This window comes from Nocardioides sp. SYSU D00038, from assembly GCF_016924665.1.
Classification (GTDB): Bacteria; Actinomycetota; Actinomycetes; order Propionibacteriales; family Nocardioidaceae; genus Nocardioides.
Window position 1 is genome coordinate 1 of record NZ_JAFFJT010000032.1, and the last position, 56,210, is coordinate 56,210.

The 56,210-nt window shown below is 73.2% G+C and carries 56 protein-coding genes and 1 riboswitch (1 of these 57 running past the window's edge); of the genes, 24 read left to right on the plus strand and 32 right to left on the minus strand.

Annotated elements, in window-relative coordinates:
* Nucleotides 1–143 precede the first annotated feature (143 nt).
* The 3 genes from JT721_RS18625 to JT721_RS18635 are packed head-to-tail and all read left to right on the plus strand — an operon-like array spanning nt 144 to nt 2,441.
* Entirely contained in the window at nt 144–326 is a 183-nt protein-coding gene (locus JT721_RS18625; RefSeq protein WP_205474804.1) for a hypothetical protein, read from the plus strand.
* 35 nt (nt 327–361) lie between these two features.
* A complete protein-coding gene (locus JT721_RS18630) occupies nt 362–1,273 on the plus strand; it encodes an alpha/beta fold hydrolase (protein ID WP_240341078.1) in 912 nt (303 codons plus the stop codon).
* A 1-nt stretch (nt 1,274) separates the two neighbouring features.
* On the plus strand, nt 1,275–2,441 hold the full coding sequence (locus tag JT721_RS18635) for a PQQ-dependent sugar dehydrogenase (RefSeq protein ID WP_307828138.1): 1,167 nt from the start codon (nt 1,275–1,277) through the stop codon (nt 2,439–2,441).
* 68 nt (nt 2,442–2,509) lie between these two features.
* Here the strand turns inward: JT721_RS18635 and JT721_RS18640 are convergent, their stop codons facing one another.
* The 3 genes from JT721_RS18640 to JT721_RS18650 all read right to left on the minus strand — a co-directional run bounded on the left by JT721_RS18640 (nt 2,510) and on the right by JT721_RS18650 (nt 4,762).
* Nucleotides 2,510–3,295, minus strand: a complete 786-nt coding sequence (locus tag JT721_RS18640; RefSeq protein ID WP_205474808.1) for an SDR family oxidoreductase — start codon at nt 3,293–3,295, stop codon at nt 2,510–2,512.
* Nucleotides 3,296–3,377: 82 nt separating this feature from the next.
* Entirely contained in the window at nt 3,378–4,391 is a 1,014-nt protein-coding gene (locus tag JT721_RS18645) for an alpha/beta hydrolase (RefSeq protein WP_205474811.1), read from the minus strand.
* A 23-nt stretch (nt 4,392–4,414) separates the two neighbouring features.
* The gene (locus JT721_RS18650; RefSeq protein ID WP_205474814.1) at nt 4,415–4,762 is read right to left on the minus strand and encodes a nuclear transport factor 2 family protein; all 348 of its coding nucleotides are present in this window, start codon (nt 4,760–4,762) and stop codon (nt 4,415–4,417) included.
* 79 nt (nt 4,763–4,841) lie between these two features.
* Between JT721_RS18650 and JT721_RS18655 the strand changes: the two genes are divergently transcribed.
* The 5 genes from JT721_RS18655 (at nt 4,842) to JT721_RS18675 (ending at nt 8,073) form a co-directional block, all read left to right on the plus strand.
* Nucleotides 4,842–5,702, plus strand: coding sequence for a MerR family transcriptional regulator (locus JT721_RS18655; RefSeq protein WP_205474815.1), 861 nt, complete (start codon nt 4,842–4,844; stop codon nt 5,700–5,702).
* A gap of 85 nt (nt 5,703–5,787) precedes the next feature.
* Complete coding sequence (locus JT721_RS18660) at nt 5,788–5,925, plus strand: hypothetical protein (RefSeq protein WP_205474817.1); 138 nt, start codon at nt 5,788–5,790, stop codon at nt 5,923–5,925.
* An 82-nt stretch (nt 5,926–6,007) separates the two neighbouring features.
* A complete protein-coding gene (locus tag JT721_RS18665; RefSeq protein WP_205474820.1) occupies nt 6,008–6,952 on the plus strand; it encodes an ABC transporter ATP-binding protein in 945 nt (314 codons plus the stop codon).
* Nucleotides 6,949–7,830 (plus strand): ABC transporter permease, encoded by an 882-nt coding sequence (locus tag JT721_RS18670; RefSeq protein ID WP_205474822.1) that lies wholly within the window; start codon nt 6,949–6,951, stop codon nt 7,828–7,830. Before JT721_RS18665 ends, JT721_RS18670 begins: the two co-directional genes overlap by 4 nt.
* Nucleotides 7,831–8,073, plus strand: coding sequence for a helix-turn-helix transcriptional regulator (locus JT721_RS18675; protein ID WP_205474823.1), 243 nt, complete (start codon nt 7,831–7,833; stop codon nt 8,071–8,073).
* Nucleotides 8,074–8,094: 21 nt separating this feature from the next.
* Here JT721_RS18675 and JT721_RS18680 read toward each other — a convergent pair whose 3' ends face one another.
* Complete coding sequence (locus JT721_RS18680) at nt 8,095–8,808, minus strand: hypothetical protein (RefSeq protein WP_205474825.1); 714 nt, start codon at nt 8,806–8,808, stop codon at nt 8,095–8,097.
* Nucleotides 8,809–9,897: 1,089 nt separating this feature from the next.
* Between JT721_RS18680 and JT721_RS18685 the strand changes: the two genes are divergently transcribed.
* Nucleotides 9,898–10,113, plus strand: coding sequence for a cold shock domain-containing protein (locus tag JT721_RS18685; protein WP_307828139.1), 216 nt, complete (start codon nt 9,898–9,900; stop codon nt 10,111–10,113).
* Nucleotides 10,114–10,535: 422 nt separating this feature from the next.
* Here JT721_RS18685 and JT721_RS18690 read toward each other — a convergent pair whose 3' ends face one another.
* Together JT721_RS18690 and JT721_RS18695 are read right to left on the minus strand one after the other, a co-directional pair.
* Entirely contained in the window at nt 10,536–10,787 is a 252-nt protein-coding gene (locus tag JT721_RS18690; RefSeq protein WP_205474829.1) for a hypothetical protein, read from the minus strand.
* Between the two features lie 179 nt (nt 10,788–10,966).
* On the minus strand, nt 10,967–11,344 hold the full coding sequence (locus JT721_RS18695; RefSeq protein ID WP_205474832.1) for a hypothetical protein: 378 nt from the start codon (nt 11,342–11,344) through the stop codon (nt 10,967–10,969).
* 187 nt (nt 11,345–11,531) lie between these two features.
* On the opposite strand from JT721_RS18695, the gene JT721_RS18700 reads away from it, so the two are divergent.
* The 3 genes from JT721_RS18700 (at nt 11,532) to JT721_RS18710 (ending at nt 13,342) form a co-directional block, all read left to right on the plus strand.
* Nucleotides 11,532–12,428 carry an alpha/beta fold hydrolase gene (locus tag JT721_RS18700; protein WP_205474833.1) on the plus strand — a complete coding sequence of 299 codons (897 nt, stop codon included), beginning with the start codon at nt 11,532–11,534 and terminating at the stop codon, nt 12,426–12,428.
* Between the two features lie 190 nt (nt 12,429–12,618).
* A complete protein-coding gene (locus JT721_RS18705; protein WP_205474835.1) occupies nt 12,619–12,987 on the plus strand; it encodes a hypothetical protein in 369 nt (122 codons plus the stop codon).
* Nucleotides 12,988–13,036: 49 nt separating this feature from the next.
* Nucleotides 13,037–13,342: a hypothetical protein gene (locus tag JT721_RS18710; protein WP_205474837.1), complete on the plus strand. Its 306-nt coding sequence runs from the start codon at nt 13,037–13,039 to the stop codon at nt 13,340–13,342.
* A gap of 86 nt (nt 13,343–13,428) precedes the next feature.
* On the opposite strand, the gene JT721_RS18715 is transcribed toward JT721_RS18710, so the two are convergent.
* A complete protein-coding gene (locus JT721_RS18715; protein WP_205474839.1) occupies nt 13,429–13,953 on the minus strand; it encodes an AAA family ATPase in 525 nt (174 codons plus the stop codon).
* 108 nt (nt 13,954–14,061) lie between these two features.
* On the opposite strand from JT721_RS18715, the gene JT721_RS21935 reads away from it, so the two are divergent.
* Nucleotides 14,062–14,766, plus strand: coding sequence for a DUF4304 domain-containing protein (locus JT721_RS21935; protein ID WP_205474841.1), 705 nt, complete (start codon nt 14,062–14,064; stop codon nt 14,764–14,766).
* Here JT721_RS21935 and JT721_RS18725 read toward each other — a convergent pair.
* Nucleotides 14,763–15,131 carry a hypothetical protein gene (locus JT721_RS18725; protein WP_205474842.1) on the minus strand — a complete coding sequence of 123 codons (369 nt, stop codon included), beginning with the start codon at nt 15,129–15,131 and terminating at the stop codon, nt 14,763–14,765. The genes JT721_RS21935 and JT721_RS18725 overlap by 4 nt on opposite strands.
* Before the next feature lie 189 nt (nt 15,132–15,320).
* On the opposite strand from JT721_RS18725, the gene JT721_RS18730 reads away from it, so the two are divergent.
* The gene (locus JT721_RS18730) at nt 15,321–15,779 is read left to right on the plus strand and encodes a hypothetical protein (RefSeq protein WP_205474844.1); all 459 of its coding nucleotides are present in this window, start codon (nt 15,321–15,323) and stop codon (nt 15,777–15,779) included.
* A gap of 135 nt (nt 15,780–15,914) precedes the next feature.
* Here the strand turns inward: JT721_RS18730 and JT721_RS18735 are convergent, their stop codons facing one another.
* The 8 genes from JT721_RS18735 to gatC form a co-directional block, all read right to left on the minus strand.
* Nucleotides 15,915–16,712: an ECF transporter S component gene (locus tag JT721_RS18735; RefSeq protein WP_307828140.1), complete on the minus strand. Its 798-nt coding sequence runs from the start codon at nt 16,710–16,712 to the stop codon at nt 15,915–15,917.
* Nucleotides 16,709–18,307 carry an ABC transporter ATP-binding protein gene (locus JT721_RS18740; RefSeq protein WP_205474851.1) on the minus strand — a complete coding sequence of 533 codons (1,599 nt, stop codon included), beginning with the start codon at nt 18,305–18,307 and terminating at the stop codon, nt 16,709–16,711. Before JT721_RS18740 ends, JT721_RS18735 begins: the two co-directional genes overlap by 4 nt.
* Nucleotides 18,304–19,386, minus strand: a complete 1,083-nt coding sequence (locus tag JT721_RS18745) for an energy-coupling factor transporter transmembrane component T (RefSeq protein ID WP_205474853.1) — start codon at nt 19,384–19,386, stop codon at nt 18,304–18,306. Before JT721_RS18745 ends, JT721_RS18740 begins: the two co-directional genes overlap by 4 nt.
* Complete coding sequence (locus tag JT721_RS18750) at nt 19,383–20,297, minus strand: hypothetical protein (RefSeq protein WP_205474855.1); 915 nt, start codon at nt 20,295–20,297, stop codon at nt 19,383–19,385. The genes JT721_RS18745 and JT721_RS18750 overlap by 4 nt, the downstream gene beginning before the upstream one ends.
* A 2-nt stretch (nt 20,298–20,299) precedes the next feature.
* A complete protein-coding gene (locus JT721_RS18755; protein ID WP_205474857.1) occupies nt 20,300–22,069 on the minus strand; it encodes a hypothetical protein in 1,770 nt (589 codons plus the stop codon).
* An 80-nt stretch (nt 22,070–22,149) separates the two neighbouring features.
* A riboswitch (cobalamin riboswitch) is annotated at nt 22,150–22,220 on the minus strand.
* Between the two features lie 784 nt (nt 22,221–23,004).
* Complete coding sequence (gene gatB, locus JT721_RS18760) at nt 23,005–24,510, minus strand: Asp-tRNA(Asn)/Glu-tRNA(Gln) amidotransferase subunit GatB (RefSeq protein ID WP_205474859.1); 1,506 nt, start codon at nt 24,508–24,510, stop codon at nt 23,005–23,007.
* Nucleotides 24,507–26,027 carry an Asp-tRNA(Asn)/Glu-tRNA(Gln) amidotransferase subunit GatA gene (gatA, locus tag JT721_RS18765; protein ID WP_205474861.1) on the minus strand — a complete coding sequence of 507 codons (1,521 nt, stop codon included), beginning with the start codon at nt 26,025–26,027 and terminating at the stop codon, nt 24,507–24,509. Before gatA ends, gatB begins: the two co-directional genes overlap by 4 nt.
* Nucleotides 26,024–26,323 (minus strand): Asp-tRNA(Asn)/Glu-tRNA(Gln) amidotransferase subunit GatC, encoded by a 300-nt coding sequence (gene gatC / locus JT721_RS18770; protein WP_205474863.1) that lies wholly within the window; start codon nt 26,321–26,323, stop codon nt 26,024–26,026. Before gatC ends, gatA begins: the two co-directional genes overlap by 4 nt.
* Before the next feature lie 126 nt (nt 26,324–26,449).
* On the opposite strand from gatC, the gene wrbA reads away from it, so the two are divergent.
* Nucleotides 26,450–27,043: an NAD(P)H:quinone oxidoreductase gene (gene wrbA, locus JT721_RS18775; RefSeq protein WP_205474865.1), complete on the plus strand. Its 594-nt coding sequence runs from the start codon at nt 26,450–26,452 to the stop codon at nt 27,041–27,043.
* Between the two features lie 20 nt (nt 27,044–27,063).
* Here wrbA and JT721_RS18780 read toward each other — a convergent pair whose 3' ends face one another.
* Entirely contained in the window at nt 27,064–27,663 is a 600-nt protein-coding gene (locus JT721_RS18780) for a hypothetical protein (protein ID WP_205474867.1), read from the minus strand.
* 45 nt (nt 27,664–27,708) lie between these two features.
* Between JT721_RS18780 and JT721_RS18785 the strand changes: the two genes are divergently transcribed.
* Nucleotides 27,709–28,329, plus strand: a complete 621-nt coding sequence (locus JT721_RS18785; protein WP_205474869.1) for a sulfite oxidase-like oxidoreductase — start codon at nt 27,709–27,711, stop codon at nt 28,327–28,329.
* Complete coding sequence (locus tag JT721_RS18790) at nt 28,326–29,027, plus strand: FAD-binding oxidoreductase (RefSeq protein WP_307828141.1); 702 nt, start codon at nt 28,326–28,328, stop codon at nt 29,025–29,027. The genes JT721_RS18785 and JT721_RS18790 overlap by 4 nt, the downstream gene beginning before the upstream one ends.
* A 123-nt stretch (nt 29,028–29,150) precedes the next feature.
* Here the strand turns inward: JT721_RS18790 and JT721_RS18795 are convergent, their stop codons facing one another.
* Both JT721_RS18795 and ligA read right to left on the minus strand, forming a co-directional pair.
* Nucleotides 29,151–29,387 (minus strand): DUF1272 domain-containing protein, encoded by a 237-nt coding sequence (locus JT721_RS18795; RefSeq protein ID WP_205474871.1) that lies wholly within the window; start codon nt 29,385–29,387, stop codon nt 29,151–29,153.
* A gap of 92 nt (nt 29,388–29,479) precedes the next feature.
* On the minus strand, nt 29,480–31,585 hold the full coding sequence (gene ligA / locus JT721_RS18800; RefSeq protein ID WP_240341080.1) for an NAD-dependent DNA ligase LigA: 2,106 nt from the start codon (nt 31,583–31,585) through the stop codon (nt 29,480–29,482).
* A gap of 442 nt (nt 31,586–32,027) precedes the next feature.
* Between ligA and JT721_RS18805 the strand changes: the two genes are divergently transcribed.
* Nucleotides 32,028–32,636, plus strand: a complete 609-nt coding sequence (locus JT721_RS18805) for a TetR/AcrR family transcriptional regulator (RefSeq protein WP_205474876.1) — start codon at nt 32,028–32,030, stop codon at nt 32,634–32,636.
* A 32-nt stretch (nt 32,637–32,668) separates the two neighbouring features.
* The gene (locus JT721_RS18810; RefSeq protein WP_205474877.1) at nt 32,669–34,249 is read left to right on the plus strand and encodes an MFS transporter; all 1,581 of its coding nucleotides are present in this window, start codon (nt 32,669–32,671) and stop codon (nt 34,247–34,249) included.
* A 5-nt stretch (nt 34,250–34,254) separates the two neighbouring features.
* On the opposite strand, the gene JT721_RS18815 is transcribed toward JT721_RS18810, so the two are convergent.
* The 12 genes from JT721_RS18815 to JT721_RS18870 form a co-directional block, all read right to left on the minus strand.
* Entirely contained in the window at nt 34,255–35,259 is a 1,005-nt protein-coding gene (locus tag JT721_RS18815; protein ID WP_205474879.1) for a methionine synthase, read from the minus strand.
* Entirely contained in the window at nt 35,256–36,359 is a 1,104-nt protein-coding gene (mnmA, locus tag JT721_RS18820) for a tRNA 2-thiouridine(34) synthase MnmA (RefSeq protein ID WP_205474881.1), read from the minus strand. The genes JT721_RS18815 and mnmA overlap by 4 nt, the downstream gene beginning before the upstream one ends.
* Nucleotides 36,360–36,366: 7 nt before the next feature.
* On the minus strand, nt 36,367–37,539 hold the full coding sequence (locus tag JT721_RS18825; protein ID WP_205474883.1) for a cysteine desulfurase family protein: 1,173 nt from the start codon (nt 37,537–37,539) through the stop codon (nt 36,367–36,369).
* Nucleotides 37,540–37,632: 93 nt separating this feature from the next.
* The gene (locus JT721_RS18830) at nt 37,633–38,685 is read right to left on the minus strand and encodes an endonuclease/exonuclease/phosphatase family protein (protein ID WP_205474885.1); all 1,053 of its coding nucleotides are present in this window, start codon (nt 38,683–38,685) and stop codon (nt 37,633–37,635) included.
* 10 nt (nt 38,686–38,695) lie between these two features.
* Nucleotides 38,696–39,826 (minus strand): glutamate 5-kinase, encoded by a 1,131-nt coding sequence (gene proB / locus JT721_RS18835; protein WP_205474888.1) that lies wholly within the window; start codon nt 39,824–39,826, stop codon nt 38,696–38,698.
* The gene (obgE, locus tag JT721_RS18840) at nt 39,823–41,364 is read right to left on the minus strand and encodes a GTPase ObgE (protein WP_205474889.1); all 1,542 of its coding nucleotides are present in this window, start codon (nt 41,362–41,364) and stop codon (nt 39,823–39,825) included. The genes proB and obgE overlap by 4 nt, the downstream gene beginning before the upstream one ends.
* A 121-nt stretch (nt 41,365–41,485) precedes the next feature.
* Nucleotides 41,486–41,740 carry a 50S ribosomal protein L27 gene (gene rpmA / locus JT721_RS18845; RefSeq protein ID WP_205474891.1) on the minus strand — a complete coding sequence of 85 codons (255 nt, stop codon included), beginning with the start codon at nt 41,738–41,740 and terminating at the stop codon, nt 41,486–41,488.
* A 41-nt stretch (nt 41,741–41,781) separates the two neighbouring features.
* Nucleotides 41,782–42,084, minus strand: coding sequence for a 50S ribosomal protein L21 (rplU, locus tag JT721_RS18850; RefSeq protein ID WP_205474893.1), 303 nt, complete (start codon nt 42,082–42,084; stop codon nt 41,782–41,784).
* A 208-nt stretch (nt 42,085–42,292) separates the two neighbouring features.
* Complete coding sequence (locus JT721_RS18855; RefSeq protein ID WP_205474894.1) at nt 42,293–45,628, minus strand: Rne/Rng family ribonuclease; 3,336 nt, start codon at nt 45,626–45,628, stop codon at nt 42,293–42,295.
* 329 nt (nt 45,629–45,957) lie between these two features.
* Nucleotides 45,958–46,686 carry a TIGR03936 family radical SAM-associated protein gene (locus JT721_RS18860; RefSeq protein ID WP_205474896.1) on the minus strand — a complete coding sequence of 243 codons (729 nt, stop codon included), beginning with the start codon at nt 46,684–46,686 and terminating at the stop codon, nt 45,958–45,960.
* Nucleotides 46,687–46,716: 30 nt separating this feature from the next.
* Nucleotides 46,717–47,304, minus strand: a complete 588-nt coding sequence (locus JT721_RS18865) for a DUF4190 domain-containing protein (protein ID WP_205474897.1) — start codon at nt 47,302–47,304, stop codon at nt 46,717–46,719.
* Nucleotides 47,301–48,479 carry a winged helix DNA-binding domain-containing protein gene (locus tag JT721_RS18870; protein WP_205474899.1) on the minus strand — a complete coding sequence of 393 codons (1,179 nt, stop codon included), beginning with the start codon at nt 48,477–48,479 and terminating at the stop codon, nt 47,301–47,303. Before JT721_RS18870 ends, JT721_RS18865 begins: the two co-directional genes overlap by 4 nt.
* 71 nt (nt 48,480–48,550) lie before the next feature.
* Here JT721_RS18870 and JT721_RS18875 point away from each other — a divergent pair, with 71 nt between their 5' ends.
* From JT721_RS18875 to JT721_RS18890, 4 genes are all read left to right on the plus strand, one after another.
* The gene (locus tag JT721_RS18875) at nt 48,551–49,507 is read left to right on the plus strand and encodes an endonuclease/exonuclease/phosphatase family protein (RefSeq protein ID WP_205474901.1); all 957 of its coding nucleotides are present in this window, start codon (nt 48,551–48,553) and stop codon (nt 49,505–49,507) included.
* A 77-nt stretch (nt 49,508–49,584) separates the two neighbouring features.
* Entirely contained in the window at nt 49,585–50,388 is an 804-nt protein-coding gene (locus JT721_RS18880) for a DUF4190 domain-containing protein (protein ID WP_205474902.1), read from the plus strand.
* Between the two features lie 20 nt (nt 50,389–50,408).
* Nucleotides 50,409–51,599, plus strand: coding sequence for an MFS transporter (locus JT721_RS18885; RefSeq protein WP_307828142.1), 1,191 nt, complete (start codon nt 50,409–50,411; stop codon nt 51,597–51,599).
* Between the two features lie 40 nt (nt 51,600–51,639).
* The gene (locus JT721_RS18890) at nt 51,640–52,470 is read left to right on the plus strand and encodes a DUF4190 domain-containing protein (RefSeq protein ID WP_205474904.1); all 831 of its coding nucleotides are present in this window, start codon (nt 51,640–51,642) and stop codon (nt 52,468–52,470) included.
* 47 nt (nt 52,471–52,517) lie between these two features.
* On the opposite strand, the gene JT721_RS18895 is transcribed toward JT721_RS18890, so the two are convergent.
* Complete coding sequence (locus JT721_RS18895; RefSeq protein WP_205474906.1) at nt 52,518–53,603, minus strand: LLM class flavin-dependent oxidoreductase; 1,086 nt, start codon at nt 53,601–53,603, stop codon at nt 52,518–52,520.
* 731 nt (nt 53,604–54,334) lie between these two features.
* On the opposite strand from JT721_RS18895, the gene helR reads away from it, so the two are divergent.
* Nucleotides 54,335–56,210, plus strand: partial view of an RNA polymerase recycling motor ATPase HelR gene (helR, locus tag JT721_RS18900; protein ID WP_205474908.1) — the 5' portion only. It continues 302 nt past the right edge of the window; the window shows 1,876 of its 2,178 coding nt (coding positions 1–1,876); the start codon lies at nt 54,335–54,337; its stop codon lies off the right edge, out of view.

Consider the following 56,210-nt stretch of genomic DNA (forward strand, 5'->3'; position numbering starts at 1 on the left):
GGGGGGCCCCCCCCGACGCTCGCTGGCGCTCGCTGCTCGACCACCGGGCCGAGTTCACCTACCCGACACACGACGGTGACCCCGACGCCACGCCCGCGCCGTAGCGTCTCGGGCACCGCCTCCCCCGACCGCCCGGAGCTCCCATGGTCGTCCGTCTGCTCACCCGGATCAGGTCCTGGCCGGTCGAGTCCCAGCTCGGGGCGCGGCGCAACGCGATGGTGGCGTGCACGGCGCTCGCGCGGCGGCGGGCCGAGCGGGAGGACGTGGAGGCCTACCTGGCGGCGCGAGGCGCGGCACCCGACGCCGCCCGCGCCGCTCACGCCTGACCCGGGGTCACGGCCCCTCGGGCACAATGGCCCGCATGCCGACTGCCGCGAAGACCGGCCCCACGCCGACGCTGGCCTACTGCGACGTCCTCTCCGACGACGGAACCAGGTTGCGGGCCTGGACCAACGACGCCGAGGGCGTCATCGACGGGCCCACCGTCGTGCTCTGCAACGGACTCGGCACCAGCGCCTGGACCTGGCCGGCGCTGCTCGAGCCCGACTGCGGCGTCCGCGTCGTGTCCTGGTACCACCGCGGCACCGGGGGGTCCGACCGTCCCGCCGACCCCAGCCGGGTCCACATCGAGGAGTTCGTCGAGGACGGGCTCTCGGTCATGGACGCGTTCGGCATCGACAGGGCGGTGCTGGCCGGCTGGTCGATGGGCGTCAACACGGCGTTCGAGCTGGCCTTCCGCCACCCCGAGCGGGTGACCGGGCTGTTCGCGGTCGCGGGCGTGCCGGGCGACACGTTCGCCACCATGCTGGCGCCGCTGCGGGTGCCGCGCCCGGTGGCCCGGCTGCTCACGGTGAACTTCGCGCGGACCCTCAAGTACGCCGGTCGCGGCCTCACCCCGATCGCCCGGCGGCTCCCGGTCGGGCGGAAGGCGGCTGCGGTGGTCAGCCACTCGGGCTTCATGCTGCCGGTGCCCGACCTCGACAACACCGCGACCGCGATCCGGGAGTTCCTGGCCACCCCCGTCGAGTGGTACATGCACCTCGCGCTCACCACCTCCGAGCACGCCCGGGTCTCGCTCAGCGGCATCCGGGTGCCGGTGGCGTTCGTGGCCGGCACCTACGACCTGCTGGCCGGGGCGCGCGACATGGCCTCGGCAGCCGCCCGGATCGACGGCGCGACGTACGTCGAGCTGCGCGGCTCCCACTTCATCGCCATGGAGCAGCCGGACGTCGTGCACGACCTGCTGCTCCGGTTCCTCGACCGGGTGGGCTGACGTGCACCGCCGGCTCCTCCCGGTCGCGTCCGCCTGCGTGGCGCTGGCCCTCGCGGGCGGCCTCGCCGCGTGCAGCGGCGGCGGCAACGAGACCGTGGTCGAGGTGGAGCCGTCGGTCGCGCCCTCCGGCACCGCGTCGTCGCCCAGCGCCACCGGCACGAGCAGCCCGACGACGTCGGGCAGCGCCGAGCCCGGCAGCGACGGTCCGCCCGAGGTGGTGGAGGTGGTCGCCCGCGAGCTGGCGGTGCCGTGGGGCATCGCGTTCTTCCCCAACGGCGACGCGATCGTCACCGAGCGCGACTCCGCCCGGGTGCTGCGGATCGACGGCAAGACCCGCAAGGTCGTCGAGGTGGGGCAGGTCGGCGAGGCCGCACCCCAGGGTGAGGGCGGCCTGATGGGCGTGGCGATCGACCCGGCGTTCCGCGAGAACCGGTTCGTCTACTTCTACGTCTCCACGGCCAGCGACAACCGGATCGTCCGAGCCCGGCTCGAGGACGGCGAGCTCGGCCCCACCAGCGCGCTGCTCACCGGCATCCCGGTGGGGCAGATCCACGACGGCGGCCGGCTGGCGTTCGGCCCCGACGGCTACCTCTACGCCTCCACCGGCGAGATCGGCGAGGGCGAGCGCGCCCAGGATCGCGACGACCTCGCCGGCAAGATCCTGCGGATCACCACCAACGGCGACCCTGCGCCGAGCAACCCGTTCGGCACGCCGGTGTTCTCCTACGGCCACCGCAACGTGCAGGGCCTGGCCTTCGCCGACCAGCAGCTGTGGGCCTCGGAGTTCGGGCAGAACACCTTCGACGAGCTCAACCGGATCGACCGCGGCCGCAACTACGGCTGGCCCGAGGTCGAGGGCACGGGCGGCCAGGGCCGCGGCTTCACCGACCCGCAGGCCACCTGGGACACCGCCGAGGCCTCCCCCTCCGGCCTCGCCTTCGCCGACGGGGCGCTCTGGATGGCGGCCCTGCGCGGCTCGCGGCTGTGGCGGATCCCGGTCGAGGGCGACCGCGCCGGAGAGCCCGAGGGCTTCTTCGTCGGCGAGTACGGCCGGATGCGCACCGTCGTCACCACCCCCGACGGCGACCTGTGGGTCACCACCAGCAACCAGGACGGCCGTGGCAACCCGGCCGACGACGACGACCGAATCCTGCTGGTCCGCCCCTGACGACCGTGAGCGGCGCCCGGCGACCGGTTGGTCGCGGGCGCCACCCACGTGGCGTCGACCCCCTCGGCTCAGACGGTCGGCACGGTCCCGCCGTCGATCACGTACTCGGCCCCGACGATGGCCGAGGCGCGGTCCGAGACCAGGAAGCCGACCAGGTCCGCGATCTCCTCGGTGCGGGCGAACCTGCCCAGCGGGACCCCGCCGAGGGAGTCGAGGACGCTCTGCTCCGCCTCCTCGCGGGTGGTGCCGTTGCCGTCGGCGATGGAGTCCACGAAGCGTTCGTAGGCCTCCGTCTGGATCCCGCCCGGGCTGATCGTGTTCACCCGCACGCCGCGCGGTGCCAGCTCGTTCGCGAGGCCCTTGCTGTACGTGCGCAGCGCGGCCTTCGCCGAGGCGTAGGGCAGCGACGCCTCGTGGAGCGGCATGTCGCGCTGGATCGACCCGAAGTGCAGGACGACCCCCGACCCCGACTCGAGCATGGCCGGGAGGAGTGCTCGATCGAGTCGCACCGCCCCGAGGAAGTTCAGGTTCAGCTCGACCAGCCACTGCTCCTCGGTGATGACGGCGAACCCGCCGGGCGGCGTGGAGGACCCGCCGACCACGTGGACCAGGATGTCCAGCGCGCCGTGCTCCGCGATGCGGTCGGCCACGGTCGCCGCGCCTCGGGCCGTGGCGGTGTCCGCCTCGATGAAGCGGTCGGGGCGGTCGTAGCCCTCCGGCATGGTCCGGGCGGTCGCCCAGACATCGGCGCCCATGGTCCGGAGCCTGTCGACGACGGCCCTGCCGGAGCCCTTCGAACCGCCGGTGACCAGCGCCCTGCGACCGTCGAGGCGGTCGCGATCCTCGTGTGCCATGTCTTCTCCTCGTCGTGTGTGGTGTCGGTGCTGCGGGTCGTCGGTGGGGCGACCGGCGCCGGTGCGCGCCGGGGCCCGTCGCTCAGCTGCTGAGCTGCCTGCGCAGCCAGGCCGCGCGTGCTGCGATCGCGTCCTGCGAGATCGCGGCGCCGGGGACCACGACGTCGAAGCCGTGGAACCCGCCGGGCCAGACGTGCAGCTCGGCGCGTCCGCCCGCCTGCCAGATGCGGCACGCGTAGGCGACGTCCTCGTCACGGAAGGTCTCCGCCGAGCCGACGTCGATGAAGGTCGGCGGGAGCCCGGTCAGGTCGGTGGCGCGCGCCGGCGCGGCGTACGGCGCGACGTCCGGGCCGCCGCGGACGTCGGCACCGAGGAGGGCGTTCCACCCCGTCTCGTTGGACGACCTGTCCCAGATGCCGAGGCCCCGCATCTGGTGGCTGGAGGGAGAGTCGTTGCGGTCGTCGAGCATTGGGCACAGCAGCAGCTGGGCGAAGACCGAGGGGCCGCCGCGGTCCCGCGCCAACAGGGTCACGGCCGCCGCGAGGCCACCGCCGGCGCTCGTCCCTGCGACGACGACCCGGTCCGGGTCGATGTCGAGCTCGCCGGCGTGGGTGGCCGTCCACACCAGGCCGGCGTAGCAGTCCTCGACCGGACCGGGGTGCGGCGTCTCGGGTGCGAGCCGGTACTCGACCGACACCACCGCCAGTCCCAGCGGCGCGGCCAGGGCCAGCATCTCGACCAGGCCGAACCGGTTGTCACCGACGATCATCCCCCCGCCGTGCACGTGGTAGATCGCTGCCGTGGGTGCGGGTGCGTCGTTCGGCAGGCAGATCAGGAGCGAGATGTCGGGCGCTCCCTCCGGCCCGGGGACGGCGCGCTCCTCCACGCGGTAGGTGCCGTCACGCGACAGCACCGCGTCGGTCGGCGGCTCCACGCCGGGCACCGGCTGGCGCATCTCGGCGATGTTGTCGGGCCGGTACGCGTCGGGGGCTCGCAGGCTCGCCAGCACCTCGACCACCGGGGCGAGCTCGGGGTCGAACGGCGGTGGCGGTGCGTCGAGCCCGGTCGGCGACGCCTCGGGGCCTTCGCTCGTCATGTCTCTCCTCCGGACGGGGCCGGTCAGCCCGCGACGATGTCGAGTCGCGCGATCCGGTCGCCGTCGAGCACGAACCGGTAGTCCAGGTCGGCGGTCCCGCCGGGGAAGTCGCCCTCGAGGTGGTGGCCGACCACCCACGTGTCGCCGTCGCGACGTACGCCGGTGAGCTCGGTGGTGTAGGTGAACTCGGCCCCGGCCTCGGTGACGAAGCTCCTGAGGGAGTCCTCGCCGCTGAAGGACTCTCCGATGTCGGTGATCACGGCCGCGGGCGTCAGCAGGCTCAGGGCGGTGTCGGCGTCGCGAGCCTCCTGGGCGACCAGGAAGGCGCGGATCGTGGTGGGCAGCTGCTCGGTGTGGGTGTTGGTGTCCATGCACTCGAGCCTGGACACTCGGGCCGTGCGAGAGTCAAGGACTGGAGTCTCCCCCAGGGGGAGGGTCCAGACTTCGACCATGTTGGCGATCGGTGAGTTCTCGCGGTTGACCCACCTCAGCATCCGCACGCTGCGGCGCTACCACGAGGTGGGGCTGCTCGAGCCGGAGCTGGTGGATGCGTCCAGCGGCTACCGCTACTACTCCAGCGACCAGATCCCGACCGCGCAGGTGATCAACAGGCTGCGCGAGCTCGACGTCCCGCTCGCCGACGTCCAGCGCATCCTGCGCAGTCCCGACCCCGGGCAGCGCTCGGCGCTGGTCGCCGAGCACCTCGGGCGCCTGGAGTCGGAATTGGCGCGCACCCGCGTGGCGGTCAGCTCGCTGCGCAGGTTGCTCGCGCCCGAGCCCGCGCCGTTGCAGGTCGAGCTGCGCGCCGAGCCCGCGGTCACGGTCGCCGCGGTCGAGGACGAGGTGAGCGCCGACGACGTCGTCGCCTGGTTCGCCGGGGCGATGGCGGAGCTGGACGCAGCCCTGGGTCCGGAGGCCAGCACCGGACCACCCGGGGGGCTGTACGACAACGGGCTCTTCGAGCACGGCCGCGGTCGCCTGCTGCTCTACCGGCACACCCCCGAGCCACCCAGCCGCGGACGGGTCCGCCCGGTCCGGCTGCCGGCCGTCGAGCTCGCCGTCACCACCCACGAGGGCGAGCACGACGGCGTCGACGTGACCTACGGCCAGCTCGGCTCCTGGGTCGTAGACAACGCCCTCACCGTGGCGGGCCCGGTGCGGGAGCGCTACCTCGTCGGCCCGCGCGACACCGACGACAGCGCCGCGTGGCGGACCGAGATCGGTTGGCCGGTCTTCCGCGTGGCCGGGGACCTCCCTGGCCGGACGCTCGGCAGCACCCGGGCGTCCGGCCCCGACGACGGCGCCGACTGAGCGGACCGGGCCCGGCGAGCCCGTGGTCACGGCGCCCCGTCCGTGTCATGGTGGCGGTCCGGCTCGCACGGAAGTGGTGGTCCCGTTGGTCTACATCCTGGTAGCCCTGATCGTCCTCATCGTGCTGTTGGTCATCGCCAACGCGCGCCGCGGCGGCCCCGAGGCGAGCCGGCGGAACGCCCAGGGCGACGGCGGGATCGGCTCCGGCGGCGGATCCGCCTAGTCGGCAGGGCCGACCGGTCTCACCAGTCGACCGGGGCTTCCACCCGCTCCCCAGATGTAGCATAAGTGCTACATTCTGTTCCATGCCTGTCCCCCACGACTCCAGCCCCTCCGGGCCGAGCCCCGTGATCGCCGTGAACGACCTGCGGATGAGCTACGGCGACCACGTGGTGCTCGACGGCGTCTCGTTCACCGCTCGCCCCGGCGAGGTGCTGGCGCTGCTCGGGCCCAACGGCGCCGGCAAGAGCACGACGATCGAGATCCTCGAGGGCTTCCGCCACCGGTCCGACGGCGACGTCACCGTGCTCGGCGTCGACCCGGCCGACGCCGACGAGACGTGGCGCGCCCGGCTCGGCATCGTGCAGCAGTCGTGGCGCGACCACGGGCGGTGGCGGGTGCGCCAGCTGCTGACGCACCTCGGGGCCTACTACGCGCCGTTCTCCACGCCCTCGCGCCCGCGCCCGATGGACGTCGACGAGCTGCTCGCGACCGTCGGCCTCACCGAGCACGCCGACCAGAAGGCCGGGGCGCTCTCCGGCGGCCAGCGGCGGCGGCTCGACGTCGCGATCGGCATCGTGGGCCGTCCCGACCTGCTCTTCCTCGACGAGCCCACCACCGGCTTCGACCCGCAGGCGCGGCGCGACTTCCACGACGTGGTGCACCGCCTCGCCGACCTGGAGGGCACCACGATCCTGCTCACCACCCACGACCTCGACGAGGCCGAGAAGCTCGCCGACCGCATCCTGATCCTCGCCGGCGGGCGCATCGTCGCCGACGGGAGCGCGGCGGAGCTGTCGCGCGAGGTCGAGGGGCGCACCGAGGTGCGCTGGAGCCGGGACGGCGAGTACTACGTGCACGCCGCCGCCGACGCCACCCGCTTCGTGCGCGAGCTCTTCGAGCAGCACGGCGACGCCATCGGCGACCTCGAGGTCCGCCGCAGGACCCTGGAGGACAGCTACATGACCCTCGTGCAGCGCTTCGAGTCCGACCCCTCGACCGAGGCTCGGACCCTGGAGGCCGTGCGATGAGCGACACCACGACCACCCGTCCGTCGAGCGCCGTCACGCACGCCGTGCGGCTCGGCGTACGCCGCGGCGGCATCGAGATGATGCACAGCCTGACCAACCGGGCCGACCAGATCTGGATCGTCGTGATGAACGGCATCTTCGTCGGGGTGCTCGTGCTCCAGCGCAACTCCGACCTCGCGGGCACCGGCTTCTCCCTCGCCGTCGCGACGCTCCCCGGACTCATCGGCATGAACGTCGTCATGGGCGGCTGGATGGGCACCGCGCAGATGCTGGCCGTCGAGCGGGAGGACGGCACGCTGCTCCGGGCGAAGTCGACCCCCCACGGGATGCTCGCCTACCTCGTGGCCCGCGTGACCCTCGCCGTCCTCAACACCGCGCTGGGCCTGGTGATCTTCCTCGTCGCCGGCCTGTTCCTGCTGCCCGGACTCACCGACGTACCGCTCAGCGGCTGGCTGATGCTGCTCGCGGTGTTCCTGCTCGGCATGCTCGCCACGATGCCCTGGGGAGCCGTGGTCGGCGCCTCGGTGAAGTCCGCCGGCGCCGGGTTCGGGCTGACGTTCCTGCCGATGATCGCGCTCATCGCGATCTCGGGGATCTTCTACCCCATCACCGGGATGCCCGACTGGCTCCACCCGGTCGCCCAGGCGTTCCCGGTCTACTGGCTCGGCGCGGGCATGCGCGACGCCCTGCTGCCCGACGCCGCTGCCGCCGCCGAGCTGGGCGGCCAGTTCCACACGCTCACGACGTTCGGCGTGCTGGGCGCGTACGCCGCGCTCGGCCTGCTGGTCGCACCCCGGGTGCTGCGTGCGATGGCGCGCAAGGAGTCGGGGTCGGCCGTCGAGAGCCGCAAGGCCAAGGCGATGCAGGGGTGGGGCTGAGTGGCGCCCCGCAACGAGTACGTCCACCAACGTATCGCGATGCTGCGCGCGGAGCGCGGCATCTCGCGCCGCGACCTCGCCGACGGCGTCGGCGTGCACTACCAGACGATCGGCTACCTCGAGCGTGGCGAGTTCAGCCCTAGCCTCCACCTGGCACTCAGCATCGCGGCGTACTTCGAGGTGCCGGTCGAGGTCATCTTCTCCCTCGAGCCGTTCCCGCGGTTGGGCGAGCAGAGCGCCTGAGCGATCGACGACCCTGGGTGCTCAGTGCCCCTTCGGGACCCTGATGTCCACCGGTTCGTTCCAGTGGGTGGCGTTGACTATGCCCTCGGCCCCGCCGATACCGAAGGTCACCCGACGCATGAGGTCCTCCGCGTCCAGGTACACCTTGTAGATGACTGTCTCCGGCGCACCATCGGCGAGCTGCTCGCCCTCCGCCTCGGCGGCGTCGGCCGTGTTGACCGTAGCCCAGTACAGGCAGACCTGTTCGCCGTCGATCTCCTCCTCGCCGACGAGCTCGACCTGCTCGAGGCCCGCCTCCCAGGCGGCGAACGAGGACACGACGTCCATGCTCTTGATCTGGCTGTGCAGCTGGGCCACACCCGGAGCCGAGGCGTCGATCTCCTGGTACGGACCGCCCTTGGCGGAATCGGAGATGAAGATGCGTTCGTCCACGAGGATGGCCGCAAAGTCCCCCTCAGGACCCTGGACGGTCATGTCCATCTCGGCACCGTCAGGCGTGTACGCAATCACTCCGTCCATGACCAGCTTCTCCTCACCACCCCTGAGCCTGAGTGAAGCCCGGAACGTGGCGTCGCTGGGCACCGCCGCCTGCATCGCCGGCAGCAGAGTCTCCGTGTCGTGGCGGCAGGCCCCCGTCGGCTGCTTCGAGGGTCGCTCACCGCCAGCCCGGTCGTCCGCACACCCGGCGAGGGCTACCGCTGCCGGCACGATGATGGCAAGAACCGCTGACCGCATGCTTCCTCCAGACCCCCATGGCGATGGCACCCGCGACCGCCCGCTGCACCCACCGTAGGGCCAGCCCCTGCCGAGTGGACATAAGCGCACACCATCGCCGTAGTCCGGCCGCCCTCGCAGACTCCGGCGTGGATGGGCCAGCCAGGCGATCGAGCGAGTCCTCCTGGAGCCGGTCAAGGTCCTGACCCGACCGCCTCGCTGATGCAGACAACGGCCCACGAGACGGGGTTTGCGACGCGGTTGATCGTCAGTGGGGCGGCTCCCCCAGATCGGGGAACTCGCGGCGGTGGCCCTTCCGGCTGCCAGTGGACGCGGTGCACTCGATGCCCCGTCTGGAAGGAGATCCCCGTGCGAGGTGCCCGCTGGGTAGCTGGTCTGCTCACCCTTGCCGGTGTCGTGGCCCAGCTGTGGATCCAGGTCGACTGGATCGGCGGACTCAGCGAGCACTGCGACTACCCGGGCGATTGCCGAGAGCGATGGTTGCCCGATGCCTTCTCCGCGGCGGAGCAGGTGTGGCTCGCCACGGCGGCATGCGGCTTGCTGGCCTAGGTCGCCGGCTGGCGACTCGGCGAATCGGCCTTGTCCGCAACCGCTGCGGCTCTGGGGTCCTCGATCGCCTTCGCCGCCTACTTCCTCACCGACACGTGGCAGTGGCGTGGCGACGTGGATGGGCTCATCCAGGCGCACGGCCTTCGCCGGGACGCCGCGTACCAGGTGACCCTGCTCCTGTTGCTGGCGAGCGTGGTGCTCCAATCCTTCGCCCTGGGCCGCTTCACTGCACCGTCCTCGGCGAACAGACACCGACCCGAGGCAGAAGTCTCCCGTCAGGAGGTCCTCAGCGACCTGACACAAGGTCGACCCCCCATGCCTTGACAGGGCCTGACCCGCCGATGAGCGGACATGGGATCGCCACTCCGTGCCACACCTACGCCGCGACAGATACGTAAGAGCCTGAACTTGACGACCGGCGATGCCCCGACCTTCACGGCAGACGCTGGTGGGAGTGAGCGTTCACACCATCCACGGCAACCCAGCCCGGCGCATTCCTCATTCCGCGAGCGAGCGTCGATGCAGGCCTAACATGTGAGCGTGGTCGAGGCGGTCGTGCGTCAGTGGGACGAGTCGGAGGGCTGGGGCGTTCTCGATGCTCCAGAGGTGCCCGGCGGCTGCTGGGTGCACTACAGCCACATCGAGATGCACGGGTACAAGCGTCTGGTTGCTGGCCAACGGGTCGACCTCGATTGGGAGGCGCCCGGGCAGGACGGTTTTGACTATCGCGCCGTTCAGGTCCGCCCGACACGGTGACTGCACCCTTGCCGGTGAGCACTCGATGCTGACCGGTCGGCCTGCACGGTCGTGACTAGGCCCAGGCACTAGTCGCCCACCCTGCTCTCCGACACAACCGCACGCTCATGCCTGGACCGTCACACCGAAGTGCGTCGCTTCGGTGGCTGGCTCAGCACGGTCCCACCAGTGGAACAGCACTTGCTTGACCTCGGCATGAACGCCCTGGGGAGCCATGCTGCCGAGTATCACAGCGAACGCACTTTCATGCCGCTGAGCGTGCGGGGCGGAACGGTCAGACGTCGCGTCCCTTGAGCACTGCTCCTGCCGGGCGGCAAAGTGCCTCACCGTGCCGCGTCGTCACCGCGGCTCACGGTTCGCGTTGCCAATACCGGGCAGCCCATGCAGGGCGCAGTCATTCACACCTGTTGCTCCGCCGGAGCTCAACGGCGGCTGAGCAAAGTCCACACCAAGGTGGCCAGAATCGCGGCCATGAAGAAGGCTCTGGCTGGCCATTGGACGCTCCTGTCCTCAGGCAAGACCACTAGCACGAGAGTCGCGATCGTCAGCATCAAGAAAGCGACCCCGAGTGGTCGATCGTCCCCACGGGTCAGCCAGTAGACACTGATCAGAGCCCAGAGCACTCCGAGCCCGATGTCGAAGCCACGCTCGCGAACGCTCTGGTTCATCTCCACGGACCTGACACTAACCTGCACCTAGGGGCAGCAGTGGCGCATGAAGATGCGCACTGACGGAGGCCGCCAGGGTCCAAGGACCCTGCCGGTTCACTCGCGAGCTCGTGCACGATCGCCGCCCTCACCCGGAACGCCTCCGTACGCAACCGCACGCCCAAGCCGTGAGCCGGGCGGCGATCTCAGACCAGCGAGCGGCCCGACACCCTCGCCTGCGCCTGACTCAACTTGCGCTGGATGGAGCGCAGGATGACGACGCCCTCCGTGTCCGAGAAGCCCGATGTGAGGACGGCGTCGAGCCCAGAGCCGAAGACGTCGCTTGCCCAGACGAACTCGGTGGCGACCAGCGCACGCGTCCAGTCGAGTCGTGTCAGACCCTGGTCGGTTCTTACAGCCTCAGCCAAGCGTCGCGCTTGGAGGTAGAGGTCGGCAGCGGACTCGAAACCCATGATCCTTGCGAGGTCGTCGGTGGGCGAAGCCGGGCCACCCCATTCCAGCAAGCCCCAGCGCAGCAGGGAGCGCTCGTCGTCGCTCAGCTCCATCGTCAGCACGTCGTCCACAACGGAACCCTACGAGCGAGGCCCGCCGATGCGCCCGGTCATACCGCTCTCGGGACGAAGCGCCGGACCATGCCACGACCCGCTCGGTCCTGCCGATGAGCGGGACCTACGATCGTGCGCCATGGGTCGCGCTAGGGGGCAGCTGTCTGGCGTCGCTGACACCGGTCGATCTGACTATGCTCCCGACGTGACCGACAAGCCCGCCGTCTCGAGGGTGCGGGCCGGTGTCTTGGACGTCAGTCTCCTACGCACGGGGAATCCCGACGGCTGGCCCGTGGTGCTGCTGCACGGCTTTCCCTACGACGCCCGCGGCTTCGACGCGGTCACCGCGCGGCTGGCCGAGGCCGGCGCGTTCGTGGTGACGCCATGGCTGCGCGGGTTCGGGGGCACCCGATTCATCGAGGCGAGCACGATGCGGTCGGGGCAGCAGGCAGCGGTCGCCCACGACCTGCTCGACCTGCTCACCGCTCTGGGTCTCGAGGCGCCGGTCATTGCCGGCTATGACTGGGGCGGGCGCGCGGCGTGCGTCGTCGCGGCACTGTGGCCAGAGCGGGTCGGGGGGCTGGTGAGCGGCAACGGCTACCTGCTCCAGGACATCGCCGCGGCACGGCACCCCGACCCTCCGGACCTCGAGCGCAGGCACTGGTACCAGTACTACCTGCACGGGGAACGCGGCGAGGCGGGTCTGCGCGAGCACCGCGCGGAGCTGGCCCGACTGCTGTGGGAGGAGTGGTCGCCCACCTGGACCTTCAGCGACTCCGAGTTCGAGGCGACCCGGCCCGCATTCAGCAACCCCGACTTCGTCGAGGTTGTGCTCCACTCCTACCGACACCGGTACGGTCTGGCGGCCGGCGACCCGGCGTACGCGGAGACTGAGCGGCGGATCGCCGAGCTCCCCCCGATCACGGTCCCGACGGTGGTAGTCGACGGGCGGCACGACACGGTGACCCTCCCGCAGTCGGTGGAGGAGCACGCGCATCACTTTCCGGCTCTCGTTGACTACGCACTCGTTGACGCCGGCCACGCGCTGCCGCAGGAGGCGCCGGAAGCGTTTGCGGACGCGGTGCTGCGGCTACGCCCGTGACAGACCTTGGTCAGAGCGCCGTGACCGCCGCGCGCTCGTGGTGACTCCCGCCGTGCCCTGCGCTCCAAGGAGTGCTGGCCGGCCGATCGCGTCCGGGTAGCGCTTCGGGGCAGCGGTGCCGCACGCTCTTGCCGCGTTCCGGTCATGCCGAGGAGCGGATGCTCAGCAGGCGATGCACAAGACTGCTGACATGGATCACCGACGTCTCATTGGCTACTCGCGCAACGAGCAGCACCCTGAGTTGCCCGACCCACGGGCGTGCGTTGATGACTCTTGGGACGATGCCGAGCGGCACGCCGTCTGGTCGTACTTCTGCTCCGGAACGGTGGTCGTTGCGTATATGGGCAACTCACCGTGCCGTCTGTGCGGGCAGGACAACGGATCCTTGGAGTACACCGACGGTGTGTATCAGTGGCCAGAGGGGTTGGCTCACTACGTCAGCGACCACGGCGTCCGGCTGCCTGACGAGGTGGTGCGGCATGCCGTTGCGCGACTTGGCGAATTGAAGGCCGCTGATAGCAGCCTCGATTGGTGGCTGGCCGCCACCAGTTCAGGCTGACGCGCCGTCCGGTCATGCCGATGAGCGGACGGGTGGCATCATCCGGGTCATGGAGCCCGTACCGACCAGTGCCCTGGGTGAGCGCGAAATCGTCGTCCGAATCTTCGAGTTCCCACCCGACGCGTCGGCAGTGTCGAACTGGGACGACGACACAAGGTGTGCTCTTCACGTCGAGGGGGACTCACAGCCCACGCTGCACATCGTCGCCAACGTGGCTGGCCTGTGGTCACTCGCACGCCACTGCCTGACATTGGCGCAGGACGGGCAAGAAGGCGGACATGTGGACTACGACGCCGACAGCGGCTGGTTCGACTCCCCGGACTTCGGTCTTCGAATCTCCAGGGGATGGGACTAGTCACCCGTTCCGCCCGACCGTGCCGCGACTAGCTCGTTCGTGCCGATGATGGTGCGCCACCGAGGCGAGTAGCCGTGCCCGGGCCTTCAATGCTTGAGGGCATCCGCGATCTGTTGGGCAGCCTGGCCGGGTGCTAGGTGGGTGGTGTCGACGACTTCGGCCTCATCATGCAACCAAGTGCTAGCCGCCTTGGCGTATGGCTCCAGGTACTGAAGCCTGAATGGAGAGTCGGAGCCGAGGACGACGTCACCAGCGATTCGCCTGCGGAGGGTGTCCTGGTCGGCATGAAGAACGAAGTGCCGGAGCGGGATCGCGTACTCGGCAAGACCCGCGCTGATCTCGCGCCAGTACTGCTCGACAAGGACAGTCATTGGCATGACCAATGTGCCACCGGTGTAGTCGAGAATGCGACGCGCGGTCTCGACGACGAGGGGCCGCCAAGGTGGCCAGTGCTGGAAGTTGTCCGTACTGGGCAACCCCGGCGTGATGTCCATGAGCGTCTCGCCGACCTTCTCAGCATCGAACACTCGTGAGTCTGGGATCAACTGCTGCACAAGGGCGCTCGTCGTCGTCTTGCCTACGCCGTGGGTGCCGTTGAGCCAGATGATCACGATCCGACGCTACCTGTGGCAGAGCCGGCAAACGCCCGCTCATGCCGCGATTCGCTCGGTCCTGTCGATGACAGTTGATTGACAGCAGAGGCGTGCCATCATCGGCGAGTGTCCGCCCAAGAAGCCCTGAAGGCCACCCTTCGCGATCACCTTGGACCCATTGCTCGCCTCAAGGGCTACAAGGGTTCGGCGCCGACGTGGCGGAAGGCTTCTGCCGCTGGTGACTGGGCCATTGTCAACGTGCAATCCTCGTCCTTCAGCAGCGCTGACCTTCGATGCGTCGTGAACCTTGCCTTTGCACCAGAGCCATGGTTGAGGTGGAGGACGCACCACCTCGGAGCAGGGATGCCAAGAACCGTTTCGGAGTCACTGGGGTTGTACAGGGAACGGCTCCACCCACAAGGAACTCCAGAAAGCACCGACGGATGGTGGGACGTAACAGACGACGGTTCAGCTCGCCTGGCGGTCGCAGACATGGTCACTCAACTGAACGCGGCTGGCTGGCCCGTGCTGGAGAGCATGTTCTCTCGCGAGGTGATGTTGAGGCGCCTGCAAGACGGGGATCTGGGCAGAATGCAACAGCGGTCCAATCGCGAAGTCTTCTACGCCTGTGCTGAGGCTCTGCTACTCATGGATGCTGGACCCTCGGACGCACTGGAATCGCGACTCAGGTACGCACTCGACCACGCGACGCACCGTGAGAACGCAGAGCGATTCGACACTTGGGTGCGTGCCGAGGCAGCCAAGGGCGTGACCGGGGATCCGCTCATGCCTCGGCCGCTCGGTCCTGCCGATGACGGGCTGTCGCGCTAGGCGAAGTCGATGGTCACGCTCGGTTCGGTGGCTTCGGCCGTCCCCCAGTCGCCCGAGAGCACCCACGTCGCGCGCTCTGCGTCGAACTGGAAGAGGTCGACGTGCCGTAGGTCCGGTGTTCCCGTCGCATCGGTGGCTGGAGGGGCTCCAGACAGGCGCACCTCGTCGATACCGGCGATGGTCAACCAAGCGTCTCGATAACAGTGTTGATCGCCCGTTTCGGGGATGAGGTGGAGGGGGTGCCCTTGGAGCAACACTGCGTCGAGGTGCAGCGACAGACCCGCGTCGGTCGGGGCTACTTCAAGCACCCAAGACTCCTCCAAGAGAACCCCAGCGAGGTCTGGAAACGCGTCTTCGTACTCCACGGGCCGAGTATGCCCCGCGACCGCGAGGCCCGGATCTGCCGCTGAGCGGGCGTGCACCTCCGGCCCGTGACCAGACCGCCGCCACGGTCGTGACTAGGGCCTAAAGACTCGGGCTGACCGTGATGTCGAGAACCGCACGCTCATGCCGATGAGCAGGCGGACCCCGAGCGGCGATGGCACAGTTGCGCAATGCAGTACGTGGAGGTCAGGTCTGACCCGGATGGCTACTGGTACGACGCAAGTCGGTACGTGGAGGCCTTGCTCGGTATCGCCGAGCAGTTGCCCTCGGGTGCACGGACCTGGGCCAGCGACCCGCAGCACTATGACCTCTCAAGCCCTCGTTGCGTCAAGGACCTGTCGCTTGTTGGGCTCGATGTGCAGCCCGAGTTCGTGTTGCGCCTAGGCCCAAACGAATGGAAGCACCAGCAGGGGCTCGAGGTTCGCTACATCGGAGTAGTGAGTTTCGACTTCGAGATTCGACAGCCCGTGAACTCGCCGCCTCCATCGGTTCAGTTGGACGAAGTGCTCCCCCACGAACTCGGCTGCCAGCACGACGTAGCCTTCCATGGAGGACGCTTGTCTGTCGTGGCAAAGGATCTCACCGCTATATGGCTGGACGCCTCAAACGACCGCCCCTACCGCGCATAGGCATAGCGTGCGAGCCCGCTCGTGTCGCTGTCGGGGCGAACCGCCCGGCCATGCCGCTGAGCGGGCGTGCACCTTCGACCGCTGACCAGACCGCCGCCACCGTCGTGACCGGCACCCAGCCGACGCACCCCAGCCTCAGGCCGGACCGTGTACGACGGCCCGGCGGGCGGCCCGGCGCAGGGTGGTGAGCACCGAGGGGCCGAGCACCACGACCGCGACGGCGTTGGTGATCGCGCGGCCGGTGTCCCAGCTGCCGGTGGAGGTCAGCAGGGTGTAGAGACCGAAGGCGCGCAGGTTCTCCCACAACGGCGCCCCGGGCACGAACGCGAGCGACCCCTCGTGGCCCGGCACCTGCACGCCGAGCATGAACGGCCAGCCGGAGAGGTTCATCAGGAGGCCGAACGCGTACGCCGCGACCACGCCGTAGACGGCCAGCATCGCGATCTCGCGGCGGCCGGTCACCCGGCGCGGGAGCAGTCCGGCGCCCATGCCGACCCACGCCGAGACGAGCATCTGGAACGGCAGCCACGGCCCGACGCCGGCGGTCATCAGCGCCGAGGCGAACAGGGAGGTGCAGCCGAGCACGAACCCGAAGCCCGGGCCGAACACCCGCCCGGCCAGGATCAGCAGGAAGAACACCAGCTCCACGCCGGCGGTGCCGGCCGACAGGCCGCGCAGCAGCGCGATGATCGCGCTCAGCACGCCGAGCACGGCGAGCACCCGGGTGTCCATGCCGCCCTCGCTGAGCTCGGCGAGCATCACCGCGATCACCACCGGCAGCAGCGCCAGGAAGAGGAACGGCGGGTCGACCCGCTCGGTGCCCTCGACGCGCAGCAGCAGCGGCCAGACCAGCATCATCAGCCCGCCGAGGGAGGCGACGGCGAGCACCAGTGCCGACCGGCGCGAGACGGGTACGGCGGTGCGCGGGCTCACGACTCCCCCGCCCCGGGCGGCACGGACGGGCCAGGCGTGGCGAGCGCGGCCGCCACCTCCTCGACCCGCAGCCAGTCCGGCCCCAGCACCTTCATCACCTGGGGGGCGAACGCCGGCGACTCCGCCACCACCCGCCGGGTCGGCCCCGACGAGACGACCTCGCCCTCGGCCAGCACCACGACCTCGTCGGCGACCTGGGCGACGAACTCCACGTCGTGGGTCGAGACCAGCACCGCGCGGCCGCGCTCGGCGAGGTCGCGCAGGTGGTCGGCGAGCACCCGCTTGGCGGAGTAGTCGAGCCCGCGAGTGGGTTCGTCGAGCAGCACCACCGGCGGCTCGGCGGCCAGCACCAGGGCGAGCGCGAGCGCCAGCCGCTGGCCCTCGGAGAGGTCGCGGGGGTGGCGGTCGCCGGGGATGCCGGGTGCGAGGCGGTCGAGCAGGTCGCGGGTGCCGGCCCCGCCGGCGGCGCACTCCTCGTCGACGGTCTCGAGGTAGAGCAGGTCGGCGGCGGTCTGCGGCAGCAGCCCCACCAGCTCGCGGCGCCGGTCGCGGGCGGCGTCGGCGGGGTCGTCGCCGCCCACCGAGACCCGCCCCGCGCGGCGGCGTACGCCGCCCTGGAGCGCCCACAGCAGCGAGGACTTGCCGGCGCCGTTGCGCCCCATCAGCGCGGTGACCCGGCCGGCGGCCAGGGTGAGCGACACGTCGCTCACGGCGACCGTCGACCCGCGCACCACGGTCAGCCCGGTGGCCACCAGCGCGGGCGCGGACGGCGCCGGAGCAGGAGCGGCGGCGGGCGGCGCCAGGTCGAGCGATCGGGCCGAACGGCGGGCGTCGCGCACCGACAGCGGCAGCGGCGACCAGCCGGCCAGCCGGCCGAGCTCGACGATCGGCGGGGCCACCGGCGAGGTGGCCAGCACCTCGGCCGGCGACCCGGCGATCACCGTGCCGTCGCCGTTGAGCAGCCACATCCGGTCGGCGAACGGCACCACCCGCTCGAGCCGGTGCTCGGCCAGCACCACCGAGACCCCGACGTCGTGCACGAGCCGGGTCAGGGTGGCGAGCACGTCCTCGGCGGCGGTGGGGTCGAGGGCCGACGTCGGCTCGTCGAGCACCAGCACCCGCGGGTGCATGGTCAGCACCGAGCCGATCGCCACCCGCTGCTGCTGCCCGCCGGAGAGGGTGCGCAGGTCGCGGGCGCGCAGCTCGGCGATGCCGAGCAGGTCGAGGGTCTCCTCGACCCGGCGGCGCATGGTCTCCGGCGGCAGCCCGAGCTGCTCCATGCCGTAGGCCAGCTCCTCCTCGACCGTGTCGGTGACGAAGCCGGCGAGCGGGTCCTGCCCGACGTAGCCGATGGTGTCGGCACGGTCGCGGGGCGCGACGCGGAGCAGGCTGGCGCCGTCGACCCGCAGGTCGCCGGAGAGCTCGCCGCCGGTGAACCGCGGCACCAGGCCGGTCAGCACCCCCAGCAACGTCGACTTGCCGCTGCCGGTGGGGCCGGAGACCAGCACCAGCTCGCCCTCCTCGACCGTCAGGTCGACGCCGGCCAGCACCGGCTCCTCGCCGTAGGAGAACCGGACGTCGCGCAGCTCGATCATCGGCCCACCAGCCGCGGCCGGGGCGCGAGCAGCGCCGCGCCGACCCCGGCCAGGGCCGCGACCAGCGCGACCAGGCTGACCTGGGGGAACGAGGAGAGGTCGGGGTAGGCAATCGGCACCTGGTGCCGCTCCACCCACCAGGCCAACACCCCGGAGGCCAGGCCACACGCGACCACGGCCAGCTCGGGGCTGCGCCACGGGTCGGGCCGGTAGCGGGTGGTACGCACCCGGCGCCCGGCGCTCACCAGTCCGCCCACCGCGGCCGCGACCCCCACTGCCAGCATCGGCGCGGCGAGCAGCCGGGGCGCGGTGCGGTCGAGGACGGCGTAGACGCCGACGCAGATGCCGACCAGCCCGGTGAGCATCAGCGCGGTGGTGACGCGCCGCTGACCGCGGCTGGCCCCGGCGGCGCGGCCGTAGCCGCGGGTGTCCATGCCGGCGGCCAGCAGCAGCGAACGCTCCAGCGCGTCCTCGAGCACGGGTACGACGAACCGGCGCAGCCGCCCCACCCGCCGGGTGTCCCCCGCGCGCAGCGTCTGCGCGGCCCGCACCCGCCGCACGCTGTCGGCGAGCTGGGGCACCACGGTCACCGCCACCACCAGCGCGGTGCCGACCTCGTGCAGCGCCGGCGGCACCGAGCGGAGCAGCCGCTTGGGGTTGGCCAGCGAGTTGGCCGCGCCCACGCAGATCACGATTGTGGCCAGCCGCAGCCCGTCGTAGAGCCCAGCCAGCAGCGCCTCGCGGGTCACCGGGCCGAGGATCGTGATGCCCTGCACCCAGTCGGGGAGCGGGATCGTCGGCAGCTCCAGCAGCACCAGGCCGGGGTAGGTGCCGCCGAAGACCAGCCGCCACAGCACCCGCAGCACCACGATCGCCAGACCCAGCCACAGGTAGAGCCGGAACGTCCGGCCCCACGGCTGGTCGTTGCGGCGGGCCAGCACCACCACCGTGGCGACCCCGACCAGGGTCAGGTGCACCAGGGGGTTGGTGGTGGCCGAGGCCGCCGCGGCGAGCCCGATCGCCCACAGCCACCAGGCCACGGGGTGCAGGTCGCGCGGCAGCCGGGCGGTGCCGCTCACGGGCTCCGGCTGCCCCGGCGACGTGTGAGCGCCACCCCGACCGCCGTACCGGCGAGCAGGAGCAGCACGGCCGGGGTCACCCAGCCCGGCACCGCCCCGTCAGGTTCGGTGGCGCTGCCGGAGGTCGTGGTGACCGGGTCGTCGGTGGTGGCCGGCTCGGTCGTGCCCGTCGTCGGCTGGCCGGCGGTGGCGCCCTCCGTCGAGGCCGACGACCCCGGCGACGGCGCGCCGCTGCCGGCGTAGCTCGGCGTCGGCACCCCGGTGGGCGTCGCGGCCGTGGTCGGCGCCGACGTGGGCGTCGACGAGGAGCCGGACGACGGGGTCGCGCCCGAGCCGCCGCGGCCGTCGCCGGCCCCACCGCCGTTCGAGCCAACCGAGCCGCCGTCGCCCGAGCTGCTGCCGCTTCCCGAGGAGCCGCTCGGCGTGGGCGTCGAGGCCGCCTGGCGCGGCGCCGGCGTCGACGGCGCCACGCTGCCGGACCGGTCGTCCCAGACCCAGGCGACCGCACCGCCGGCCGGCACGTTCAGCGTGTCGACGCCGCGCGAGGAGTAGACCCACGAGCCGTTGCGGCCGTCGGACCACCACAGCCCCCAGTAGCGGTCGCCGGGCGGGGCCTGCACGCACGGCTCGTCGGCCGGCACGCCGTCGACCCGGCAGACCATGCCCGGGAACTGCTGCGGTCGGGTCATCGAGACGCCGACCCGGCCGAACACGGTGGCCGCCCGGCCCGCCCCGGCGCCGTCGCACGCCACCCGGGTGCCGCCGCCGAGCGAGCCGGGCTCGACCACGACGGTGACCCCGGGACCGCTCGGGCAGGCGGCCGCCTCCGCCGGGGCGGCGAGCGCCACGGGGAGGACGGCCACGGCCGCGGTCGTGACGACCGCGGAGAGGAGTCGTCGCAGGACCGTCATCGTCAGCGGACGACCTTGAAGGTCTTCTTGGCGAACCGGAGGTCGGCGTACTGGCCGGTGACCAGCAGCCGCTTCTTGCCGACCTTCGTCTGCTTGAACGTCGCGGTGAAGACGCCCGAGGCGTTGGCCCGGCCGGCCTTCACGCGCTTGCCGTTGACCTTCACCACGACGCTCTCGCCGGCGGCCAGGCCACGGACCTTGACGGTCTGCTTCTTGCCCTTGCGCACCTTCTTGGCGAACTTGAGCGTCAGCACCTTGCGGCCCAGCACGGTCACCTTCGCCGAGCCGAGCAGGCCGGTGCTGTCGTAGGCCTGCACGGTGCGCACGCCGGCGGCCGGCAGCGCCACGCCGAACGACGCCGAGCCGCTCGCCGAGCCGGCGACCAGGTTCGTGCTGGCGCCGTTGACCAGGCAGATCGAGTCGCCGGGAGCGGCGCCGCGGGCGGTGGCGACCACGGTCTTGGTGCCGGTGCGGGCGAACGCCGGGAGGGTGACGCCGTTGGCCTGGGTGGGCTCGGGCGAGTAGTTCAGCGCGGGGATCGCCTGGGCGGACGCGCGCAGGTAGCGGCCCAGGTCGGCCGCTGCGATCGGGCCGTTCTTGGCGTCAGCGAGGTCGAGGTCGTCGAGCGCGATCGCACCCCGGTCGGCGGCGGCGAACGTCGTGCACGGGCCGGCGTTGACCAGCTGGTGGCGGCGCAGCCAGACCGCGGCGCGACCGGCGGCGGCGTCGTGGGCGGTGGTGGCACGCACCGCGCCCCAGGCACCGAGCGCCCAGCCGGCGAGACCGGTGCTGTTGGCGTTGGGACCGGAGTCGGAGACGAAGGACCCGGCGGCGGCCTGCTGGGTCTTCAGCCAGGCGGCGGCCTTGTCGCCGGCGGTGGCGATCTGCGTGTACAGCGGCACGACGACCGGCTGGTCGTCCTTGTCGAGCAGGTCGGCGAGCGCCAGCAGGGCGAGCGCGCTGGCGTCGACGTCGCCCGTGGGGCTCGACGCGGCCGCGCACGTCTCCGTCGCGCCGGAGTCGGGGTCGGGCGAGGTGGGCTGGGCGCGGAAGAACCCGGCGGCGCACTGCTGGGCGAGCAGGTAGGTGATCGCCTTGGTCGCCTCGGGGCTGTTGGCGGCGCCGAGCGCCCGGGCGGCGAAGGACTGGCCGATGGTGGCGGCGTAGTTCTCGCTGGGGGCGAAGACGCCGTCGACCTGCGCGTCGTCGACGATGCGGCCGGTGTCGTCGCGGGTCAGCGCCTCGAGCCGGGTGATCAAGTTGATGTCGCCATCGTTGACATCTCCGGCAGGCCCCTTTTCGTCGTCACCGGCGCCGTCGGGGTCGATCTCGGTGACGTCGACGCCCGCGGCCTGGAGGCTGACGAGCGCCTTCGCGGTGCCCTGGGCGCTGCGGCCGGAGTGGACGTGATCGACGGGCCCCTCGGGCCCCTCGGGGCCGTCCGGGTCGACCGGCATCGTGTAGCTGTAGTCGGTGTACGCCTCGACGTTCGCACCGATCGCGGCGGCGATGTCGTCCACCGTGTCCTGCTCGGTGCCGACGGCGTTGAGTGCCAGCAACGCGTCGATCGACAGGCCGTAGTCCGGGCCGAACCAGCCCTCGTACGTGAGCAGCCCGTTGGTCGGCTGGTCGGCCAGCCAGGCCGCGCCGGTGATCGCCGGGGTCTCGTCGGCCGCCTGCGCGGGGGCGGCCACGCCGGCCACCAGCCCGCCGGCCAGCAGCCCGGAGAGGGCGGTGAGCGCGCCGGTGCGGCGCCACGTGGACAGGGTCATGAGGGGTTCCCTTCCGCTGCTCGGCAGGCGCGGTGCCTGCCGGTTCCTCGACAGCGTGTGTGTCAGGACGCCGCGCGGAAGGTGCTCCGGCTCGCCGCCCCGGAGGGCGGCCTACGGTTGCGGGTCAGCGCCGGACTTCGACCGGCTTCCCCCGCCGCGGGCGTGGATGGATCGTGCGGCAGCAGGCTACCCCGCCCCCGCCGCGGACGTGGCATCCCGTCCGAATCGGGCCCTCCGGCGGTCGTGCCGCTGGTTGAGGTGCGAGCGGAGCGAGCCTCGAAACCCGCGCCCCCGAACGCCCTCCGGTTGGTCGCTGGTTGAGGAAGTTGCGCTAGCAACTGTCTCGAAACCCCAGACGGCCGAACGCCCTCCGGTGGGAACGGAAGGGTGTACGTCTCACGGGGTCTCGAGGCTCAGGCCTAGCGGCCTTCGCACCTCGACCAGCGCCACGCCGAGCCGCGCCGACCCGCGCACCCGAACGCCCTCCGGTCGGGACGGGAGGGCATTCGGCTCACCGAGTCTCGAGGCTCAGGCCTAGCGGTCTTCGCACCTCGGCGCCACGCCGAGCCGCGCCGACCCGCCACCCGAACGCCCTCCGGTGGGAACGGGAGGGCATTCGGCTCACCGGGTCTCGAGGCTCAGGCCTAGCGGCCTTCGCACCTCGACCACCGCGCGCTGGTTGAGGTGCGAGCGAAGCGAGCCTCGAAACCCGCGCACCCGAACGCCCTCCGGTGGGAACGGGAGGGTGTACGTCTCACTGGGTCTCGAGGCTCAGGCCTAGCGGCCTTCGCACCTCGACCACCGCGCGCTGGTTGAGGTGCGAGCGAAGCGAGCCTCGAAACCCGCGCACCCGAACGCCCTCCGGAGAGGACGGGAGGGCTCTCGGCTCACCGGGCAACGAGTGAAGGACTTCGTCCTTCCTCAACCAGCGGTGGCTAGGTGAGCTTCTCCAGCACCAGCTCGCGCACCCGGGCGGCGTCGGCCTGGCCCTTCATCTCCTTCATCACCGCGCCGATCAGGGCGCCGGCGGCCTGCACCTTGCCGTCGCGGATCTTGTCGGCGACGTCGGGGTTGGCGGCGATGGCGGCGTCGACGGCGGCGCCGAGGGCGCCGTCGTCGGAGACCACGGCCAGCCCGCGGGCGGCGACGATCTCCTCGGGGGTGCCCTCACCGGCGAGCAGGCCGTCGAAGACCTGACGGGCCAGCTTGTCGTTGACGGTGCCGGCGTCGACCAGGGCCTGCACGGCGGCGACCTGGGTGGGGGTCACCCCGAGGTCGGCGACGTCGACCCCGGCGTCGTTGGCGCGGCGGCCGAGCTCGGAGAGCCACCACTTGCGAGCGGCCTGCGGGGCGGCGCCGGCGGCGACGGTCTCCTCGATCAGGCCGAGCACGCCGGCGGCGACCGCGTCGCGCATCTCGAGGTCGGTGAAGCCCCAGTCGGCCTGGAGGCGGGCCCGGCGGGCGAGGGGGTTCTCGGGCAGGGTGCCGCGCAGCTCCTCGACCCACTCCCGCGACGGCGCGACGGGCACCAGGTCGGGCTCGGGGAAGTAGCGGTAGTCCTCGGCGTCGGACTTCTCGCGGCCGCTGGTGGTGACCCCGGTGTCCTCGTGCCAGTGGCGGGTCTCCTGGAGGATCGAGCCGCCCGCCTGCAGCACCCCGGCGTGGCGCTGCATCTCGTAGCGGACCGCGCGCTCCACGGAGCGGAACGAGTTGACGTTCTTGGTCTCGGTGCGGGTGCCGAGCACCCCGGAGCCCTTCGGCGCGAGCGAGAGGTTGACGTCGGCGCGCAGGTTGCCCTGGTCCATCCGCGCCTCGGAGACCCCGAGCGCGACGATCAGGTCGCGCAGCTGGCTGACGTAGGCGCGGGCCACGGCCGGGGCCTTGGCGCCCGCGCCGACGATCGGGCGGGTCACGATCTCGATGAGCGGGATGCCGGCGCGGTTGTAGTCGACCAGCGAGTGGTCGGCGCCGTGGATCCGGCCGGTGGCGCCGCCCACGTGGAGCGACTTGCCGGTGTCCTCCTCCATGTGGGCGCGCTCGATCTCGACCCGGAAGGTCTCGCCCTCGACCTCGACGTCGAGCCAGCCGTCGAAGCAGATCGGCTCGTCGTACTGGGAGGTCTGGAAGTTCTTCGGCATGTCGGGGTAGAAGTAGTTCTTCCGCGCGAACCGGCACCACTCGGCGATCTCGCAGTTGAGCGCGAGGCCGATCCGGATCGCCGACTCCACCGCCTTGCCGTTGACCACCGGCATCGCACCGGGCAGGCCCAGGCAGGTCGGGCAGACGTGGGTGTTGGGCTCGCCGCCGAACGCCGCCGGGCAGCCGCAGAACATCTTGGTCGCGGTGTTGAGCTCGACGTGGACCTCGAGGCCCAGCGCGGGGTCGTAGGCCGCGAGCACGTCGTCGAAGGGCACCAGGGTCGGGCCGGTCGCCGTGGTCATGCGGGGGCTCCGTTCAGACCGGGGGCGCGGTCGAGCAGCGGCCCGCCCCACGTCTCGAGCAGGAGGGCCTCCAGCGCCGCGCCCACCCGGTAGCAGCGGTCGTCGGCCAGCGCCGGCGCCAGCACCTGCACGCCGGCCGGCAGCCCGTCCTCGTCGGCGAGGCCGCTCGGCACCGAGATGCCCGGCACGCCGGCGAGGTTGGCGGGGATGGTGGCGAGGTCGTTGAGGTACATCGCGATCGGGTCGTCGAGCTTCTCCCCCAGCCGGAACGCCGTGGTGGGCGCGGTGGGCGAGACCAGCACGTCGGCCCGCTCGAACGCCGCCTCGAAGTCGCGCGCGATCAGCGTGCGCACCTTCTGGGCCTGGCCGTAGTAGGCGTCGTAGTAGCCGCTGGAGAGGGCGTAGGTGCCGAGGATGATCCGACGCTTGACCTCGTCACCGAAGCCGGCGTCGCGGGTCGCGCGCATCACCTCCTCGGCGCTCGCGTCGGGGCGGCCCTCGGGCCACACCCGCAGGCCGTAGCGCATCGCGTCGAACTTCGCGAGGTTGCTCGACGCCTCCGCCGGCAGGATCAGGTAGTACGTCGCGAGCGCGTGGACGAAGTGGGGGCAGGACACCTCCACGACCTCGGCACCCGCCTTGACCATCAGGTCGACCGACTCCTGGAAGCGGGTCATCACGCCGGGCTGCCAGCCGTCGCCGGCCAGCTCGGTGATGACGCCGATCCGTACGCCGCTGAGGTCGCCGGTGGCGCCCTGGCGGGCCGCCTCGACCAGCGCGGGCAGCGGCTGGTCGATGGAGGTGGAGTCCTTGCGGTCGTGGCCGCCGATCACCTCGTGCAGCAGCGCCGCGTCGAGCACCGTGCGGGTGACCGGGCCCACCTGGTCGAGGGAGTTGGCCAGCGCGACCAGGCCGTAGCGGGAGACCCCGCCGTAGGTCGGCTTCATGCCGACGGTGCCGGTGACCGCGCCGGGCTGGCGGATGGAGCCGCCGGTGTCGGTGCCGAGGGCGAGCGGCGCCTCGTGGGCGGCGACCGCCGCGGCCGAGCCGCCGCCGGAGCCGCCGGGGATCCGGTCGAGGTCCCACGGGTTGTGGGTGGGACCGTAGGCGGAGTGCTCGGTGGAGGAGCCCATCGCGAACTCGTCCATGTTGGTCTTGCCGAGGATCGGCAGGCCGGCCGCCTTGACGCGGGCGACCACGGTGGCGTCGTACGGCGGCACCCAGCCCTCGAGGATCCGCGACCCGCAGGTGGTCGGCAGGCCCTCGGTGGCGAGCACGTCCTTGACTGCGATCGGCACGCCGTCGAGCGTGCTGGCCGGGGTGCCGGCGGCGCGGCGGGCGTCGGAGGCCTCGGCCTGGGCGAGCGCGCTCTCGGCGTCGACGTGGAGGAAGGCGTGCACCACGCCGTCGACTTGGGCGATCCGGTCGAGGGAGGCCCGGGTCAGCTCGACCGAGGTGGTCTCGCCCGCGGCGAGCGCGTCGGCCAGCTCGGCGGCCGTGCGGCGCTCGGCGCTCACTGCTCGTCCCCCAGGATCCGCGGCACCGAGAACCGCTGCTGCTCCTGCGCCGGGGCGCCCGAGAGCGCCTGCTCGGCGGTGAGGCTGGGCTCCACGACGTCGTCGCGGAACACGTTCGTGAGCGGCAGCGGGTGCGAGGTCGGAGGCACGTCGGCGCCGGAGACCTCGCTGATCGAGGCGACCGACTCGAGGATCACCGAGAGCTGCGGCGCGAGCCGGTCGAGCTCGGCGTCGTCGAGGTCGATCCGGGCGAGGGTCGCCAGGTGCGCGACCTCGTCACGGGTAATTTCGGGCATGCCGTCCATCCTAGGAGTCGGCACCGGTGCCCCGGACGCCGCCCGTTTGCCGCCTCCTCGCCCGGCTCGTCTGCTGCCCCGTTTGCTGCCCCGTTTGCTGCCCCGGGGGGCGGGCACCGCACAGGCATGACCAACGTCGCGATCGTCTACTACTCCTCCCAGGGCACCACCCACGCCATGGCCCGCCGGGTGGCCGAGGCCGCCGAGAAGCACGGGGCCGACGTACGGCTGCGCCACGTCGCCGAGACCGCGCCCCGCGAGGCGGTCGAATCGGTCGACGCCTGGCGCGACCACGTGGCCGAGATGGAGGGCCAGCCGGTCGCCGAGCCCGACGACCTGGTGTGGGCCGACGTGGTGGTGATGGGCTCCCCCACCCGCTACGGGCACGTGACCAGCCAGCTCCAGGCGTTCCTCGACACCCTCGGGCCGCTGTGGTCGCAGGGGAAGCTGGCCGACAAGGTCTACACGGCGTTCACCTCGACCCAGACCCGGCACGGCGGCCAGGAGTCGACCATCCTGGCGCTGCACACGACCTTCGCCCACCTGGGCGGCATCATCGTGCCGCCGGGCTACACCGACGCCGTGAAGTTCGGCGACGGCAACCCCTACGGCGTCGGCAAGGTCACCGGCGAGAGCACCGAGCTCGACGACCAGGACCACGCCGCGCTCGACCACCTCGTGGTCCGGGCGATCGAGGTCGCGGAGCGACTCGCGGCCTGAGTTCTCGGCCACGCCCGGCGTCAGGTCTCGCGGCCGTCCTGGTGGACGTCGAGCCGCAGCAGCCGGGCGGCCAGGTCGACCAGCGGGCCGAGCAGCACGATGACCGCGATCGTGCCGGCGCCGATGGTCGCGCCGAGCAGCCAGCCGACCAGCGCGCCGCCGCCCTGCACGACGCTGTAGCTCCAGCGGAACGGCACCGGCGGGTCCCACGCCAGCGCCGCCGCCTCGGCCGCGGCGGCGCCGGTGCGGCTGCCGAGGTAGGCCGCGATGCCGAGCGCCGTCACCGGGAACGCCACCACCAGCAGCGCGATCCGGGCGGGGAGGCCGTCGGGGGTCTCGAGCACCTCCAGCAGCCCCGACACGGTGAACCCGACCACCACGACCTGCACCACGGTGCCCACCCCGGGCCGGACGCCGCGCAGCGCCGCCATCGCCAGGAACGCCACGCAGACCACGAGGTTGCAGACCCAGAACGGCACGTCGCTGGCCAGCGCCGTGCCGTTGACCAGCGTCGAGAACCCGTCGGAGCCCAGGTCGGCCGTCAGCAGCATCGCCACGCCCACGCCCACGACCACGCAGCCGCCGACCAGCAGCGTCCAGCGACGCAGCGAGATCCTCACCCGCCCAGCCTGTCAGCCGAGGGGCCCAGCACTAGCATTTCGGCCATGCCCGTCACCCGAGGCTTCACCGGCAAGCGCCGCGACGACCGCGCCCGTCGCTCCGACCGGCTCCCGCCCGGGCAGTACGACGCCGGGCGCGAGTGGCCGACGCTGACCGCCGAGGCCACCCCCGACCTCGACCCGGAGTCGTGGACGATGACCGTCGACGGGCTCGTGGAGTCGCCCCGCACCTGGTCGTGGCGCCAGATCCACGCGCTCGAGGGCTCGTCGTACTTCGGCGACATCCACTGCGTGACGACGTGGAGCCGGTTCGACATGACGTTCGTCGGCGTCAGCGTCGACACCCTGCTCGACCTGGCGCGACCGGGCGCCGACGCGGCGTACGTGATGGCCCACTCGACCACCGGCTACACCACCAACATGCCGCTCGAGGACGTCACCGGCGGCCGGGCCTGGGTGGTCTGGGAGGTCGACGGGCGGCCGCTGCCGGTGGAGCACGGCGGGCCGGTGCGGCTGCTCGTGCCGCACCTGTACTTCTGGAAGTCGGCGAAGTGGGTGACCCGGCTGGAGCTGATGGCGACCGACCGGCCGGGGTTCTGGGAGCAGAACGGCTACCACGACCGCGGCGACCCGTGGCTCGAGCAGCGCTACCAGGGCGACCCGTGACGGCCGCGCCCCCGGTCGGGGCGTGGACCACCGGCCGGGTGGCGGAGGTCGACCACACCGGCGACCGGCTGGTGCGGCTGCGCCTCGAGGTCGCCGACCGGGTCGACCACCTGCCGGGCCAGCACTACGTCGTGCGGCTGCGCGCCCCCGACGACTACACCGCCCAGCGCTCCTACTCGATCGCGTCCGAGCCGGCTGACCCCCTGCTCGAGCTGATGGTCGAGCGACTGCCCGACGGCGAGGTGTCCGGGCACCTGCACGACGAGGCCCGGGCCGGCGACGTGCTGGAGCTGCGCGGCCCGATCGGCGGTTGGTTCACCTGGAGCGGCGAGGTGACCGCCGTCTGCGTGGCCGGCGGCTCGGGCGTCGTACCGATCGTGTCGATGGTGCGCCACGCCCGCCGCCACGACCTCCTCGACCGGCTCCGGGTGATCGCCGTCGCCCGCACCTGGGCCGACCTGCCCTACGCCGATGAGCTCCGCTCAGCCGGCGCGTTCATTGCCCTCACCCGCGAGAACCTCGGCGACCGGGTCGCCCACCCGCCCTGGCTCGACGAGGTGCAGCACCTCGTCGACGGCGCCGAGCGCGGCTACGTGTGCGGCTCGGTGGGCTTCGCCTCGTACGCCACCCGGCTGCTGGGCGAGGCCGGCATGCTCGCCAGCTCGGTGCGGGTGGAGCAGTTCGGGGCGTCGGGCTGATCGTCGCCCGGCGGGGCCGGCCGGCCGGCGATAGTCCCGGACGAAATGGCCCCCTGCGGGGGCTCGGGGGCGGCCATTTCGTCCGGGACTACCGCTCCGGGGCGGGCTGAGTGGGGGTGGGGGTCAGCCGCACCCGCGGGCGAGCACCCGGACGGTCGAGGGCGGGTCGGCGGCCAGGCGCGCGGCGGGGCGGACCGGACGGCGCACGAGCTCGCCGCCGCAGTTGGGGCAGCGGCCGCCCAGCACGGTCTCGACGCAGTCGACGCACCAGGTGCACTCGTAGGTGCACATCCGGGCGTCCGGGGAGTCAGGGGGCAGGTCGCGGTCGCAGCACTCGCAGTTGGGTCGCAGCTCCAGCACCCGCCGATGGTGGCGCCGACGGCCGGGCGCCCGCGAGCGGGTTCCCGGCCGTCGTACGACGAGATCCGGCCACCGAGCAAGGGCGGCCCCAGTCAGCCCACGGCGTCGGCGCCGCCCTCGAGCAACGCCTTGAAGCCGTCCTCGTCGAGCACGGGCACCCCGAGCTCCTCAGCCTTGTCGGCCTTCGACCCCGCGTTGTCGCCGACGACGACGAAGTCGGTCTTCTTCGAGACCGAGCCGGCGGCCTTGCCGCCGCGGGCCAGGATCGCCTCCTTGGCGGAGTCGCGGCTGAAGTCGACCAGCGACCCGGTGACCACGACGGTGAGTCCCTCGAGCGTGCGCGGCACCGACTCGTCGCGCTCGTCCTCCATCGAGACGCCGGCGGCCTCCCAGCGGTCGACGATCGCGCGGTGCCAGTCGACGCCGAACCACTCGATCACTGCCTCGGCGATGGTCGGCCCCACTCCCTCGGCCGCGGCGAGCTGCTCCTCGGTGGCGCCACGGATCGCCGCCATCGAGCCGAACTCCTGGGCCAGCGCCCGGGCGGCGGTGGGGCCGACGTGGCGGATCGAGAGCGCGACCAGCACCCGCCACAGCGGCACGTCGAGCCGGCTGCGGAGGTTGGCCAGCAGGCGCTGGCCGTTGGCCGACAGCTGCGGCCCCTCCTCCCCCTTCTTGGGTGCCCGGGTGAACAGCGGCACGGTGAGCAGCTTGGCCTCGTCGAGGTCGAACACGTCGCCCTCGTTGGCGATCACGCCCGCCTCGAGCATCGCGACCGCGGCCTCGTAGCCCAGCCCCTCGATGTCGAACGCGCCCCGACCGGCGACGTGGAAGACCCGCTCGCGCACCTGGCCCGGGCAGAGACGGTGGTTGGGGCAGCGCAGGTCGCGGTCGCCCTCCTTCTGCTGGTACAGCTCGGTGCCGCACGCCGGGCAGGTCGACGGCATCTCCCACTCCGGCAGCCCCTCCGGGCGCAGCGCCAGCACCGGCCCGAGGATCTCGGGGATGACGTCACCGGCCTTGCGCAGGATCACCGTGTCGCCCGGCCGGACGTCCTTGCGCCTGACCTCGTGGGCGTTGTGGAGCGTCGCCTTCTCGACCGTCGACCCCGCGACCAGGGTCGGCTCCATGATGCCGAACGGCGAGACCCGGCCGGTGCGGCCGACCTGCACCCCGATGTCGAGCAGCTTGGTGTTGACCTCCTCGGGCGGGTACTTGAACGCGATCGCCCACCGCGGCGCCCGGCTGGTCGAGCCCAGCCGCCGCTGGAGGCGCACGTCGTCGACCTTCACGACCACGCCGTCGATCTCGTAGGGGACGATCGTGTGGCGGTGCTCGCCGGCGTTCTCGACGTAGGCCCGCACCTCCTCGAGGGAGGCGACCACCCGGACCTGGTCGGAGACCGGCAGCCCCCAGGCGCTCAGGGCGTCGTAGGACTGCGACTGGGCCTCGGGCTCGAAGCCGCGTCGGGCGCCGATGCCGTGGCAGACCATGCCGAGGGCGCGGCTCGCGGTGACCCGGGGGTCCTTCTGGCGCAGCGAGCCCGCGGCGGAGTTGCGCGGGTTGGCGAACTGGGGCTTGCCGGCCTCGAGCAGCGACTCGTTGAGCCGCTCGAACGCCGCCACCGGCAGGAACACCTCGCCGCGCACCTCGAGCAGCTCGGGCACCGGGAACTCGTCGGTGCCGGTGAGCCGGTGGGGCACCGAGTCGATGGTCTTGACGTTGGGGGTGACGTCCTCGCCGGTGCGGCCGTCGCCGCGGGTGAGCGCCCGGACCAGGCGGCCGTTCTCGTAGAGCAGGTTGATCGCCAGGCCGTCGACCTTGAGCTCGCACAGCAGCGCGGGGTCGTCGACGCCGTCGCGCCGCAACCGCGCGTGCCACGACTCGAGCTCCTCGAAGGAGAACGCGTTGTCGAGGCTCTCCATCCGCTGCAGGTGGTCGACGGCGGTGAACTCCGTGGCCACCGCTCCCCCGACCTTCTGGGTGGGCGAGTCGGGGGTCTGCAGCTCGGGGAACTGCTCCTCCAGCTCCTCCAGCCGCCGCATCCGCCGGTCGAAGTCGGCGTCGGAGAGCGTGGGGTCGTCGAGCACGTAGTAGCGCCAGCGCGCCTGCTCGACCTCCTCGACCAGCAGCTGGTGCTCCTCGCGCGCCTCGGGCGGCGCCGCGCTCGGCTCGGGGGTCGACGGGGCGTCGGTCATGGTGCCCATCTTGCCGGGCCGCGCCGACGGTCGGGGCCCGGCGGGCCACCGCTGGTCGAGGAAGGACGAAGTCCTGTCTCGAGACCCGGTGACGCGAGAGCCCTCCCGCGGGGACGGTCGGCGTTCGGGTGCGCGGGTTTCGAGGCTCGCTCCGCTCGCACCTCAACCAGCGCGGGGATGGGAGCCCTCTCGTCGTACGGGGTCTCGAGACAGTCGCCAGCGCGACTTCCCCGACCAGCGGAGCGGGGGCAGGGAATGTGGGGCCCGGCGGGCGGGGTTGGGCCCACGAGACGGGCCCGCCGGACGGCGCTGGTCCAGACCGATCCCGGATATTCATTTGGCCGATGTCGGTGCCCACCCCTACTCTCGATGAAACGAAACGGTTTCGTTTCATCTGTGACCGGCGCCACACCCCACGACCACCCGACCGGAGACCCGAACCATGTCACCCGTACCCCCGCCCGCGAGCGAGGCCGCTGCCACGCGGCCGCGCGTCGAGGGCAGCCGCGAGCGCGAGATCCTCGAGGCGACGCTGGAGGTGCTGGCCGACGTGGGCTACGACCGGTTGACCATGGACGCGGTGGCGGCCCGCGCGAAGGCCTCCAAGGCCACGCTCTACCGCCGCTGGTCGACCAAGCCCCAGCTGGTCATCGAGGCGCTCCTCGTCGACAAGCAGGTGCCCGAGGTGCCCGACACCGGGTCGCTGCGCGGCGACCTCATCGGCGCCTTCTGCGGTGCGGCTGGGCTGACCGACCACCAGCAGACGTCGCTGTTCGGCGGCGTCCTCACCGCGATCATGCGCGACCCGGAGTTCGCGGCGCTGTTCCGCCGCGACTTCATCGGTCCCAAAGTCCGGGCGACCCAGGTCATCTACGACCGGGCCCGCGCCCGCGGGGAGATCGGGGACCACATCGACCTCGAGCTCCTGGCCCCCGCCCTCCCGGGCATCGTCATGCACCGCCTCTTCCTCATGGGCGAGGCGCCCACCCCCGAGCTGATCACCCGTGTGATCGACCAGATCATCCTCCCGGCCGCGACCCGCGACCAGTGAGACAACACCCGCCCACGAAGCGAGAAGGAACCATGACCCAGCAGACCTTGCCGGATGCACCGGCGCCCGAGAAGGAGCTCCACCTCGGGTGGGCGCTCGTGCTGATCTCGGTCGCCCAGCTGATGGTGGTGCTCGACGGCACCATCGTGAACATCGCCCTGCCCTACATCCAGGCCGACCTGGAGATCAGCAATGCGAACCTGACCTGGATCGTCACCGGCTACGCGCTCGCCTTCGGCAGCCTGCTGCTCCTCGGTGGCCGACTCGGCGATCTCTACGGCCGCCGCCGGATCTTCATCACCGGCCTCACCGTGTTCAGCATCGCCTCGCTGCTCGGCGGCCTCGCCACCAACGAGGGCCTGCTGCTCGCTGCCCGGGGGCTCCAGGGCCTCGGCGCCGCGCTCGCCGCGCCCGCCGCACTGGCCCTGATCACCACGACCTTCCCGGCCGGCCCGGCCCGCAACCGCGCGTTCGCGGTCTACGCCGCCATGTCGGGCGTCGGCGCGGCCGTCGGCCTGCTGCTCGGCGGCTGGCTCACCGGTCTGCACGGCTTCCTCGGCACCGACCTCGAGGGCTGGCGCCTCACGCTGCTGATCAACACCCCGATCGGTATCGCCACCGCGCTCCTGGCCCCTCGCTTCCTCCGCGAGTCCGAGTCGCACCCGGGTCAGCTCGACCTGCCGGGCGCCCTGACCGGCACGTTCGGTCTGCTCGGCTTGGTCTACGGCTTCAGCCGCGCCGGTGAGGACGGCTGGAGCGACGGCCTGACCATCGCCAGCCTCGCGGCCGGTGTCGTGCTCATCGCGGTCTTCCTCGTGATCGAGAGCCGGGTCGCCCACCCGCTGCTGCCCTCGCGGGTCTTCGTGAACCGCACCCGCGCGGCCAGCTTCGTCGCCATGTTCCTTGCTCCCGCGGCGATGTTCGCGATGTTCTACTACCTCAGCCAGTACATCCAGATCGTGATGGACTACAGCCCGCTGCGCGCCGGCGTCGCCTTCCTCCCGTTCTGCTTCGGCCTCGTGGCCGCGGCGGGCCTGGCCTCCAACCTGGTCAACCGGATCGACGCGCGCTACCTCGCTGGTGTCGGCACCCTGCTCGCCGCCGGCGGCCTGTTCGGCTTCTCGCGTCTGCCCTACGACACCTCGTTCCCGGTCGAGGCCGTCACCGGCAGCTACGCCACCGACCTGCTGCCGTTCATCCTGATGATGTCCTTCGGCATGGGGCTGACCTTCGTGCCGCTGACCCTCACGGCAGTCCACCACCTGCGCAACGAGGACTCCGGCATCGGCTCGGGGGTGCTCAACACGATGCAGCAGGTGGGCGGGGCGCTGGGCCTCGCGGTCCTGGCCACCATCGCGACGCAGACGTTCACCGACCGCACCGCCGAGCTCAGCACCGCGGCGCAGGCGGCCGGCGGAGCGCAGGCGAGCCCCGAGCAGGCGGCGGCGTTCGAGCGCATCGTGGGTGGGCAGATCTTCACCGAGAGCGCCACCAACGCGTTCCTCGTCGGGGCCGCACTGATGCTCGCGGCGTCGCTGGTGATCTGGGCGTTCCTCAACGTCAAGCACACCGAGCTGGCGACCGACGGCCCGGAGGGCGTCCACGTCGGCTGACGCGCTCAGCCGCCCACGTTGACGGCGCTCGCCCTGACCAGGGCGAGCGCCGTTCGCGTCCACGCAGGCGTTGCACCGGCCAGCCCGCCCCCGGGGGTGAGCACCAGGTGGTCGGTGACCGCCTCGGGGTCGAGGCCGAGCATGTCGAGCCAGCGCAGCACCGCCTCCGTGACGCCCACCTCGGTGGGCTCGACGGCCGGGGGCAGCGACGCGACGACGCCGAGGGCGACCCGCTCCCCCGCCTCCAGCGCCTCGGCCAGCACGTCGTGGTCGGCGGCGGTCAGCACCGACAGATCGGCGGAGAGACCACGGGCACCGGCCCCGCGCAGCAGCTGCCACGGCGTGCCCGGCGCGCACGAGTGCACCCACGGCTCACCGCCCGCCTCGCCGATCTCGCCCAGCACCCACTCCAGGGCCTGGCTCGCCTCGGGCACGTCGACCGTGCGGTGCCGGCCGAAGCCCGAGGCCGTCGGCACCGCGCCGCCCAGCACGGCGGGCAGCGCCGGCTCGTCGACCTGCACCACCACCGTCTCGACACCCGGGAGCCGGCGACGCACGTCGCGGACGTGCTCGGCGATCCCCTCGGCCAGGGCCTGGGCCAGGTCGCGGCGGGCGCCGTGGTCGGCCAGCAGCCGGTCGCCGCGGGGGCGCTCGACGGTGGCGGCCATCGTCCACGGCCCGGCCACCTGCACCTTGGCGGTGCCGGTCAGGCCCTGCCCCACCTCCTCGAAGGTGTCGAGGTCCTGCCCGAGCAGGCTCCGGGCGCGGCGCTGGTCGAGCGCGGGCGAGCCGGTGGAGCCGGTGAGCCGCCAGCCGGCAGGCTGGAGGTCGGCGTCGAGCGCGGTGAGCAGGCCGACCGTGCGACCGACCATCGAGGCGGTCGCGCCGCGACCTGGCACCTCGGGCAGGTGGGGCAGGTCGGGCAGCTCGCCGAGCACCGTGCGCACCGCCTCGTCGTACGCCGCCTGGTCGTCGCCGGGCCAGGAGCCCACCCCGGTCGCCCGGGTCACGCCTCGACCCGCCGGGTGGCGCTGATCGTGGCCGAGCCGACGACCCGGCTGCCGTCGTAGACGACCGCGGCCTGGCCGGGCGCGACGCCGGAGGCGGGGTCGAGCAGGTCGATCTCGACGGTGTCGCCGCTGACCCGCACGCCGGCGCGGTGCTCCTCGCCGTGGGCGCGCAGCTGGACGGTGACGCCGGGACCCGTGAGCGCGTCCGGCACGGTGCCGCACCAGCGGGGGCGGGTCGCGGTCAGCCCGTCGACGGCCAGCCGCTCGCGCGGGCCGACGGTGACGGTGCCCGAGACCGGCTCGATGTCGAGCACGAAGCGGGGCCTCCCGTCGGGTGCCGGCCGGCCGATCCGCAGCCCCTTGCGCTGGCCGATCGTGAACGCGTAGGTGCCCTCGTGCTCGCCCAGCACGGCGCCGGCCTCGTCGACGATGGCGCCGCCGTGGTTGGGGGCGCGGTCGCCGAGCTTCTCGCGCAGCCAGCCGGCGTTGTCGCCGTCGGCGACGAAGCAGATGTCGTGGCTGTCGGGCTTGTCGGCCACCAGCAGCCCGCGCGCCGCGGCCTCGGCCCGCACCTCGGTCTTGGTCGAGCCGCCGAGCGGGAACAGCGAGTGCCGCAGCTGGTCCTGGTCGAGCACGCCCAGCACGTAGCTCTGGTCCTTGCCCTGGTCGACCGCACGGTGCATCTCCACCAGCCCGTCGGGGCCGGTCGCGAGCCGCGCGTAGTGGCCGGTGGCGACCGCGTCGAAGCCGAGGGCCAGCGCCCGGTCGAGCACGGCGGCGAACTTGATCTTCTCGTTGCAGCGCAGGCACGGGTTGGGGGTGCGGCCGGCGGCGTACTCGTCCATGAAGTCCTCCACGACGTCCTCGTGGAAGCGCTCGGAGAGGTCCCAGACGTAGAACGGGATGCCGATCACGTCAGCGGCCCGGCGGGCGTCGTTGGCGTCCTCGATGGTGCAGCAGCCGCGCGCCCCCGAGCGGTACGACGCCGGGTTGCGCGACAGCGCCAGGTGGACGCCGGTGACGTCGTGGCCGGCCTCGGCGGCGCGGGCCGCGGCGACCGCGGAGTCGACGCCCCCGGACATCGCGGCGAGGACCTTCACGACGCCGTCACCTCCGGGCGGCCCGGGCCCGCTCGACGCAGGGACCGATCGCCTCGACGACGGCGTCGACGTCGGCCGGGCTGGAGGTGTGGCCGAAGGAGAACCGCAGCGAGTGCCGCGCCTGCTCGGCGTCGCACCCCATCGCCAGCAGCACGTGGGAGGGCTGCGGCACGCCGGCCGAGCAGGCCGAGCCGGTGGAGCACTCGATGCCGCGCGCGTCGAGCAGCATCAGCAGCGAGTCGCCCTCGCAGCCGGGGAACCCGAGGTGGGCGTTGCCGGGCAGCCGCCGCTCGGGGTCGCCGTGGAGGTGGGCGTCGGGCACGACCTCGGTGACCCGGCGCACGAGGTCGTCGCGGAGCGCGCCGACCCGGGCGGCGTGCTCGGCCTGGTGCTTGACCGAGAGCTCGACCGCGGTGGCGAACCCGGCGATCGCCGGCACGTCGATGGTGCCGCTGCGGATGTCGCGCTCCTGGCCGCCGCCGTGCATCAGGGCGGTGATCTCGAGCTCGCGACGCACGACGAGCGCGCCGACGCCGTACGGGCCACCGACCTTGTGGCCGGTGAGGGTCAGGGCGTCGACCCCGGCCGCCGCGAAGTCGACCGGCACCGCGCCGATCGCCTGCACCGCGTCGGTGTGCACCGGGATGCCGTGCTCGGCGGCGATCGCCACGACCTCCTCGACGGGCTGGAGGGTGCCGACCTCGTTGTTGGCCCACATCACCGAGACCAGCGCCACCGAGGCGGGGTCGCGGTCGACGGCCGCGCGCAGCGCGTCGAGGTCGAGCCGGGCCTGGGCGTCGACGGGCAGCAGCTCGACCTCCGCGCCGACGGAGTCGGCCAGCCAGTGCAGCGGGTCGAGCACGGCGTGGTGCTCGACGGCGGTGGCGAGGATCCGGGTGCGCCGCGGGTCGGCGGCGCGACGGGCCCAGTAGGTGCCCTTGAGCGCGAGGTTGTCGGCCTCGGTGCCGCCCGACGTGAACACCACCTCGCCGGGCCGGCAGCCGAGCACGCTCGCGATCGTCTCGCGCGACTCCTCCACCACCCGCCGCGCCTGCCGCCCGGAGGCGTGCAGCGAGCTGGCGTTGCCGACGTCGCGCAGGTGTCGGGTCATCGCCTCGACGGCCGCGGGCACCATCGGCGTGGTGGCGGCGTGGTCGAGGTAGACGGTGGGGGTCGACATGGTCGTGCTCAAGCGTACGGCGCCCCGCCGCGCCTCACGACGTGAGGCACGCCTCGTGCGCGGGGCCGCCCCACGGGGGTTCGGACAGGCGCGTCAGCTGCGGCGGGCGACGGTGGCGACGAGGGCCTTGTGGTCGGTGCCGGCGAGGACGACGGTGTCGGTGTCGAGGGCGGTGAGCCGGGGGCCGAGGAGCACGTGGTCGATGGCGACCACCGGTGGGAGGGCCGGGACGATCCCGAGGTGGTTGGCCGGCCAGGTCGGCTGCCACCCGGCGTTGGCGAGCTCGGCGGCGTCGCGGAAGCCGTCGTCGTGCAGCGCCTGCAGCGGCTCGTGGTCGTTGGTGGCGTTGAGGTCGCCGACGACCAGGTCGGCGTCGGCCGCGACGGCGGCGGCCCGGACGGTCTCCTGGTCGGTGCGCCACTCGGCGCCGTCGACCGGCGCGACCGGGTGCACCCCGAGGAGCGTCAGGCCGCCCACCGACACCGAGTAGGAGCCGAACCGGGTCGGCAGCCGCTCGAGGTCCGTCATCGCGGTGCGGGAGAAGATCATGGTGCCGGCGACGTCGTGGTCGCGGGCGGGCTCGCCCACCCGGTGGGGCAGCAGGTCGGCGACGCCGGCGGCGTCCATCGCCGCCAGGCTGGAGTCGGTGATCTCCTGCACCACCAGCAGCGCCGCGCCGCGGCGCCGGGCCTCCTCGACCAGCGCCGTTGCGTCGCCGCTCCCGGCCAGCAGGTTGGCGCTCATCACGACCACGCGCTCGGCGCCCGGGGCCGGCTCGGGCGTCTCGCCCAGCACCTGCGGCGACCACCACCAGGCGTGCAGCGCCAGGCCCCCGGCGGCCGCGGCCAGCCCGGCCCGCCACCAGCGCCGACGCGCCCGGCCCCGCAGCGCGGGCCCGGCGAGGAGCAGCCCCAGCACGGCGTAGAGCGGCAGCCCGAGCGGCGCGAACGACTGCAGCCGCACCACCGTGCCGACGTCGGTGCCGGTCACCTCGGCGACCAGCCGGGTGCCGGTGAGCAGCAGGGCGGGGACGAACAGGCCGGCCGCGGTCAGCGCGAGCAGCAGCAGTGCCACCGACCGGCCGCGGGAGCGCGACGGCGCCCGATCGGCGGCGGGGCCGGGGTCGACCACGTCGGGCAGCGTCACGAGGAGTTCCTCAGAGCAGCACCAGGTCGTCGCGGTGCACGACCTCGCGCTCGTAGTGGGGCCCCAGCTCGCGCTTGAGGTCGTGGGAGGAGCGGCCGAGCAGGCCCGGCAGCTCGGCGGAGTCGAAGTTCACCAGCCCGCGCGCCACCGCGACGCCGTCGGGGCCGGCGAGGTCGACCGGGTCGCCGGCCACGAAGGTGCCGGTGACGCCGGTGACGCCAGCGGCCAGCAGCGAGGCGCGCCGTTCGGTCACCGCACGGACGGCGCCCGCGTCGAGCAGCACCGCGCCCTTGGGCTCGGTGGCGTGCGCCAGCCACAGCAGCCGCACCGGACGGCGCCGCCCGGTCGCGTGGAAGAGGGTCCCCACCGGCTCGCCCGCCACCGCAGCGGCGGCGTTGGCGGCCGAGGTCAGCACCACCGGGATGCCGGCACCGGTGGCGATCCGGGCGGCCTCGACCTTGGTCTGCATGCCGCCGGTGCCGAGGCCGGCGGCGCCGGTGGAGCCGATCCGCACCCCGTCGAGGTCCGCGAGGTCGCGCACCTCCCCCAGCAGCGTGCTCGCCGGGTCGCGCGGATCGGCGTCGTAGAGCCCGTCGACGTCGGAGAGCAGCACCAGCAGGTCGGCGTGCACCAGGTGGGCGACCAGCGCGGCCAGCCGGTCGTTGTCGCCGAACCGGATCTCGGAGGTCGCCACCGTGTCGTTCTCGTTGACGATCGGCAGCACACCCAGCTCGAGCAGCTTGGCGAAGGTCTGGAAGGCGTTGCGGTAGTGGCTGCGCCGGGTCACGTCGTCGACGGTCAGCAGCACCTGGCCCGCGGTGACCCCGTGGCGTCGCAGCTCCTCGGTGTAGCGGTGCACGAGCAGCCCCTGCCCCACCGACGCGGCGGCCTGCTGGGCGGCCAGCGACCGCGGGCGACGGGCGAGCCCGAGCGGCGCCAGGCCGGCGGCGATCGCCCCGGAGGAGACCAGCACCACCTCCGCGCCCCGCGCGCGGACGCCGGCCAGCACGTCGACGAGCGCGCTGACCCGCGCAGGATCGATCCCACCCGCGGCGGTGGTCAGCGAGGACGACCCGACCTTCACCACGACGCGGCGCGCGTCGCGGACGACCCGGCGGCCGGACGGGGCCTGGGAGGTCATGCGTCGGGGTCCTGCTCGTTCCACGCCTCGGCGTCCGGGTCGGACTCCGAGCCGATCTCGTAGGAGCTCGGGCCGTAGACCTCGGGCTGGTCGAGGCGGCGGGCGACATCGGCGCGCGTCTCGGTCTCGGCCCGCTCCTCCATCGCCTCGTCGATCGCGCGACGCCGCTGGGCGGCCGGCCGGTCCTCGAGGAAGCGCTGGTCCTCGCCGCGGCGGCCCAGCATCTCCGCGCCGGCCTCGACGTCGGGGCGGAAGTCGAAGACCACGGAGTTCTCGGGGTCGCCGATCAGCACCGGGTCGCCGGCCTCGGCGCCGAGCTCGAGCAGCTTCTTCTCGACCCCGAGCCGGTTGAGCCGGTCGGCGAGGAAGCCGACGGCCTCGTCGTTGCTGAAGTCGGTCTGGCGCACCCAGCGCTCGGGCTTGGTGCCGCGCACCCGCCAGCCCTCGCCGGTGCGCTTCACGGTGAAGTCGCCGCCGTCGGCGCTCGGGGGCCGCAGCACGATCCGGGTCGCCTCGACGACCTCCTTGTCGGCCCGCGACCGCGCGACCAGCTCGGCCATCGCGAACGTGAGCTCGCGCATCCCCTCCCCCGAGGCCGCGGAGACCAGGAACACCCGGTGCCCCCGCGCGCGGAGGTCGTCGACGGTCATCGCGGCGATCTCGCGGCCGTCGGGCACGTCGACCTTGTTGAGCGCGACCAGCCGCGGCCGGTCCTCGAGGCCGCCGTACTGCGCGAGCTCGTGCTCCATCGCGTCGAGGTCGTCGACCGGGTTGCGGCCCGGCTCGATCGTGGCGGAGTCGATGACGTGGAGCAGCGCCGCGCAGCGCTCGATGTGGCGCAGGAAGTCGTGGCCCAGACCACGGCCCTCGCTCGCACCCTCGATCAGCCCCGGCACGTCGGCGACCGTGAACGTCGTGTCGCCGGCCCGCACCACGCCCAGGTTGGGCACCAGCGTGGTGAACGGGTAGTCGGCGATCTTGGGCCGGGCGCGCGAGATCGCGGCGATCAGGCTGGACTTGCCGGCGCTGGGGTAGCCCACCAGGCCGATGTCGGCCACCACCTTGAGCTCGAGGACGACCTCGATCTCCTCGCCGGGCTCGCCGAGCAGGGCGAAGCCGGGCGCCTTGCGCTTCGACGACGCCAGCGCGGCGTTGCCGAGCCCGCCGCGACCGCCCTGGGCCACGACCAGCTCGGTGCCGGGGCCGACCAGGTCGGCGAGCACCTCGCCGTTGCGACGCTTGACCACCGTGCCGTCGGGCACCGGCAGCACCAGGTCGGCGCCGTGGGCGCCGTTCTTGTGGTCGCCGGCGCCGTGGCCGCCGTTCTCGGCGGTCCGCTTGCGGCTGTGGTGGTAGTCGATCAGCGTGGTGACGTCCGGGTCGACGCGGAGGATCACCGAGCCGCCCGGGCCGCCGTTGCCGCCGTCGGGGCCGCCGAGCGGCTTGAACTTCTCACGGTGCACCGACGCGACGCCGTGACCGCCTCGACCGGCGCTGATGTGCAGCGTCACCTCGTCGACGAACGTGGGGACGGCCATGCGGAGTTCCTTGCTGCCGGGTCAGGCGGGCTGGAGCGGGACGGGCTGGAGCGGGGCGGAAATGGACGAAGGACGCCCCGGAACGGGACGCCCTTCGGTCAAGCAGGTGACGAGCGTCAGGTCACTCGCCCGGGACGATGTTGACGACCTTGCGACCCCGGCGGGTGCCGAACTCGACCGCGCCCGCGACCAGCGCGAACAGGGTGTCGTCACCGCCGCGGCCGACGCCGCTGCCCGGGTGGAAGTGGGTGCCCCGCTGGCGCACGATGATCTCGCCGGCGTTGACCGACTGGCCGCCGTAGCGCTTGACGCCGAGGCGCTGGGAGTTGGAGTCGCGGCCGTTCTTGGTGGACGCGGCGCCCTTCTTGTGTGCCATTGCTGAGTCCTCTTGTCGGTGCTGGACAGGCCCGGGGGCTGTCAGAGCGAGATGTCGGTGACCTTGACCTGGGTGTACTTCTGGCGGTGACCCTGGCGCTTCTTGTAGCCGGTCTTGTTCTTGTACTTCTGGATGACGATCTTCGGGCCCTTGGTGCCGCCCAGGACCTCGGCCTTGACCGACGCCTCCTCCAGGCCACCGCTGGTGACCTTCTCGCCGTCGACGACGAGGACCACGGGCAGCGTGACGGAGTCACCCACGGCGGTCGTCACCTGGTCGATCTCGATGACGTCGCCCACGGCAACCTTCTGCTGCTTGGCGCCAGCGCGCACGATCGCGTACACCGCGGTCTCCTTCGTAGCTTCTCTTCGTCAGTCTGGGTCTGGTCTGGTCCTGCGTCCGGTGTCTCCGGGCCACGCACCACCGGGAGCCGTGCTCCGGCTCGTCAGGTGGGAGGTGCCACGCAGAGGGCACGCCTCGACGCACCGAGGGTCAATACTACGGACGGCGACGACCTACCGCAAAACGGCGCCGGCCCGGCTGACCCCCTGCTCAGCGCTTGCGCGAGCCCTTGCGCTTGACCGGCACGTGCTCGACCGCGGGGGCGGCCTCGCCGTCCTCCCCGGTGCTGCCGGTGCCCTCGCCCTCGGCCGCGGCAGCGGCCTCGGCGTCGTCGGCCGCGGCCCGGGCCGGCGTACGGCGCCGGGTGCGGGTCACGACCTTGGGCGGCTCGGGTGCCACCGACCCGGCGGCGGGCTCGGCCTCGCCGGACGCCTCGGTGGCCGGCTCGGGAGCGGTCGCGGAGAGGTCGGGCAGCGGCGCGGCCTCGAGCCGGACCGTGGCCCGGCTGCCGCCGCGACGGGTGCGGGTGACGACCCGGGGCGGCTCCGGAGGTCCAGCCGGCTCCGGCACGGCGTCCTCGGCGGCCCGCTCGGCTGGCTGGGCCTGCTCCTCGGCCTGCTCCTCGGCGGGCTGCTCGGCGGGCTGCTCGGCGGGCTGGTCGTCCGGGCGGTCCTGCCCGCGGCCGCGACCCCGGCCCCGGCCGCGGCTGCGACCGGCGGGCTTGCTGGCGGTCTCGGCGGTGTCGGTGGCCTCGGTCTCGGCTGCGGTCTCGGCTGCGGTCTCGGTTGCGGTCTCGGCAGGCTCGGCGGTGCGGGTGGCCTCCGTGGTCCCGACCGCGTCGTCGCCACCCTCGTGGCGCGCCATCGCGGCGAACTCCTTCGGCGAGGGGGCGGACTGGCCGGACTGGCCCTGGCCGGACCGGCCCGACGACTGGTCGCCGTCGCCCCGGCCGCCCTTGGCGCCGCCGCGACCCCGACGACCGCGGCGGTCGCCGTCGTCGCCGTTGCCGTTGCCACCGCGGGACTCGACCGGGTGGTCGTGGATCACGACTCCGCGGCCGTGGCAGTGCTCGCAGTTCTCCGAGAACGCCTCGAGCAGGCCGGTGCCGATCCGCTTGCGGGTCATCTGCACGAGGCCGAGCGAGGTCACCTCGGCGACCTGGTGACGGGTGCGGTCGCGGCCCAGGCACTCGACCAGGCGCCGCAGCACCAGGTCGCGGTTGGACTCCAGGACCATGTCGATGAAGTCGACGACGATGATGCCGCCGATGTCGCGCAGCCGGAGCTGGCGGACGACCTCCTCGGCCGCCTCGAGGTTGTTCTTGGTGACCGTCTCCTCGAGGTTGCCGCCGGAGCCGGTGAACTTGCCCGTGTTGACGTCGACGACCGTCATCGCCTCGGTGCGGTCGATGATGAGCGACCCGCCCGAGGGCAGCCAGACCTTGCGGTCGAGCGCCTTGGCGATCTGCTCGTCGACGCGGTAGGTGGCGAACAGGTCCTTGCCCCCGTGGTCGGCCGGCTCGTAGCGCTCCAGGCGGGGCTCGAGGTCGGGCGCCACGTGGGCGACGTAGCTCTGCACCGTGTCCCAGGCGTCGGCGCCCTGGATGACCAGCGAGGCGAAGTCCTCGGTGAACAGGTCGCGGACGACCTTGAGCGTGAGGTCGGGCTCGCCGTAGAGCAGCTGGGGCGCGGACCCCTTGGACTTCTTCTCGATGTCCTCCCAGCGCGCCTTGAGCCGCTCGACGTCGCGGGTGAGCTCCTCCTCGCTGGCCCCCTCGGCGGCGGTGCGCACGATGACGCCGGCCGACTCCGGGACGATCTCCTTGAGCAGCGTCTTGAGCCGGTTGCGCTCGGTGTCGGGCAGCTTGCGGGAGATGCCGCTGGTGGTGCCGTCGGGGACGTAGACCAGGAAGCGGCCGGCCAGGCTGATCTGGCTGGTCAGCCGAGCACCCTTGTGGCCGATGGGGTCCTTGGTGACCTGCACCAGCACCGACTGGCCCGAGGAGAGCACCGACTCGATCTTGCGGGGCTGGCCGTCCTTGTGACCGAGCGCCGACCAGTTGACCTCGCCGGCGTAGAGCACCGCGTTGCGGCCCTTGCCGATGTCGATGAACGCCGCCTCCATCGACGGGAGCACGTTCTGCACCCGGCCGAGGTAGACGTTGCCGATGATCGAGGTCTGCGACTCGCGGGCGACGTAGTGCTCGACGAGCACCTTGTCCTCCAGCACCCCGATCTGGGTGAGGTCCTCGCGCTGCCGGATCACCATCACCCGGTCGACCGACTCGCGGCGGGCCAGGAACTCGGCCTCGCTCACGATCGGCGCCCGGCGGCGGCCGGCCTCGCGGCCCTCGCGACGGCGCTGCTTCTTCGCCTCGAGCCGCGTGGAGCCCGAGACCGCGGTGATCTGGTCCTCGGCCGAGCGGGGGCGGCGCACCCGGGTGACGGTGTTCTCCGGGTCGTCGCCGCCCTCGTCACCGTCGTCGCCGGAGCGGCGGCGCCGCCGGCGGCGGCGCGACGAGGTGCCCTCGGACGACGGCTCGCCGCCGTCGGACTCCTCGTCGTCCTGGTCACCCTCGTCGCCGGTCTTGTCGCCGGTCTTGTCGCCGGTCTTGTCGCCGGTCTCACCGGCCGCGCCGCCCTCGCCGTCGGAGGACTTGCGGCGGCGGCGGCCACCGCGGCGACGACGGCGACGCGCGCCGCCCTCGCCCTGGCCGTCGCGCTCGTCCTGCTCGTCGTCGCCGGTCTCGTCGTCGGTGGCCGCGTCGCCGGCTTCGTCTGCCGGAGCGTCCGCCGTCGCCTCGTCGTCCTCGTCGTCCTCGTCGTCGTCGGCCGGTGGCTCCTCGGCCGCCGGCTTGCGGGTCGACTTCTTGGCCGTCTTGCGGGCCGGGCGGGTGCGCGCGCTCGCGGTCTCGCCGTCACCACCCTCACCACCCTCGGCGGCGTCCGCGGCGGGGGCCTCGGCCCCGACGGGCAGCTCGGGCTGCTCGGGCTCCTCGGGCTGCTCGGCGGGGGCGGCCACGGCCTTCTTGCGGCTGCGCCGGGCGGGGGCCTTGGTGGGCTCCGGCGGCTGGAAGAGCAGCATCGTCCCGGGCCCGTCGGACGGCACCGACCCGGGCGGCTGCACCGGCTCGGCCTCCGCGGCCTCCACGGGTGCGGTGGGCTCGTCGGCGGGGTCGAGCGCGGCGGCCTTCTTGGCCGCGGTCTTCTTCGCGGCGGTCTTCTTCGCGGCCGCCTTCTTCGCCGGGGCCTTCTTGGCAGCGGCCTTCTTGGCGGTCTTCTTCGCCGGTGCGGGCGCGGCGGCGGCGTCGTCCGCGTCGCCCGCAGGCTCGCCGGCGGGCTCCGCACCCGGCGGGTCGGCCGGCGACTCGCTGGAGGCGGCGGCCTTCTTGGCGGTCTTGCGCGGCGCCCGCTTGCGCGCCGGGGCGGCGGGGGCCTCGGCCTGCTCGGCGCCGGCGTCCTGGGCCTGGCCCTCGGGCAGCTGAGCGGACTGCTCAGCGGATTGCGGAGCCTGGGGCTCCTCGACGGGGGTGTGGTCGTCGGGCATGTGCTGCTCCTCCGCCCGGAGCCTGGACCCCGGGCGTGTCGTACGCCGTCTCGACCTCGCGGCCGGCGGCGAAAGCCTTCGTGTGGCGGCGACACCCTCCGCGGTGTGCGGCACCGGTCCCGCCCCGTCACCTGCCGCGGTCGCCGGGCCCTGGGTGGCTGGTCGCTGTCACCGACCTGCCGGGCCGCGTCGCGGTCTGGGACGACGTGGAACCGCTGTGCCTGGCCCCGTCGTGCGGGTCAGGCGAGGAACGTCGTCGGGTCGAGTCCGGTGCGGTGGCACCCTCGTCGACCAAGGCCGAGTATCGCACACGGGTCCCCGGTTGCCCGTCACGGCGCGTGCAGCGGGTCCCCGATCGTGCCGGTCTCCGGGTCGAGCGGACCCTGCGCCAGGCGGGTCAGCAGCTGCACGGCGCCGGTCAGGTCGAGGCCACCCACGGCGGCCAGCCCGGTGAGCACGTCGTCGGGCCGCACGGCCGGGACGGTGTGGCGCAGCAGCAGGTCCAGCACGGTGCCGGCCTCCGGGTCCGGCGCCGGCGCGGCCGTCAGCGTGACCACCGCCGCGCGGCAGTCGAGCTCGCGCAGGCCCTTCTTGGTCATCCGCTCCACGGTGACCGCGTCGGCGGCCAGGAACGTCGCCAGCGCCGGCCCGACCGCCGCGTGCGGCGTGCGCACCACCAGCGACCAGCGGCTCGCCTCGAGCAGCTCGCCCAGGCTGCCGCCCGGCGACTCCACGACCTCGACCAGGTCGAGGCCGTCGGGGAGCGCCGCGGCCAGCTCGGCGTGGATGGCCGACGGGTCGACGACCTCGGCCAGCGCGATCTCGAGGTACTCCGCCTCGCTGGCCGACCCGGTGGGCGCGGCGCCGGCGTAGGAGATCCGCGGGTGGGGGTTGAAACCGGAGGAGTAGGCCATCGGCACCCGGGCGCGGAACACCGCGCGCTCGAAGGCGCGGCTGAAGTCGCGGTGGCTGGTGAAGCGCAGCCGCCCCCGCTTGGCGTAGCGGATCCTGAGCCGCTGCACGGGCGGCGCCTGCTGCTCGGGGATGTCACGCGCCACGTCGGCCTCCTGGGCGGGTCGGCTCGAGCCTCAGCACTGGGTCGGGAAGCCGTCGGAGTCGACGCAGGTCTCGTCGGGGGCGTCGTCGACGGCGAGGCCGATGAGCAGCAGGCCGATCAGGGCCAGGCTGGCGACCACGCCGACGATGCCGGTGACCACGCCGGAGAGCGCCAGCCCGCGACCGGCGCGGGTGCCGGCGGGGGCGGCGTCGATCTCGCGCATCGCCCGGGTGCCGAGCAGGATCGCGGGGATGCCGACCGGGAAGCAGCACAGCGCGATCGAGGTGATGCCCAGCACCAGCGACGTGATCGCGCTGCCGGGGGTCTGGGGTGGCGTCGGGTAGCCGTCGGTCGCACCCGGCCCGCCCGCGCCTGGGACGCCGTACGGCGGGGGCGGGTCGTGGGGCGGCGGGGCGCCGTAGGGGTTGGCACCCGACGGCGGCAGCGGCGGGCCGGCGGAGTGCGGGCCCCAGGACGAGGGGCCCGAGGAGGTGGGGCCGGACGGCGGCGGGGCGGGAAAGGGGTTCTCGGGCGCGTCGGGCGGCGGCGGGGCGCCGTACTCGGGCTGCGTCGGCTCCTGGTCCGGGCCCGGGCCGGGCGGGGACTGGTCGCTGCTCATCGAGTGGCCTCCTTCATCGCGAGTGAAGGGTAGACGGTGCCGACCCGCACCCCGTCGAGCCACTCGTCGAGGCGACGTCGCTCGACCTCGAGCGCGGCCCGGCCGGCCGCCGGCACGTCCTCGACCAGCGCGACCTCGACCCGGCCGGCGGCGTCCTGCACCCAGCAGCCCACGATCCGACCGTCCCACCAGGCGGTGGTGCCGGCGTTGCCGTTGCGGTCGAAGAGCCGGGGAGCGTGGTCACCGAGGTAGAAGGCGCGCTCCTTCCAGCCCATCACCGTGGGGTCGAGCACCGGCAGCAGCGCCGCCCACGGCTCGACCTCGGGCTCGGGCTCGAGGTCGTCGGGCAGCAGCCACCCGGTCGCGCCTCCGTCGAGGGAGACCTCCACCGCGCCGACGTCGGCCAGGGCGCGGCGGACGGCGGCCTTGGTCGACCCGAGCCACCAGACCAGGTCGGCCTCGGTGCCCGGGCCGAAGGTGCGCAGCCAGCGCCGCACCAGCTCGGCGTAGCCCTCGGCCTCGGGCAGCGGGGGCGGCACCTCCCCCAGCCACGACGACATCAGCGTCCACTGCGGCCGCGAGACCCGCCAGTGGCTCGCGTTGCGGCCCCGGCAGACCAGTCCCTCCACGCCGAGCTGGGTGAGCACCCGGGGCGACAGCGCGACGTTGGCGGCGTAGGGCGTGCCGGCCGCGATGTCGACCCGGCCGGCCAGCTCGGGCAGCTCCTCGCGGAGCGCCTGGGCCGTGAGCTCCGAGCCGTCGGCCAGCCGCCGCAGCACCGCGGCCCGCGCGGCCGCGAGCCAGGCCTCGCCGTCGTCGGTGACGCCGCCGGCCTCGGCCTCGGCCGCGAGCCGCTTCGCCAGCGGACCGGCCACCCGGGCCGACGCGCTGCCCCAGGCAGCCGGCAGCAGGTCGCGCGGGAACACGAACACGGTGCGGCGCATCGCCAGCTGCTTGACCACGCTGCGGTCGACGTGGAGCGCGTGGTCGACGTCGTCGACCCGCACCCCGTCGACCCGGGCGTGCACCGCGAGGTGCACCGATGCCGGCTCGGTCGCGTGGAGCACGGTCATCGCCCGGACGGCGGCCAGGGTGTCGGCCACCCGGTGCCCGGGGGCGACCGCGTGACGGCGGGCCAGGCGGGCGCGGCGTTCGCGGTCGGGGACGTGGCGCATGCGCCTATCCTTCCCCCAGCACCCGACAGCCCGGGTCACCGCGCCGGCAGCCGAGGCCCAACGACGGAGCCATGAACAGACGACTCATCGAGGTGGCCGCCGTCAGCGGCGCGCTGCTGCTGTTCCTGGCGCTGGTGCTCTCCTGGCCCGACCCCGACCCCGCACCGGACCAGCCGTCGGACCCCACCAGCGGCGCCCTGCCCGACCCGACGCTGCCACCGGCGCCGACCCCGCCGTCGGGCACGCCGCTGCCGTCCCCGAGCGGCCCCGGCGGCCCGGCGCCGAGCTGCGTCGACCTCGGCGACGCCGCCCGGCTCACGGTGCTGACCTTCAACATCCACGGCGGGTTCACGGCCGAGGACCGCTACGACCTGGCCCGGATCGCCGCCGAGATCGAGGCGTGGCGCGCCGACGTCGTGCTGCTCCAGGAGGTCGACCGCGGGCGCTCGCGTTCCGGCGGTGCCGACCAGGCCGCGCAGCTCGGCGCCCGGCTGGGCATGAGCTCGGTCTTCGGGCCCAACATCCGCAGCGGCGGGGGCCAGTACGGCACCGCGATCCTGAGCCGGTTCCCGATCGTCAGCTGGGCCCACCAGCTGCTCCCCCGCTACGCCGGCCAGGAGCAGCGCGGCGTGCTCCGCGCGACCGTGCAGCTGCTCGACCAGCGCATCGACGTGGTCAACGTCCACCTCGAGCACACCAGCAGCGACGTCCGGGTGGCGCAGATGCGGGCGGTCAAGAAGTTCATCGGCCCTGCGGTGCGACCGGTGGTGCTGGGCGGCGACTTCAACGACCCGCCCGGCACCCGGTCGGTGCGGCTCGGGCTCGCCGGCATGCAGGACACCTGGCCGGCCGTCGGCAGCGGCGACGGCGACACCGTGCCGGCGGCCTCGCCGCGGCGCCGGATCGACTACCTGCTGGTCAGCCCCCAGCTCACCCCCACCGCCGCCCAGGTGCTGCGCTCGGCGATCTCCGACCACCGCGCCGTGCGGGGCGAGTACGACGTGCAGCGGCCCGACGGCTGCGACTGAACCGGGCCACGGAGCACCGGGGCGGGATACGCTCCCCCGGCCGGCGCGACCCCGCGCCCTCCCCGGGAGCACACCCCATGAGCGACCAGCAGCCACCCCCGCCGCCGCCGGGCGGGGCCACCCCGCCCCCGGCCCCCTCCCCGGAGCCGCGACCGGACGGCGACCCCCAGGTGCTTCCGGCGTACCCCGAGTTCCCTGGGCGGGCCATCGACCACCGACCGCCGTCGCAGACGCTGGCCGGCTGGTCGCTCGGCCTGTCGCTGCTCTTCTGCATCCCGCCGGCCGCCCTGGCCGCGATCGGGATGGCCATCGCGGTGCTGGTGCGCGGCCGCCGCGACGGTCGTGACCACGGCAAGGGCCTGGCCATCGCCGCGCTGGTGATCGCCCCGCTGGGCCTGGTCGCCGTGATCGTGGTGGCCGTCTTCGGCGCCGGCCTCGGACTGTGGGACCAGGAACCCGACCGCGACGCCGACGGACGGGTCACCGAGGAGCAACGGGTCTCGACCAGCTCCCTGCGGGTCGGCGACTGCCTCGACGACCCGAACCTGATGGACCTCGACGACGGCGCCGTGGGCGAGGGGTCGCCGATGATCCGAGCCGTGCCGTGCGACGAGCCCCACGACCTGGAGGTCTTCCACTCCTACGAGGCCGACCAGGAGGACTACCCCGGCACGGACCGGATGGCGGAGCTGGCCGGCGAGGGGTGCACGAAGAAGTTCCGCGGCTACGTCGGCCGCAGCTACAGCCGGTCGGAGCTCGAGATCTGGATGTACTACCCCGACCAGTCGACGTGGCAGCTGCTCGACGACCGGGGCGTCACCTGCCTGGTGGGCCATCCGGACCGCAAGACGACGGGCCCCCTTCGCGGGAGCGACCGCTGAGCCCCTGACAGGATCGACCGGTGCGTCGCGGCTGGTTCGTGCTCCTGGGCATCGTGCTGCTCGCGTTCAACCTCCGGCCGGCGGCGGTGAGCGTCGGTCCGGTGCTGGAGGAGGTGCGGGCAGGGCTGTCGATGTCGGCGCCCGCCGCCGGGCTGCTGACCTCACTGCCCGTGCTCGCCTTCGCCGGCTTCGGCGCGCTGACGCCCGAGCTGGCCCGCCGGGTCGGGCTGCACCGCACGGCGCTCCTCGCGGCCGTCGTGCTGACCGGCGGGCTGGCCGCGCGCACGGTCGTCGACGCCGAGCCGCTGTTCCTGCTCCTCTCGCTCCTCGCCCTGGCCGGGATGGCCGCGGCCAACGTGCTGCTGCCCAGCCTGGTCAAGCTGCACTTCCCCGACCGGGTCGGCACGCTCACCGCGATCTACACGACCTCGCTCGCGATCGGGCTCACCGGCGCCGTCGTGCTGACCGTGCCGATCAGCGACGCGCTCGGCGGCTGGCGGGCCGGGTTGGGCGCCTGGGCGCTCACCGCCGCGGTGGCGATCGTGCCGTGGGTCGCACTCGGTCGGCGCGACCGCTCGCTGGAGGTGGCTCCGCGCTCGATCGGCTTCCTCGACGTCGCGCGCACGCCGATCGGCCGCGCGATGGCGCTGTTCTTCGGGCTCCAGTCGCTGCAGGCGTACGCCGTGTTCGGCTGGTTCGCGACGCTGTGGCGCGACGCGGGCTGGTCGGCGACGCAGGCCGGGCTGCTGGTGGGGGTGGTCACCGCGACCTCGATCCCGCTCTCGCTGTGGGCGCCCGGCGCGGCGGCGCGGCGCGAGTCGCAGCGCCTGATCGTCGGCGGGCTGGTCGCGTGCTACCCCGTGGGCTACCTCCTGATGGCGCTGGCCCCGCACACCTTGGCCGTGCCCGCGGCGCTGGTCGTGGGCGTCGGCACCTGCACCTTCCCCGTCGTCCTGGTGCTGATCGGGCTGCGCTCGCGCACCCCCGAGGGCACCGCGGCGCTCTCGGGCTTCGCCCAGTCGACCGGCTACCTCCTGGCGGCCCTCGGGCCCTGGGGCATGGGGGTGCTCCACGAGCTCGGCGGTGGCTGGACCCTGCCCCTCGCCGCGCTCGGCGCCCTCTCGCTCCCCCTGCTCGCGGTGGGCCTCCACGTCGCCCGCCCGGCCACGCTGGAGGACCAGCTCGCGACACGCACCCCCACCACCGCCTAGGTTTCTCGCACGGCACCCACACGAGAGGCACCCCTCCCCGATGACGACTCCGCAGAACCCGTACGGCGAGCAGCCGCCCGAGCAGCCGCCGGGCCAGCCCGCCAACCCCTACGGCCCGCCCGGTGAGGCCGGCACCCCGCCGTCGCCCCAGAACCCCTACGGCGCCACGCCCCCGCCGCCCCCGGACCCGGGTCAGCAGCCGGGTGGGCCGGGTCAGCCGACCTACGGGCAGAACCCCTACGGCGGCACGCCGCCGCCCGGCTACGGGGGGCCGGCGTACCCCGGCGGACCCCAGCAGGAGGAGCCCTCGAAGGGGCTGGCGATCGTCGCGCTGGTCACGGCGTTCCTCGGCTGCACCTGCATCGGTGCGATCGCCTCGATCGTCATGTCGGTCATCGTGCTGCGCCGCAGCCGCGACGGCCGCAACCACGGCAAGGGGCTGGCGATCAGCGCGATCGTGATCAGCCTGCTGAGCCTGGCGGCGGGCGTCGTCGCCGGCGCCGTGATCGGGGTGCTGGCCAACTACGCCTCCATCGACGAGCTCGAGACCGGGCAGTGCATCACCGCCGAGGGCCTGTCGGGCAGCGGGAACTCGGTCACCGAGATCACGAAGGTCTCGTGCTCCGACGAGCACGACGGCGAGATCATGGCGACCGTCGACCTCACCGCCGAGCAGGCCGAGGGCTACGGCGACGCCTCGTCGCGACAGCTGTGCTTCGACGCGATCACCGCCGAGGGCACGCTGGAGGGCATCACCGACGAGGTGTCGGTCATCGGGCTGACGTCGTCGAGCAGTCCCGACGCCGGTGACCGGCTGGCCTGCGTCGCCTTCAACACCGACGGGTCCCAGCGCACCGGCAAGCTCGGCTAGCCGTCTCGGGCCGCCGGGTCCGGGCGGACCCGGCGGCTCGACGGCGCCTAGACGCCGACGGTCTCGCCGACCAGCTCGCGCACCCGCGGCAGCAGGCTGGCCCCGACCCGCTCGGCCTCCTCGCGGTAGGGGGTGTCGGAGAGGATGAACTGGCTGATCCCCAGCCGGTGGTAGGCCGCCAGCGCCTCGGCGACGTCGTCGGGCGAGCCGACCAGCCAGGTCGTGGCGGCCCCGCCACCCCCGACGGCGGCGGGCCGGGTGTAGAGGCAGGTGTCGAGGACGTCGCCGCGCTCGTGGAGGTCGAGCAGCCGCTGCTGCCCCACCGCCGCACCGGTGTGCCAAGCGCTCAGCCAGTCCTTGCCGTGCTCGGCGAACTCGGCGACCTTGGCCTCGGCGTCGCGCCACGCCTCCTCGGTGGTGTCGCGGACCAGGGTGGTGATCCGCAACCCGAACTCCAGCGGCGCCTCCCGCTCGGCCTCCGCCTCCAGCGCGCGGAGCCGCTCGATCCGTTCCGCGATCCCGGCCAGCGGCTCGCCCCAGAACAGCTGCACGTCGGCCTCCGCCGCGGCGGTGCGCTCGGCTGCCGGCGAGGCGCCGCCGAAGTAGAGGGTCGGGCGGCGTCGTCCGTCCTGCTCGTGCGGCCGGGGCACCACGGTCGCCCCCTCGACGCGGTAGTGCTCACCGGTGAAGGTGACGTCCTCCTCGGTCCAGAGCCGGCGCAGCAGCTGCATGAACTCCGCGGTGCGCGCGTAGCGGGTGGGCTGGTCGACCTGCGGGTCGCCGTACGCCGCGGGGTTGTCCTGCCCGGTCACGATGTTGACCAGCAGGCGGCCCCCGCTGAGCGCGTCGAGGGTGGCTGCCGCCGTCGCGAACTGGGCGGGGTTCCAGTAGCCGGGCCGGGCGGCGACGAGCGGGCGGAACGTCGTCGTCCGGGCGGCCAGCGCGGTCGCGACCGTCATCGTGTCGGGCCGCCCCCACCCGGTGCCGATCAGCGCCCCCGACCACCCCGACCGCTCGCACCGCAGCGCCAGGTCGGTCGAGTAGTCGAGGCTGCCCCACCCCTCGGTCGTGGTGTCCCCGCGGTGACCGGGCTCGACGTTGTTGGGCACGTACCAGAGGAAGTCGGTTGCCATACTGGTCACCATACTCGACTGACTTACTTGTGTTAATGGGCCGCTGGTCGAGGTGCGAAGGCGGCCAGGCCTGAGCCTCGAGACCCGGTGAGCCGAACGCGCTCCTGTCCCCGCCGGAGGGTTGTCGGGTGCGGGGGTTTCGAGGCTCGCTCCGCTCGCACCTCAACCAGCGCACACGCTGGTCGAGGTGCGAAGGCCGCCAGGCCTGAGCCTCGAGACCCGGTGAGCCGAACGCGCTCCTGTCCCCGCCGGAGGGTTGTCGGGTGCGGGGTTTCGAGGCTCGCTCCGCTCGCACCTCAACCAGCGCACACGCTGGTCGAGGTGCGAAGGCCGCCAGGCCTGAGCCTCGGGACCCGGTGAGCCGAGAGCTCCTCCGTCCCCACCGGAGGGCGCCCGGCCGTCTGGGGTTTCGAGACAGTCGCCAGCGCGACTTCCTCAACCAGCGGGAGCCACCCGCTGGTCGAGCAGCGAGCGCCAGCGAGCGTCGTCGAGACCCGGTGGGACGAATGCCCTCCCGTGCGCACCGGAGGGCGTTCGGGTGCGGGGGGGTTTCGAGACAGTCGCTAGCGCGACTTCCTCAACCAGCGTTGCCCGAAATGCACGAAGGAAGGAAGCCGACCGGCTTCCTTCCACTCCCAAGGTATAGCGCAGCAGGGGGCTTGCCGCAAGACCCTCCTCGTGGCCCAGAATCGCCCGCCGACCCACCGGACGACAGATCGCGAGACCCCCACATGCCCCGCCCGTCCACGACGGCGTTCGCCCTGCCCGACCACCTCGCCGCCAAGGCCGATCCCGCCCTGGTGAGCGCCGACGACGACCACCTCGCCGCGGTCGGCGCGAGCCTGGCCGAGACCGTCGCCGACCTCACCGCGCGGCTCGACGAGGCCCGGCGGGCCCCGGCCGGCTCGGGCCAGCAGGCGCTCGACCGCGACCAGGAGGTGCACCGGCTGAGCTCGCGGCTGCGGACGCTGCGCCGGTTCGGGCTCGACCTGTGCCTGGGGCGGATGGTGGCCGCGGACGCCGACGAGCCGGTGTACGTCGGCCGGCTCGGCCTCACCGACCGCACCGGGCGCCGGCTGCTGGTCGACTGGCGCTCCCCCGCCGCCGAGCCGTTCTTCGGCGCCACCCACGCCAACCCGATGGGGCTGGTCAGCCGCCGCCGCTACCGGTGGACCGACGGACGGGTCAGCGACTACTGGGACGAGGTGTTCACCGCCGAGGGCCTCGAGGGGCACGCGGCGCTCGACGACCAGTCGGCGTTCATCGCCAGCCTGGGCACCAGCCGCTCGGCGCGGATGCGCGACGTGCTCGGCACTATCCAGGCCGACCAGGACGCCATCATCCGGGCCGGCTCGCGCGGCGCCCTGGTCGTCGACGGCGGCCCGGGCACCGGCAAGACCGTGGTGGCGCTGCACCGCTCGGCGTACCTGCTCCACTCCGACCCGCGGCTCAACGACCGGCGCGGCGGCGTGCTGTTCGTCGGGCCCCACCACCCCTACCTCGCCTACGTCGCCGACGTGCTGCCCAGCCTCGGCGAGGACGGCGTGCGGACCTGCACGCTGCGCGACCTGCTGCCCGAGGGCGCCACGGCAGGCGAGGAGACCGACGCCGAGGTCGCGCGGCTGAAGTCGACAGCCGCGATGGTGGACGCCATCGAGCCCGCCGTGCGGCTCTACGAGGAGCCGCCGACCCAGGGCCTCGAGGTGTCGACGCCCTGGGCGGACGTCTGGCTGGGCCCGGCCGACTGGGCCGACGCCTTCGACGTCCCCGCACCCGGCACCCCGCACAACGAGGCGCGCGACGAGGTGTGGGAGGAGCTGCTCACGATCCTGGTCGACCGGCACGGGCTCGACGAGGACGACGGCGAGGTCGGCGAGGTCGGCGAGGACGACGTCCGCCGCGCGCTGGTGAGGAACGCCGAGCTGGTCGAGGCGTTCGCCCGGGCCTGGCCGCTGATCGAGCCCACCGACCTGGTGGGTGACCTGTGGACGGTGCCGGCGTACCTGCGTCGCTGCGCGCCGTGGCTCGAGCCCGACCAGGTGCGGCTGCTCCAGAGGCCGGTGCCCGACGCGTGGACGACGGCCGACCTGCCGCTGCTCGACGCCGCCCGGCGGCGGCTCGGCGACCCGGACGCCGCGCGCCGCCGCCGGCGTCAGCAGGCCGCCGCCGCCGTCGAGCGCGACCAGCTGTCGATGGTGGTCGACCACCTGGTCGCCAGCGACGACACCGAGATGCTGGTGATGTCGATGCTGCGCAAGGACGACCTGGCCGGCGCGCTGGCCGACCCGTCGGCGACGCCGGCGCCCGACCCCGACGTACTCGCCGGGCCGTTCGCGCACGTGGTGGTCGACGAGGCGCAGGAGCTGACCGACGCGGAGTGGCGGATGGTGCTGGAGCGCTGCCCCTCCCGCAGCCTGACCATCGTCGGCGACCGGGCCCAGGCCCGGCACGGCTTCACCGAGTCGTGGCAGGAGCGGCTGGCCCGGGTCGGCCTCGACCGGGTCGCGCTGGCGTCGCTGACGATCAACTACCGCACGCCGCAGGAGGTGATGACCGAGGCCGAGCCGGTGATCCGCGCGGCGATCCCCGACGCCAACGTGCCGACCT

Coding starts and splice junctions, on each gene's coding strand:
- JT721_RS18625 (WP_205474804.1), top strand. CDS start 144: ATGGTCGTCCGTCTGCTCACCCGGATCAGGTCCTGGCCGGTCGAGTCC.
- JT721_RS18630 (WP_240341078.1), top strand. CDS start 362: ATGCCGACTGCCGCGAAGACCGGCCCCACGCCGACGCTGGCCTACTGC.
- JT721_RS18640 (WP_205474808.1), bottom strand. CDS start 3,295: ATGGCACACGAGGATCGCGACCGCCTCGACGGTCGCAGGGCGCTGGTC.
- JT721_RS18645 (WP_205474811.1), bottom strand. CDS start 4,391: ATGACGAGCGAAGGCCCCGAGGCGTCGCCGACCGGGCTCGACGCACCG.
- JT721_RS18650 (WP_205474814.1), bottom strand. CDS start 4,762: ATGGACACCAACACCCACACCGAGCAGCTGCCCACCACGATCCGCGCC.
- JT721_RS18655 (WP_205474815.1), top strand. CDS start 4,842: ATGTTGGCGATCGGTGAGTTCTCGCGGTTGACCCACCTCAGCATCCGC.
- JT721_RS18665 (WP_205474820.1), top strand. CDS start 6,008: ATGCCTGTCCCCCACGACTCCAGCCCCTCCGGGCCGAGCCCCGTGATC.
- JT721_RS18670 (WP_205474822.1), top strand. CDS start 6,949: ATGAGCGACACCACGACCACCCGTCCGTCGAGCGCCGTCACGCACGCC.
- JT721_RS18680 (WP_205474825.1), bottom strand. CDS start 8,808: ATGCGGTCAGCGGTTCTTGCCATCATCGTGCCGGCAGCGGTAGCCCTC.
- JT721_RS18705 (WP_205474835.1), top strand. CDS start 12,619: ATGGATCACCGACGTCTCATTGGCTACTCGCGCAACGAGCAGCACCCT.
- JT721_RS18710 (WP_205474837.1), top strand. CDS start 13,037: ATGGAGCCCGTACCGACCAGTGCCCTGGGTGAGCGCGAAATCGTCGTC.
- JT721_RS18730 (WP_205474844.1), top strand. CDS start 15,321: ATGCAGTACGTGGAGGTCAGGTCTGACCCGGATGGCTACTGGTACGAC.
- JT721_RS18740 (WP_205474851.1), bottom strand. CDS start 18,307: ATGATCGAGCTGCGCGACGTCCGGTTCTCCTACGGCGAGGAGCCGGTG.
- JT721_RS18750 (WP_205474855.1), bottom strand. CDS start 20,297: ATGACGGTCCTGCGACGACTCCTCTCCGCGGTCGTCACGACCGCGGCC.
- JT721_RS18755 (WP_205474857.1), bottom strand. CDS start 22,069: ATGACCCTGTCCACGTGGCGCCGCACCGGCGCGCTCACCGCCCTCTCC.
- gatB (WP_205474859.1), bottom strand. CDS start 24,510: ATGACCACGGCGACCGGCCCGACCCTGGTGCCCTTCGACGACGTGCTC.
- gatC (WP_205474863.1), bottom strand. CDS start 26,323: ATGCCCGAAATTACCCGTGACGAGGTCGCGCACCTGGCGACCCTCGCC.
- wrbA (WP_205474865.1), top strand. CDS start 26,450: ATGACCAACGTCGCGATCGTCTACTACTCCTCCCAGGGCACCACCCAC.
- JT721_RS18785 (WP_205474869.1), top strand. CDS start 27,709: ATGCCCGTCACCCGAGGCTTCACCGGCAAGCGCCGCGACGACCGCGCC.
- ligA (WP_240341080.1), bottom strand. CDS start 31,585: ATGACCGACGCCCCGTCGACCCCCGAGCCGAGCGCGGCGCCGCCCGAG.
- JT721_RS18805 (WP_205474876.1), top strand. CDS start 32,028: ATGTCACCCGTACCCCCGCCCGCGAGCGAGGCCGCTGCCACGCGGCCG.
- JT721_RS18810 (WP_205474877.1), top strand. CDS start 32,669: ATGACCCAGCAGACCTTGCCGGATGCACCGGCGCCCGAGAAGGAGCTC.
- JT721_RS18825 (WP_205474883.1), bottom strand. CDS start 37,539: ATGTCGACCCCCACCGTCTACCTCGACCACGCCGCCACCACGCCGATG.
- proB (WP_205474888.1), bottom strand. CDS start 39,826: ATGACCTCCCAGGCCCCGTCCGGCCGCCGGGTCGTCCGCGACGCGCGC.
- obgE (WP_205474889.1), bottom strand. CDS start 41,364: ATGGCCGTCCCCACGTTCGTCGACGAGGTGACGCTGCACATCAGCGCC.
- rpmA (WP_205474891.1), bottom strand. CDS start 41,740: ATGGCACACAAGAAGGGCGCCGCGTCCACCAAGAACGGCCGCGACTCC.
- JT721_RS18855 (WP_205474894.1), bottom strand. CDS start 45,628: ATGCCCGACGACCACACCCCCGTCGAGGAGCCCCAGGCTCCGCAATCC.
- JT721_RS18865 (WP_205474897.1), bottom strand. CDS start 47,304: ATGAGCAGCGACCAGTCCCCGCCCGGCCCGGGCCCGGACCAGGAGCCG.
- JT721_RS18870 (WP_205474899.1), bottom strand. CDS start 48,479: ATGCGCCACGTCCCCGACCGCGAACGCCGCGCCCGCCTGGCCCGCCGT.
- JT721_RS18875 (WP_205474901.1), top strand. CDS start 48,551: ATGAACAGACGACTCATCGAGGTGGCCGCCGTCAGCGGCGCGCTGCTG.
- JT721_RS18880 (WP_205474902.1), top strand. CDS start 49,585: ATGAGCGACCAGCAGCCACCCCCGCCGCCGCCGGGCGGGGCCACCCCG.
- JT721_RS18890 (WP_205474904.1), top strand. CDS start 51,640: ATGACGACTCCGCAGAACCCGTACGGCGAGCAGCCGCCCGAGCAGCCG.
- JT721_RS18895 (WP_205474906.1), bottom strand. CDS start 53,603: ATGGCAACCGACTTCCTCTGGTACGTGCCCAACAACGTCGAGCCCGGT.